Annotated in this window: 62 protein-coding genes and 1 tRNA gene (1 of these 63 running past the window's edge); 56 read left to right on the forward strand and 7 right to left on the reverse strand. The window is 69.8% G+C overall.

What is annotated here, in order from left to right:
- The 38 genes from fusA to ACE3UN_RS06200 form a co-directional block, all read left to right on the forward strand.
- Window positions 1-2,032, forward strand: the 3' portion of a protein-coding gene (fusA, locus tag ACE3UN_RS06015; RefSeq protein ID WP_374674013.1) for an elongation factor G. It extends 71 nt beyond the left edge of the window; 2,032 of the gene's 2,103 nt are visible here — the last part of the coding sequence; the start codon falls outside the window, past its left edge; it ends in the stop codon at window positions 2,030-2,032.
- A 115-nt stretch (window positions 2,033-2,147) separates the two neighbouring features.
- Window positions 2,148-3,338, forward strand: a complete 1,191-nt coding sequence (gene tuf, locus ACE3UN_RS06020; RefSeq protein ID WP_374674002.1) for an elongation factor Tu — start codon at window positions 2,148-2,150, stop codon at window positions 3,336-3,338.
- A 13-nt stretch (window positions 3,339-3,351) separates the two neighbouring features.
- On the forward strand, window positions 3,352-3,663 hold the full coding sequence (gene rpsJ / locus ACE3UN_RS06025) for a 30S ribosomal protein S10 (protein WP_019561663.1): 312 nt from the start codon (window positions 3,352-3,354) through the stop codon (window positions 3,661-3,663).
- A gap of 168 nt (window positions 3,664-3,831) precedes the next feature.
- Window positions 3,832-4,503 carry a 50S ribosomal protein L3 gene (gene rplC / locus ACE3UN_RS06030; protein ID WP_374674014.1) on the forward strand — a complete coding sequence of 224 codons (672 nt, stop codon included), beginning with the start codon at window positions 3,832-3,834 and terminating at the stop codon, window positions 4,501-4,503.
- Window positions 4,503-5,123: a 50S ribosomal protein L4 gene (gene rplD, locus ACE3UN_RS06035; protein ID WP_374674015.1), complete on the forward strand. Its 621-nt coding sequence runs from the start codon at window positions 4,503-4,505 to the stop codon at window positions 5,121-5,123. The genes rplC and rplD overlap by 1 nt, the downstream gene beginning before the upstream one ends.
- Window positions 5,120-5,449, forward strand: a complete 330-nt coding sequence (gene rplW, locus ACE3UN_RS06040; protein ID WP_374674016.1) for a 50S ribosomal protein L23 — start codon at window positions 5,120-5,122, stop codon at window positions 5,447-5,449. The genes rplD and rplW overlap by 4 nt, the downstream gene beginning before the upstream one ends.
- Before the next feature lie 3 nt (window positions 5,450-5,452).
- Complete coding sequence (gene rplB / locus ACE3UN_RS06045) at window positions 5,453-6,277, forward strand: 50S ribosomal protein L2 (protein ID WP_374674017.1); 825 nt, start codon at window positions 5,453-5,455, stop codon at window positions 6,275-6,277.
- 11 nt (window positions 6,278-6,288) lie between these two features.
- Window positions 6,289-6,564, forward strand: coding sequence for a 30S ribosomal protein S19 (gene rpsS / locus ACE3UN_RS06050; RefSeq protein WP_341426758.1), 276 nt, complete (start codon window positions 6,289-6,291; stop codon window positions 6,562-6,564).
- A 12-nt stretch (window positions 6,565-6,576) separates the two neighbouring features.
- Window positions 6,577-6,906 carry a 50S ribosomal protein L22 gene (rplV, locus tag ACE3UN_RS06055; RefSeq protein ID WP_374674018.1) on the forward strand — a complete coding sequence of 110 codons (330 nt, stop codon included), beginning with the start codon at window positions 6,577-6,579 and terminating at the stop codon, window positions 6,904-6,906.
- A gap of 7 nt (window positions 6,907-6,913) precedes the next feature.
- On the forward strand, window positions 6,914-7,768 hold the full coding sequence (rpsC, locus tag ACE3UN_RS06060; protein ID WP_374674019.1) for a 30S ribosomal protein S3: 855 nt from the start codon (window positions 6,914-6,916) through the stop codon (window positions 7,766-7,768).
- A 2-nt stretch (window positions 7,769-7,770) separates the two neighbouring features.
- Window positions 7,771-8,187, forward strand: a complete 417-nt coding sequence (gene rplP, locus ACE3UN_RS06065) for a 50S ribosomal protein L16 (protein WP_374674020.1) — start codon at window positions 7,771-7,773, stop codon at window positions 8,185-8,187.
- Window positions 8,188-8,213: 26 nt separating this feature from the next.
- Window positions 8,214-8,414, forward strand: a complete 201-nt coding sequence (rpmC, locus tag ACE3UN_RS06070) for a 50S ribosomal protein L29 (protein WP_374674021.1) — start codon at window positions 8,214-8,216, stop codon at window positions 8,412-8,414.
- Window positions 8,411-8,686, forward strand: coding sequence for a 30S ribosomal protein S17 (gene rpsQ, locus ACE3UN_RS06075; RefSeq protein WP_374674022.1), 276 nt, complete (start codon window positions 8,411-8,413; stop codon window positions 8,684-8,686). The genes rpmC and rpsQ overlap by 4 nt, the downstream gene beginning before the upstream one ends.
- Window positions 8,687-8,785: 99 nt before the next feature.
- Window positions 8,786-9,304 carry a peroxiredoxin gene (locus ACE3UN_RS06080; RefSeq protein WP_374674023.1) on the forward strand — a complete coding sequence of 173 codons (519 nt, stop codon included), beginning with the start codon at window positions 8,786-8,788 and terminating at the stop codon, window positions 9,302-9,304.
- Window positions 9,305-9,493: 189 nt separating this feature from the next.
- Window positions 9,494-9,862, forward strand: a complete 369-nt coding sequence (gene rplN, locus ACE3UN_RS06085; protein WP_374674024.1) for a 50S ribosomal protein L14 — start codon at window positions 9,494-9,496, stop codon at window positions 9,860-9,862.
- 28 nt (window positions 9,863-9,890) lie between these two features.
- A complete protein-coding gene (gene rplX / locus ACE3UN_RS06090) occupies window positions 9,891-10,208 on the forward strand; it encodes a 50S ribosomal protein L24 (protein WP_374674025.1) in 318 nt (105 codons plus the stop codon).
- Window positions 10,209-10,249: 41 nt separating this feature from the next.
- On the forward strand, window positions 10,250-10,789 hold the full coding sequence (gene rplE, locus ACE3UN_RS06095) for a 50S ribosomal protein L5 (protein WP_374674147.1): 540 nt from the start codon (window positions 10,250-10,252) through the stop codon (window positions 10,787-10,789).
- 8 nt (window positions 10,790-10,797) lie between these two features.
- Window positions 10,798-11,103 (forward strand): 30S ribosomal protein S14, encoded by a 306-nt coding sequence (gene rpsN, locus ACE3UN_RS06100; protein ID WP_374674026.1) that lies wholly within the window; start codon window positions 10,798-10,800, stop codon window positions 11,101-11,103.
- A gap of 24 nt (window positions 11,104-11,127) precedes the next feature.
- The gene (rpsH, locus tag ACE3UN_RS06105) at window positions 11,128-11,523 is read left to right on the forward strand and encodes a 30S ribosomal protein S8 (RefSeq protein ID WP_374674027.1); all 396 of its coding nucleotides are present in this window, start codon (window positions 11,128-11,130) and stop codon (window positions 11,521-11,523) included.
- 26 nt (window positions 11,524-11,549) lie between these two features.
- Complete coding sequence (rplF, locus tag ACE3UN_RS06110; RefSeq protein WP_374674028.1) at window positions 11,550-12,083, forward strand: 50S ribosomal protein L6; 534 nt, start codon at window positions 11,550-11,552, stop codon at window positions 12,081-12,083.
- Between the two features lie 11 nt (window positions 12,084-12,094).
- Window positions 12,095-12,454 carry a 50S ribosomal protein L18 gene (gene rplR, locus ACE3UN_RS06115; protein WP_374674029.1) on the forward strand — a complete coding sequence of 120 codons (360 nt, stop codon included), beginning with the start codon at window positions 12,095-12,097 and terminating at the stop codon, window positions 12,452-12,454.
- 25 nt (window positions 12,455-12,479) lie between these two features.
- Entirely contained in the window at window positions 12,480-12,998 is a 519-nt protein-coding gene (gene rpsE / locus ACE3UN_RS06120) for a 30S ribosomal protein S5 (protein WP_374674030.1), read from the forward strand.
- A gap of 22 nt (window positions 12,999-13,020) precedes the next feature.
- Complete coding sequence (gene rpmD / locus ACE3UN_RS06125) at window positions 13,021-13,206, forward strand: 50S ribosomal protein L30 (RefSeq protein WP_324157748.1); 186 nt, start codon at window positions 13,021-13,023, stop codon at window positions 13,204-13,206.
- Window positions 13,207-13,232: 26 nt separating this feature from the next.
- The gene (rplO, locus tag ACE3UN_RS06130) at window positions 13,233-13,664 is read left to right on the forward strand and encodes a 50S ribosomal protein L15 (RefSeq protein WP_374674031.1); all 432 of its coding nucleotides are present in this window, start codon (window positions 13,233-13,235) and stop codon (window positions 13,662-13,664) included.
- 32 nt (window positions 13,665-13,696) lie between these two features.
- Complete coding sequence (gene secY / locus ACE3UN_RS06135; RefSeq protein ID WP_374674032.1) at window positions 13,697-15,007, forward strand: preprotein translocase subunit SecY; 1,311 nt, start codon at window positions 13,697-13,699, stop codon at window positions 15,005-15,007.
- A 34-nt stretch (window positions 15,008-15,041) separates the two neighbouring features.
- Entirely contained in the window at window positions 15,042-15,260 is a 219-nt protein-coding gene (gene infA, locus ACE3UN_RS06140) for a translation initiation factor IF-1 (RefSeq protein WP_089416251.1), read from the forward strand.
- A 49-nt stretch (window positions 15,261-15,309) separates the two neighbouring features.
- Window positions 15,310-15,423, forward strand: a complete 114-nt coding sequence (gene rpmJ, locus ACE3UN_RS06145) for a 50S ribosomal protein L36 (RefSeq protein WP_182665043.1) — start codon at window positions 15,310-15,312, stop codon at window positions 15,421-15,423.
- Window positions 15,424-15,461: 38 nt separating this feature from the next.
- On the forward strand, window positions 15,462-15,827 hold the full coding sequence (gene rpsM, locus ACE3UN_RS06150; protein ID WP_374674033.1) for a 30S ribosomal protein S13: 366 nt from the start codon (window positions 15,462-15,464) through the stop codon (window positions 15,825-15,827).
- Between the two features lie 34 nt (window positions 15,828-15,861).
- Window positions 15,862-16,266: a 30S ribosomal protein S11 gene (rpsK, locus tag ACE3UN_RS06155; protein WP_374674034.1), complete on the forward strand. Its 405-nt coding sequence runs from the start codon at window positions 15,862-15,864 to the stop codon at window positions 16,264-16,266.
- Between the two features lie 237 nt (window positions 16,267-16,503).
- Window positions 16,504-17,127 (forward strand): 30S ribosomal protein S4, encoded by a 624-nt coding sequence (gene rpsD, locus ACE3UN_RS06160; protein ID WP_374674035.1) that lies wholly within the window; start codon window positions 16,504-16,506, stop codon window positions 17,125-17,127.
- 152 nt (window positions 17,128-17,279) lie between these two features.
- Entirely contained in the window at window positions 17,280-18,269 is a 990-nt protein-coding gene (locus ACE3UN_RS06165) for a DNA-directed RNA polymerase subunit alpha (RefSeq protein WP_374674036.1), read from the forward strand.
- Window positions 18,270-18,445: 176 nt separating this feature from the next.
- Window positions 18,446-18,844 carry a 50S ribosomal protein L17 gene (gene rplQ / locus ACE3UN_RS06170; protein ID WP_374674037.1) on the forward strand — a complete coding sequence of 133 codons (399 nt, stop codon included), beginning with the start codon at window positions 18,446-18,448 and terminating at the stop codon, window positions 18,842-18,844.
- A 127-nt stretch (window positions 18,845-18,971) separates the two neighbouring features.
- Window positions 18,972-20,825, forward strand: a complete 1,854-nt coding sequence (dsbD, locus tag ACE3UN_RS06175) for a protein-disulfide reductase DsbD (protein ID WP_374674038.1) — start codon at window positions 18,972-18,974, stop codon at window positions 20,823-20,825.
- Window positions 20,826-21,167: 342 nt separating this feature from the next.
- A tRNA-Met gene (locus ACE3UN_RS06180) sits at window positions 21,168-21,244 on the forward strand.
- A 193-nt stretch (window positions 21,245-21,437) separates the two neighbouring features.
- Window positions 21,438-21,761: a preprotein translocase subunit YajC gene (yajC, locus tag ACE3UN_RS06185; protein ID WP_374674039.1), complete on the forward strand. Its 324-nt coding sequence runs from the start codon at window positions 21,438-21,440 to the stop codon at window positions 21,759-21,761.
- Window positions 21,762-21,880: 119 nt separating this feature from the next.
- Window positions 21,881-23,788, forward strand: coding sequence for a protein translocase subunit SecD (gene secD / locus ACE3UN_RS06190; protein WP_374674040.1), 1,908 nt, complete (start codon window positions 21,881-21,883; stop codon window positions 23,786-23,788).
- A gap of 21 nt (window positions 23,789-23,809) precedes the next feature.
- The gene (gene secF / locus ACE3UN_RS06195) at window positions 23,810-24,862 is read left to right on the forward strand and encodes a protein translocase subunit SecF (protein ID WP_374674041.1); all 1,053 of its coding nucleotides are present in this window, start codon (window positions 23,810-23,812) and stop codon (window positions 24,860-24,862) included.
- Window positions 24,863-24,902: 40 nt separating this feature from the next.
- Window positions 24,903-27,575, forward strand: a complete 2,673-nt coding sequence (locus tag ACE3UN_RS06200; RefSeq protein ID WP_374674042.1) for a DUF1631 family protein — start codon at window positions 24,903-24,905, stop codon at window positions 27,573-27,575.
- A gap of 42 nt (window positions 27,576-27,617) precedes the next feature.
- Here the strand turns inward: ACE3UN_RS06200 and ACE3UN_RS06205 are convergent, their stop codons facing one another.
- From ACE3UN_RS06205 to ACE3UN_RS06215, 3 genes are all read right to left on the reverse strand, one after another.
- Window positions 27,618-28,085, reverse strand: coding sequence for a DUF494 family protein (locus ACE3UN_RS06205; protein WP_374674043.1), 468 nt, complete (start codon window positions 28,083-28,085; stop codon window positions 27,618-27,620).
- Between the two features lie 89 nt (window positions 28,086-28,174).
- Entirely contained in the window at window positions 28,175-29,344 is a 1,170-nt protein-coding gene (gene dprA, locus ACE3UN_RS06210) for a DNA-processing protein DprA (protein ID WP_374674044.1), read from the reverse strand.
- Window positions 29,345-29,357: 13 nt separating this feature from the next.
- A complete protein-coding gene (locus tag ACE3UN_RS06215; protein WP_374674045.1) occupies window positions 29,358-30,521 on the reverse strand; it encodes a LysM peptidoglycan-binding domain-containing protein in 1,164 nt (387 codons plus the stop codon).
- Window positions 30,522-30,779: 258 nt separating this feature from the next.
- On the opposite strand from ACE3UN_RS06215, the gene def reads away from it, so the two are divergent.
- The 9 genes from def to pyk all read left to right on the forward strand — a co-directional run bounded on the left by def (window position 30,780) and on the right by pyk (window position 40,068).
- Window positions 30,780-31,295, forward strand: a complete 516-nt coding sequence (def, locus tag ACE3UN_RS06220) for a peptide deformylase (RefSeq protein ID WP_374674046.1) — start codon at window positions 30,780-30,782, stop codon at window positions 31,293-31,295.
- Between the two features lie 20 nt (window positions 31,296-31,315).
- Entirely contained in the window at window positions 31,316-32,287 is a 972-nt protein-coding gene (gene fmt / locus ACE3UN_RS06225; protein ID WP_374674148.1) for a methionyl-tRNA formyltransferase, read from the forward strand.
- A 78-nt stretch (window positions 32,288-32,365) separates the two neighbouring features.
- Window positions 32,366-33,217: a zinc metalloprotease HtpX gene (htpX, locus tag ACE3UN_RS06230; RefSeq protein ID WP_374674047.1), complete on the forward strand. Its 852-nt coding sequence runs from the start codon at window positions 32,366-32,368 to the stop codon at window positions 33,215-33,217.
- A gap of 92 nt (window positions 33,218-33,309) precedes the next feature.
- The gene (locus ACE3UN_RS06235) at window positions 33,310-33,705 is read left to right on the forward strand and encodes a hypothetical protein (protein ID WP_374674048.1); all 396 of its coding nucleotides are present in this window, start codon (window positions 33,310-33,312) and stop codon (window positions 33,703-33,705) included.
- Window positions 33,706-33,753: 48 nt separating this feature from the next.
- Window positions 33,754-34,491 carry an AzlC family ABC transporter permease gene (locus ACE3UN_RS06240; RefSeq protein WP_374674049.1) on the forward strand — a complete coding sequence of 246 codons (738 nt, stop codon included), beginning with the start codon at window positions 33,754-33,756 and terminating at the stop codon, window positions 34,489-34,491.
- A complete protein-coding gene (locus tag ACE3UN_RS06245; RefSeq protein ID WP_374674050.1) occupies window positions 34,488-34,817 on the forward strand; it encodes an AzlD domain-containing protein in 330 nt (109 codons plus the stop codon). The genes ACE3UN_RS06240 and ACE3UN_RS06245 overlap by 4 nt, the downstream gene beginning before the upstream one ends.
- A 56-nt stretch (window positions 34,818-34,873) precedes the next feature.
- On the forward strand, window positions 34,874-36,064 hold the full coding sequence (locus tag ACE3UN_RS06250) for a phosphoglycerate kinase (protein WP_374674051.1): 1,191 nt from the start codon (window positions 34,874-34,876) through the stop codon (window positions 36,062-36,064).
- A 188-nt stretch (window positions 36,065-36,252) separates the two neighbouring features.
- The gene (locus ACE3UN_RS06255) at window positions 36,253-38,562 is read left to right on the forward strand and encodes an NADP-dependent malic enzyme (protein ID WP_374674052.1); all 2,310 of its coding nucleotides are present in this window, start codon (window positions 36,253-36,255) and stop codon (window positions 38,560-38,562) included.
- 75 nt (window positions 38,563-38,637) lie between these two features.
- A complete protein-coding gene (gene pyk / locus ACE3UN_RS06260) occupies window positions 38,638-40,068 on the forward strand; it encodes a pyruvate kinase (RefSeq protein ID WP_374674053.1) in 1,431 nt (476 codons plus the stop codon).
- 13 nt (window positions 40,069-40,081) lie between these two features.
- Here pyk and ACE3UN_RS06265 read toward each other — a convergent pair whose 3' ends face one another.
- Window positions 40,082-41,110 (reverse strand): STAS-like domain-containing protein, encoded by a 1,029-nt coding sequence (locus ACE3UN_RS06265; RefSeq protein ID WP_374674054.1) that lies wholly within the window; start codon window positions 41,108-41,110, stop codon window positions 40,082-40,084.
- Between the two features lie 301 nt (window positions 41,111-41,411).
- Between ACE3UN_RS06265 and fba the strand changes: the two genes are divergently transcribed.
- From fba to ACE3UN_RS06285, 4 genes are all read left to right on the forward strand, one after another.
- Window positions 41,412-42,476, forward strand: coding sequence for a class II fructose-bisphosphate aldolase (fba, locus tag ACE3UN_RS06270; RefSeq protein WP_374674055.1), 1,065 nt, complete (start codon window positions 41,412-41,414; stop codon window positions 42,474-42,476).
- Window positions 42,477-42,578: 102 nt separating this feature from the next.
- A complete protein-coding gene (locus ACE3UN_RS06275) occupies window positions 42,579-43,436 on the forward strand; it encodes a DUF3667 domain-containing protein (protein ID WP_374674056.1) in 858 nt (285 codons plus the stop codon).
- Window positions 43,437-43,500: 64 nt separating this feature from the next.
- Window positions 43,501-44,409, forward strand: coding sequence for a phosphoribosylaminoimidazolesuccinocarboxamide synthase (locus ACE3UN_RS06280; RefSeq protein WP_374674057.1), 909 nt, complete (start codon window positions 43,501-43,503; stop codon window positions 44,407-44,409).
- Window positions 44,410-44,430: 21 nt separating this feature from the next.
- Window positions 44,431-45,552: a hypothetical protein gene (locus ACE3UN_RS06285; protein ID WP_374674058.1), complete on the forward strand. Its 1,122-nt coding sequence runs from the start codon at window positions 44,431-44,433 to the stop codon at window positions 45,550-45,552.
- Between the two features lie 36 nt (window positions 45,553-45,588).
- Here the strand turns inward: ACE3UN_RS06285 and ACE3UN_RS06290 are convergent, their stop codons facing one another.
- Window positions 45,589-46,548 carry a tetratricopeptide repeat protein gene (locus ACE3UN_RS06290; RefSeq protein WP_374674059.1) on the reverse strand — a complete coding sequence of 320 codons (960 nt, stop codon included), beginning with the start codon at window positions 46,546-46,548 and terminating at the stop codon, window positions 45,589-45,591.
- 164 nt (window positions 46,549-46,712) lie between these two features.
- Here ACE3UN_RS06290 and purE point away from each other — a divergent pair, with 164 nt between their 5' ends.
- From purE to ACE3UN_RS06310, 4 genes are read left to right on the forward strand one after another with little or no spacing between them, the layout of a single operon-like run.
- On the forward strand, window positions 46,713-47,177 hold the full coding sequence (gene purE, locus ACE3UN_RS06295; RefSeq protein ID WP_374674149.1) for a 5-(carboxyamino)imidazole ribonucleotide mutase: 465 nt from the start codon (window positions 46,713-46,715) through the stop codon (window positions 47,175-47,177).
- The gene (locus ACE3UN_RS06300; protein WP_374674060.1) at window positions 47,174-48,364 is read left to right on the forward strand and encodes a 5-(carboxyamino)imidazole ribonucleotide synthase; all 1,191 of its coding nucleotides are present in this window, start codon (window positions 47,174-47,176) and stop codon (window positions 48,362-48,364) included. The genes purE and ACE3UN_RS06300 overlap by 4 nt, the downstream gene beginning before the upstream one ends.
- Window positions 48,365-48,368: 4 nt before the next feature.
- A complete protein-coding gene (locus ACE3UN_RS06305; protein ID WP_374674061.1) occupies window positions 48,369-49,367 on the forward strand; it encodes an L-threonylcarbamoyladenylate synthase in 999 nt (332 codons plus the stop codon).
- A gap of 40 nt (window positions 49,368-49,407) precedes the next feature.
- Window positions 49,408-50,382 (forward strand): SGNH/GDSL hydrolase family protein, encoded by a 975-nt coding sequence (locus ACE3UN_RS06310; RefSeq protein WP_374674062.1) that lies wholly within the window; start codon window positions 49,408-49,410, stop codon window positions 50,380-50,382.
- 10 nt (window positions 50,383-50,392) lie between these two features.
- On the opposite strand, the gene ACE3UN_RS06315 is transcribed toward ACE3UN_RS06310, so the two are convergent.
- Complete coding sequence (locus tag ACE3UN_RS06315; RefSeq protein WP_374674063.1) at window positions 50,393-50,671, reverse strand: SemiSWEET transporter; 279 nt, start codon at window positions 50,669-50,671, stop codon at window positions 50,393-50,395.
- Window positions 50,668-52,317: a D-alanyl-D-alanine carboxypeptidase/D-alanyl-D-alanine-endopeptidase gene (locus ACE3UN_RS06320; protein WP_374674064.1), complete on the reverse strand. Its 1,650-nt coding sequence runs from the start codon at window positions 52,315-52,317 to the stop codon at window positions 50,668-50,670. Before ACE3UN_RS06320 ends, ACE3UN_RS06315 begins: the two co-directional genes overlap by 4 nt.
- A gap of 32 nt (window positions 52,318-52,349) precedes the next feature.
- On the opposite strand from ACE3UN_RS06320, the gene tsaB reads away from it, so the two are divergent.
- Window positions 52,350-53,114: a tRNA (adenosine(37)-N6)-threonylcarbamoyltransferase complex dimerization subunit type 1 TsaB gene (gene tsaB, locus ACE3UN_RS06325; protein ID WP_374674065.1), complete on the forward strand. Its 765-nt coding sequence runs from the start codon at window positions 52,350-52,352 to the stop codon at window positions 53,112-53,114.
- Window positions 53,115-53,120: the final 6 nt, after the last annotated feature.

Consider the following 53,120-nt stretch of genomic DNA (forward strand, 5'->3'; position numbering starts at 1 on the left):
CACGACGACCGAGCGCATCCTGTACTACACCGGTGTGAACCACAAGATCGGTGAGGTGCACGACGGCGCCGCCACGATGGACTGGATGGAGCAGGAGCAGGAGCGCGGCATCACCATCACGTCGGCCGCGACCACCTGCTTCTGGAAGGGCATGGACATGTCCTTCCCCGAGCACCGCTTCAACATCATCGACACCCCGGGCCACGTGGACTTCACCATCGAGGTGGAGCGTTCCATGCGCGTGCTCGACGGTGCGTGCATGGTGTACTGCGCGGTGGGTGGTGTGCAGCCGCAGTCCGAGACCGTCTGGCGCCAGGCCAACAAGTACAAGGTGCCCCGCCTGGCCTTCGTGAACAAGATGGACCGCACGGGCGCGAACTTCTTCAAGGTCTACGACCAGATGAAGACGCGCCTGAAGGCCAACCCTGTGCCCATCGTCGTGCCCATCGGCGCCGAGGACAACTTCAAGGGTGTGGTCGATCTGTTCAAGATGAAGGCCATCATCTGGGACGAGGCGTCCCAGGGCATGAAGTTCAGCTACGAGGACATCCCGGCCGACCTGGCCGAGACGTGCCAGAAGTGGCGCGAGAACATGATCGAGGCCGCTGCCGAGGCGTCCGAGGAGCTGATGAACAAGTACCTCGAGACGGGCGAGCTGACCGAGGAGGAGATCAAGCACGGCCTGCGCCTGCGCACGATCTCCACCGAGATCCAGCCCATGCTGTGCGGCACCGCCTTCAAGAACAAGGGCGTGCAGCGCATGCTCGACGCCGTCATCGAGTTCCTGCCGTCGCCGGTGGACATCCCTGACGTCACCGGCACGGACGAGGACGAAAAGGAAGTCAGCCGCAAGGCCGACGACAGCGAGAAGTTCTCCGCGCTGGCTTTCAAGCTGATGACCGACCCGTATGTCGGCCAGCTGACGTTCGTGCGCGTCTACTCGGGCGTGCTGAAGTCGGGCGACTCCGTCTACAACCCGATCCGCGGCAAGAAGGAGCGCATCGGCCGGATCCTGCAGATGCACGCCAACCAGCGTGAGGAAATCAAGGAGATCCTGGCCGGCGACATCGCGGCGTGCGTGGGCCTGAAGGACGTGACGACCGGCGAGACGCTGTGCGATCCGGAATCGGTGATCACGCTCGAGAAGATGGTCTTCCCCGAGCCCGTCATCTCGCAGGCCGTCGAGCCGAAGACCAAGGCCGACCAGGAGAAGATGGGCATCGCGCTGGGCCGTCTGGCTGCCGAAGATCCCTCGTTCCGTCTGCGCACCGACGAAGAGTCGGGCCAGACCATCATCTCCGGCATGGGCGAGCTGCACCTGGAGATCATCGTCGACCGCATGAAGCGCGAGTTTGGCGTGGAAGCCAACGTGGGCAAGCCTCAGGTGGCCTACCGCGAGACGATCCGCAAGACCGCGACCGACGTCGAAGGCAAGTTCGTCCGCCAGTCGGGCGGCAAGGGCCAGTACGGCCATGTCGTCTTTACGGTCGAGCCGCAGGAGCCGGGCAAGGGCTTCGAGTTCGTCGACGCCATCAAGGGCGGCGTCGTGCCGCGTGAGTTCATCCCCGCGGTCGAGAAGGGCGTGATCGACACGCTGCCGAACGGCGTGCTGGCGGGCTACCCGGTGGTGGACGTCAAGGTCACGCTGACCTTCGGCTCCTACCACGAGGTGGATTCGAACGAAAACGCGTTCAAGATGGCCGCGTCGATGGGCTTCAAGGAAGCCTGCCGCAAGGCCAGCCCGGTGATCCTGGAGCCGATGATGGCCGTGGAAGTCGAGACGCCGGAAGACTACGCCGGCTCGGTGATGGGCGACCTGTCGTCCCGCCGCGGCATGGTGCAGGGCATGGACGACATGCCTGGCGGCGGCAAGATCATCAAGGCTGAGGTGCCCCTGTCCGAGATGTTCGGCTACTCGACCACCCTGCGTTCGATGTCGCAGGGCCGCGCGACGTACACCATGGAGTTCAAGCACTACAGCGAAGCTCCGAAGAACGTCGCCGACGCGATCATCACTGCGCGCTCCAAGTAACACCGGAGCTGTCTTCGGCACCCCGCATCACGGGGTGGGCCTGCTGCCCGTGGCAGGCCCGGGCCGGAGACGTTAAACCGACACGGGCGATTGTTCTTTCCCTGGAGATTCGGAAATGGCAAAAGGCAAGTTTGAGCGGACCAAGCCGCACGTCAACGTGGGCACGATCGGTCACGTGGACCATGGCAAGACGACGCTGACGGCGGCGATCACGACGATTCTGGCCAAGAAGTTCGGTGGCGAGGCCAAGGCCTACGACCAGATCGACGCGGCGCCGGAAGAGAAGGCGCGCGGCATCACGATCAACACCGCGCACGTCGAGTACGAGACGGCCAACCGCCACTACGCGCACGTGGACTGCCCGGGCCACGCCGATTACGTGAAGAACATGATCACGGGTGCGGCGCAGATGGACGGCGCGATCCTGGTGTGCTCGGCCGCTGACGGCCCGATGCCCCAGACGCGCGAGCACATCCTGCTGGCCCGCCAGGTGGGCGTGCCCTACATCATCGTGTTCCTGAACAAGTGCGACATGGTGGACGACGCCGAGCTGCTGGAGCTCGTCGAGATGGAAGTGCGCGAGCTGCTGAGCAAGTACGACTTCCCCGGCGACGACACCCCGATCGTCAAGGGCTCGGCCAAGCTGGCCATGGAAGGCGACACGGGCGAGCTGGGCGAGCAGGCCATCATGAAGCTGGCTGACGCGCTGGACAGCTACATCCCCACGCCCGAGCGCGCGGTGGACGGCACGTTCCTGATGCCCGTGGAAGACGTGTTCTCGATCTCGGGCCGCGGCACCGTGGTGACCGGCCGCGTCGAGCGCGGCGTGATCAAGGTCGGCGAGGAAATCGAGATCGTGGGCATCAAGGCCACGCAGAAGACCACCTGCACGGGCGTGGAGATGTTCCGCAAGCTGCTGGACCAGGGCCAGGCGGGCGACAACGTCGGCATCCTGCTGCGCGGCACCAAGCGCGAGGAAGTCGAGCGCGGCCAGGTGCTGTGCAAGCCGGGCTCCATCAAGCCGCACACGCACTTCACCGCCGAGGTGTACGTGCTGAGCAAGGAAGAGGGCGGCCGCCACACGCCGTTCTTCAACAACTACCGTCCGCAGTTCTACTTCCGCACCACCGACGTCACCGGCGCTGTCGAGCTGCCGCAGGACAAGGAAATGGTGATGCCGGGCGACAACGTGTCGATCACCGTCAAGCTGATCGCCCCGATCGCCATGGAAGAAGGCCTGCGCTTCGCCATCCGTGAAGGCGGCCGCACCGTCGGCGCCGGCGTCGTGGCCAAGATCATCGCCTGAGGCGGAGCACCCCATGCAGAAGCAGAAGATCCGCATCCGCCTGAAGGCGTTCGATTACAAGCTGATCGACCAGTCCGCCCTCGAGATCGTCGACACCGCCAAGCGCACCGGCGCGATCGTCAAGGGCCCCGTGCCCCTGCCGACCCGCATGCAGCGTTTCGACATCCTGCGCTCGCCGCACGTCAACAAGACGAGCCGTGACCAGTTCGAGATCCGCACGCACCAGCGCCTGATGGACATCGTCGACCCGACCGACAAGACGGTCGACGCCCTGATGAAGCTGGACCTGCCTGCGGGCGTGGACGTCGAGATCAAGCTCCAGTGATCGGTTCAGGTGCGGGTTCGCCCGCATCTGTTATACTCGCGAGCTTTTCCGGTCAGCCGCCTCCTGTGCCCATGTGGCACGAGGGGCGGCTGACCGTATTCAGTCAGCCTGGCCAATCGATGTCAGGTCGTGCAACCCAGCCTCGCTCCCGCGGGGCGGAGAAAAACCATGAGTCTTAGCAATCGCCTCGGATTGCTGGGCCGCAAGGTGGGCATGATGCGTGTGTTCACGGACGATGGCGACGCCATCCCCGTGACCGTGCTGGACGTGTCCAACAACCGTGTGACCCAGGTCAAGACCGTTGAGACCGACGGCTACAGCGCCGTTCAAGTGACGTTCGGTGCCCGCAAGGCCTCCCGCGTCACCAAGCCGGAAGCCGGCCACCTCGCCAAGGCGGGTGTGGAAGCCGGCACGGTCCTCAAGGAGTTCCGTGTCGACGCCAACGTGGCAGCCGAGTACAAGGCCGGCGCCACGCTGCCCGTGACCCTGTTCGCCGCGGGCGAGAAGGTGGACGTGCAGGGCACCTCCATCGGCAAGGGCTTCACCGGCACCATCAAGCGCCACAACTTCGGCTCGCAGCGCGCCTCGCACGGCAACAGCCGTTCGCACAACGTGCCGGGCTCGATCTCGATGGCGCAGGATCCGGGCCGTGTGTTCCCGGGCAAGAAGATGTCCGGCCACCTGGGCGACGTCACCGTCACCACCCAGAACCTCGACGTGATCCGCATCGACGAAGCCCGCCAGCTGCTGCTGGTGCGCGGCGCGGTGCCGGGCGCCAAGAACGGCCATGTGGTCGTGCGCCCCGCCGTCAAGGCCAAGGCCAAGAAGGGAGCCAACTGATGCAACTCGAGCTCCTGAACGAACAAGGTCAGGCCACCGCGAAGGTGGAAGCGCCCGACACCGTGTTCGCGCGTGACTACAACGAAGCGCTGGTCCACCAGATCGTCGTGGCCTACCAGGCCAACGCGCGCCAGGGCACCCGCAAGCAGCTGACCCGTGCGGAAGTCCACCACTCGACCAAGAAGCCGTTCCGCCAGAAGGGCACCGGCCGCGCTCGCGCCGGCATGACGTCCTCGCCCCTGTGGCGCGGGGGTGGCCGCATCTTCCCGAACACGCCGGACGAGAACTTCTCGCACAAGGTCAACAAGAAGATGTACCGCGCCGGCATGGCCGCGATCCTGTCGCAGCTGGTCCGTGACGGCCGCCTGGCGGTGGTCGAGTCGCTGTCCATCGACGCGCCCAAGACCAAGCTGCTGGCCCAGAAGTTCAAGGCCATGGGTCTGAACTCCGTCATGGTGATCGCCGACCAGATCGACGACAACCTGATCCTCGCCTCGCGCAACCTGGCCAACGTGCTGGTCGTCGAGCCGCGCTACGCCGATCCGCTGTCGCTGGTCTTCTACAAGAAGGTGCTGGTGACCAAGGCCGCGATCGAGCAGCTCAAGGAGATGTACGCATGAGCCGCATCAATCCCGTGCCGCAGAAGATGAACGAAGGCCGCCTGGCACAGGTGCTGGTCGCCCCGATCGTCTCCGAGAAGGCCACGCAGGTCGCCGAGAAGCACAACCAGGTGCTGTTCAAGGTGCTGCGCGATGCCACCAAGCCCGAGATCAAGGCCGCCGTCGAGCTGCTGTTCAAGGTCGAGGTGGAGGCTGTGTCCGTGGTGAACGTCAAGGGCAAGGTCAAGCGCTTCGGCCGCTCGATCGGCCGCCGCGACCACGTCAAGAAGGCTTATGTCTCGCTGAAGGCGGGCCAGGAGCTGAACTTCTCCGGGGAGGCTGCGTAAGCCATGCCAGTCGTCAAAGTCAAACCCACTTCCGCCGGCCGCCGCGCCGTCGTGAAGGTGGTGCACCCGCACCTGCACAAGGGTGCTCCGGAAGCCTCGCTGCTGGAGCCGCAGAAGCAGAACGCCGGTCGCAACAACAACGGCCACATCACCACCCGGCACAAGGGCGGTGGTCACAAGCACCACTACCGCGTGGTCGACTTCAAGCGCAACAAGGACGGCATCCCGGCCAAGGTCGAGCGCATCGAGTACGACCCGAACCGTACGGCGCACATCGCGCTGGTGTGCTACGCCGATGGCGAGCGCCGCTACATCATCGCCCCGCGCGGTCTGGAAGTCGGTGCCACCATCCTGAGCGGCTCCGAGGCGCCGATCAAGGCGGGCAACACCCTGCCGATCCGCAACATCCCCGTGGGTTCGACCATCCACTGCATCGAGATGCTGCCGGGCAAGGGCGCCCAGATCGCCCGCTCGGCCGGCACGTCGGTGACGCTGATGGCCCGCGAAGGCACCTACGCGCAGGTTCGCCTGCGCTCGGGTGAAGTGCGCAAGATCCACATCGACTGCCGCGCCACCATCGGCGAGGTGTCGAACGAGGAGCACAACCTGCGCCAGTACGGCAAGGCCGGTGCGATCCGCTGGAAGGGCATCCGCCCGACCGTGCGTGGCGTCGCCATGAACCCGGTGGACCACCCGCACGGTGGCGGCGAAGGCCGCACCGGCGAGGGCCAGGCCCCGGTGTCGCCGTGGAACACGCTCACCAAGGGCTACCGCACGCGCAACAACAAGCGCACGCAGACGTTCATCGTCTCGCGTCGCAAGAAGTGAGGCCGTAAAACATGGCACGTTCACTCAAGAAGGGTCCCTTCGTGGACCACCACCTCCTGGCCAAGGCCGAAAAGGCCGTGACCACGAAGGACAAGAAGCCCATCAAGACCTGGTCGCGTCGCTCGACCATCCTGCCGGACTTCATCGGCCTGACCATTGCCGTGCACAACGGCAAGCAGCATGTGCCGGTGTATGTGACCGACCAGATGGTCGGCCACAAGCTCGGCGAGTTCGCCCTGACCCGCACCTTCAAGGGTCACCCGGCGGACAAGAAGGCCAAGAAGTAAAGGAACACGACGATGGAAACCAAAGCAGTCGTTCGTGGTGTCCGCCTGTCCGTCGACAAGGGCCGCCTGGTGGCGGACCTGGTGCGCGGCAAGAAGGTGGACCAGGCCCTGAACATCCTGACCTTCACGCAGAAGAAGGCTGCCGGCGTCGTCAAGAAGGCGCTGGAGTCCGCGATCGCGAACGCCGAGCACAACGACGGCGCCGACATCGACGAGCTGAAGATCACCTCGATCTACGTCGAGCAAGGCACCACGCTGAAGCGTTTCGCCGCCCGCGCCAAGGGCCGTGGCAACCGTATCAGCAAGGGTACCTGCCACATCTACGTGACCGTCGGGAACTGAGGAAGACATGGGACAGAAAATCCATCCGACCGGCTTCCGCCTGCCCGTCACGCGCGCCTGGGCGTCGCGCTGGTACGCGAACAGCCGCAACTTCGCCGGCATGCTGGCCGAAGACCTGCAGGTGCGTGACTACCTGAAGACGCGTCTGAAGAATGCCGCCGTCTCGCGCATCCTGATCGAGCGCCCCGCCAAGAACGCCCGCATCACCATCTTCTCGGCCCGTCCGGGCGTGGTGATCGGCAAGAAGGGCGAGGACATCGAGAACCTGAAGGCCGAACTGACCCGCCGCCTGGGCGTGCCGGTGGCAGTGAACATCGAAGAGATCCGCAAGCCGGAAATCGATGCCCAGCTGATCGCCGACTCCATCACCCAGCAGCTGGAAAAGCGCATCATGTTCCGCCGCGCCATGAAGCGCGCGATGCAGAACGCGATGCGCCTGGGCGCCCAGGGCATCAAGATCATGTCCGCCGGCCGCCTGAACGGCATCGAGATCGCACGCACCGAGTGGTACCGCGAGGGCCGCGTGCCCCTGCACACCCTGAAGGCGGACATCGACTACGGCTTCTCGGAAGCCAAGACCACCTACGGCGTCATCGGCGTCAAGGTCTGGGTCTACCGTGGTGACCGTCTGGGTGCAGGCGAGGCCCCCGTGGCCAAGCCCGAGGGCCAGGAAGAAGAGCGTCGTCCCCGTCGTCCGGCCCGTCCGGGCGCCCCCACCGGCCGCGGCCGGCCGGGCGGTGACCGTGGTGCGCCGCGTCTGGGTGCCGACAAGCCCGCCGAGGGCGGTGCGCCCGGCGCCCCCGGCGTCAAGCGCGTGCGCAAGGTCGCCGCGCCTGCCGGCGGCGAAGGCAAAGGAGAATAAGCATGCTGCAACCCGCACGTCGCAAGTTCCGCAAGGAACAGAAGGGCCGCAACACCGGCGTCGCCACCCGCGGTGCCAACGTGTCGTTCGGCGATTTCGGTCTGAAGGCCACCGAGCGCGGTCGCCTGACGGCCCGCCAGATCGAGGCTGCCCGCCGTGCCATCTCGCGCCACATCAAGCGCGGTGGCCGCATCTTCATCCGCATCTTCCCTGACAAGCCGATCTCCCAGAAGCCGGCCGAAGTGCGTATGGGTAACGGCAAGGGCAATCCCGAGTACTACGTGGCCGAGATCCAGCCCGGCAAGGTGCTGTACGAGATCAACGGCGTCCCCGAGGCGCTCGCCCGCGAGGCGTTCACCCTGGCTGCCGCCAAGCTGCCGCTGCGCTGCACCTTCGTGGCGCGCCAGATCGGCGCCTGATCCCGGCGCACGAGAAGGAAAGCAACATGAAAGCATCTGAACTGCGAGCCAAGGACGTGGCCGCGCTCGAGAAGGAGGTCACCGACCTCCTCAAGGCGCACTTCGGCCTGCGCATGCAAAAGGGCACCCAGCAGCTGGGCAACACCGCCCAGCTGGGCATGACCCGCCGCGACATCGCCCGCGCCAAGACCATCCTGGCCGAGAAGAAGAAGGGAGCCGCCAAGTGAGCGAAGCCCAGCAAGCGACGAAGAACACCCGCACCCTCATCGGCAAGATCGTCAGCGACAAGCGCGCCAAGACGGTCACCGTCCTGGTCGAGCGCCGCGCGGCGCACGAGCTGTACGGCAAGATCGTGGCGCGTTCGCGCAAGTACCACGCCCACGACGAGAAGGGCGAGTACCACATGGGCGACATGGTCGAGATCGCCGAGACGCGGCCTCTGTCCAAGACCAAGGCCTGGGTCGTGACCCGCCTGGTCGAGAAGGCCCGCCTGGTCTGACGCGACCCCTGGTGTGCACGCTCGCCGTGCGCGCCACCCGACGGCCGGACGCCTGCTGCAGGTGCCCGGCCGTTTCCCATTCTTGAACAGGAGACACCCATGATCCAGGTGGGCGACAAGCTGCCGGCTGGCAGCCTGAAGGAATTCATCGAGGTCGAGGGCGACGGCTGCTCGCTGGGCCCGAACACCTTCGACATCGGCCAGGCCACCCAGGGCAAGACCATCGCGCTGTTCGCGCTGCCTGGCGCCTTCACGCCGACCTGCTCGGCCAAGCATGTGCCCGGCTATGTCGAGCAGGCTCCCGCCTTGCGCGAGGCGGGCGTGGACGAGATCTGGTGCGTGTCGGTGAACGATGCCTTCGTGATGGGCGCGTGGGCGCGCGACCAGCGGACCGCCGGCGCTGTGCGCATGATGGCCGATGGCAGCGCCGACTTCACCCGCGCGGTGGGCCTGACACTCGACCTGGCGGCCCATGGCATGGGCCTGCGCTCACAGCGCTACTCCATGCTCGTCGTCGACGGTGTCGTGCGCACGCTCAACGTCGAGGCGCCGGGCAAGTTCGAGGTGAGCGACGCGGCCACGCTGCTCGCCCAGGCGAGGCAGCAGCGCAGCGCTTGACAGCGCATCGGGACATCCCCCATAATCCACCGCTTCGCCGGCTTTCGCCTCGCGCACTCGTTGCGGGGTGGCTGCCGGATCCGCCCAAACCTGTTGCCGAACGCCTGCCGTTCGGCAACTGACGGGCCCAAGACTGACCGACTCGCCGGCATCTCACGCCTGGCGTGACGGGCCAAGTTGGGGACACAAATGATCCAAATGCAATCGCGACTCGACGTCGCTGACAACACGGGCGCGAAGTCCGTCATGTGCATCAAGGTGCTGGGTGGTTCCAAGCGCCGGTATGCAGGCATTGGCGACATCATCAAGGTGTCGATCAAGGAAGCCGCGCCGCGTGGCCGCGTCAAGAAGGGCGAGGTCTACAACGCCGTGGTCGTGCGCACCGCCAAGGGCGTGCGCCGCCAGGATGGCTCGCTGCTGAAGTTCGACGGCAATGCCGCCGTCCTGCTGAACGCCAAGCTGGAGCCGATCGGCACCCGCATCTTCGGCCCGGTGACGCGCGAACTGCGTTCCGAGCGCTTCATGAAGATCGTCTCGCTGGCGCCGGAAGTGCTCTGACACGAGCGCCACGAGTAAAGGAAACGCGATGAACAAGATCCGCAAGGGTGACCAGGTCGTGGTGCTGACCGGCCGCGACAAGGGCAAGCGCGGCACCGTGGCCGAGCGCGTCGACGCCGATCACGTGATCGTCGAAGGCGTCAATGTCGCCAAGAAGCACGTCAAGCCGAACCCCATGAAGGGCACGACCGGCGGCGTGGTCGACAAGACGATGCCGATCCACCAGTCGAATGTCGCCATCTGGAACGCGGCCGCCGGCAAGGCCGACCGCGTCGGCATCAAGATCGGTGCCGATGGCAAGAAGGTCCGCGTCTTCAAGTCGAGCGGCGAAGAGATCAAGGCCTGAAGGAGCGCTTGAGCATGAGTCAACAGCAACAAGCCGCCGTCGTGGCGCGCCTGCAGGCCTACTACCAGGAAAAGGTGGTACCCGACCTGATGGCCAAGTTCGGCTACAAGTCGGTGATGGAAGTGCCTCGCCTGACGAAGATCACGCTGAACATGGGCGTGAGCGAGGCTGTGGCCGACAAGAAGGTCATGGACAACGCCGTCGGCGACCTGACCAAGATCGCCGGCCAAAAGCCCGTGGTCACCAAGTCGAAGAAGGCCATCGCCGGTTTCAAGATCCGTGACGGTGTGCCCATCGGCTGCATGGTCACCCTGCGCGGCGCGCGCATGTTCGAGTTCCTGGACCGCTTCGTCACCATCGCGCTGCCGCGCGTGCGCGACTTCCGTGGCATCTCGGGTCGCTCGTTCGATGGCCGCGGCAACTACAACATCGGCGTCAAGGAACAGATCATCTTCCCGGAAATCGAGTACGACAAGATCGACGCGATCCGTGGCATGAACATCTCCTTCACGACCACGGCGAAGACCGACGACGAGTGCAAGGCGCTGCTCGCGGCGTTCCGCTTCCCGTTCAAGAACTGAGGCGACCCATGGCAAAAATGTCCCTGAAGCAGCGCGAAGACAAGCGCGAGAAGCTGGTCGCCAAGTACGCGAAGAAGTACGCCGAACTGAAGGCCATCATCGACGACGCGAAGAAGTCGGAAGACGAGCGCTACGCCGCCCGTCTCGAGCTGCAGAAGCTGCCGCGCAACGCGAACCCCACCCGCCTGCGCAACCGCTGCGAGCTGACCGGCCGTCCCCGCGGCACGTTCCGCAAGTTCGGCCTGGCCCGCAACAAGATCCGCGAGCTCGCCTTCAAGGGCGACATCCCTGGCGTGATCAAGGCCAGCTGGTAATCGAGGCGACAAGGAGAACACACCATGAGCATGAGTGATCCCATCGCCGACATGCTGACCCGCATCCGCAACGCGCAGGCCGTCGAGAAGACCTCGGTGACCATGCCGTCGTCGAAGCTGAAGGTCGCCATCGCGCAGGTCCTGAAGGACGAGGGCTACATCGACGGTTTCGCCATCAAGGGCGAGGCCGGCAAAAACGAGCTGGAGATCGGCCTGAAGTACTACGCCGGCCGTCCCGTGATCGAGCGCATCGAGCGCGTGAGCCGCCCCGGCCTGCGCATCTACCGTGGCCGCGACGCCATCCCCCAGGTCATGAACGGTTTGGGCGTGGCGATCGTCACGACCCCCAAGGGTGTGATGACCGACCGCAAGGCGCGCGCTGCCGGTGTCGGCGGCGAAGTGCTGTGCTACGTGGCTTGACGCCAGCCTAAGGAAGGAATCGAGCAATGTCCCGCGTTGGAAAAATGCCGATCGCCGTCCCGCAGGGCGTGGACGTGAAGATCGCCGACGACCAGATCACGGTGAAGGGTGCCAACGGCACCCTCGTGCGCCCGGTGCACGCACTGGTGACGGTCAAGAATGAAACTGGCACGCTGTCGTTCGCTCCGGCGAACGACTCCGCCGAGGCCAACGCCATGAGCGGCACGATGCGTGCGCTGGTGGCGAACATGGTCAGCGGCGTCAGCAAGGGCTTCGAGAAGAAGCTGAACCTGGTCGGCGTGGGCTTCCGTGCCCAGGCCCAGGGCCAGAAGCTGAATCTGCAGATCGGGTTCTCGCACCCGGTCGTCAAGGAGATGCCCGCCGGCATCACCGTGACGACGGCGACCCCGACCGAGATCGTCATCAAGGGCGCTGACCGCCAGGTGGTGGGCCAGCTGGCTGCCGAAGTGCGTGCCTTCCGGCCGCCCGAGCCCTACAAGGGCAAGGGCATCCGGTACGCCGACGAGCGCGTGGTCCTCAAAGAGACCAAGAAGAAGTAAGGAGCGACACCATGCTGAACAAGAAGGAACAGCGCCTGCGTCGCTCGCGCCAGACTCGCGAGCGCATTGCCAAGCAGGGCGTCGCGCGCCTGACGGTCTTCCGTTCGAACCTGCACATCTACGCGTCGGTCATCTCCGAGGACGGCGCCCGCGTCGTGGCCTCGGCCTCGACCGCCGAGAAGGACCTGCGCGAGCAGCTGTCGGGCAACGGTGGCAATGCCGCCGCCGCGGCCCTGGTGGGCAAGCGCATCGCCGAGAAGGCGAAGGCCGCTGGCGTCGACAAGGTTGCGTTCGACCGCGCGGGTTTCGCGTACCACGGCCGCGTGAAGGCGCTGGCCGAGGCGGCCCGCGAAGCCGGCCTCCAGTTCTGACCCCGAGCGGCGAAGGAATATCCACATGGCAAAGTTTCAACCCCGCGTTCAGACCGAAGGCAACGACGACGGCCTGAAGGAAAAGATGATCGCGGTCAACCGCGTCACCAAGGTGGTCAAGGGTGGCCGCACGCTGAGCTTCGCCGCGCTGACCGTGGTCGGCGATGGCGATGGCCGCATCGGCATGGGCAAGGGCAAGGCCAAGGAAGTGCCGGTCTCCGTCCAGAAGGCCATGGAAGCGGCCCGCCGCAACATGGTCAAGGTGAGCCTGAAGAACGGCACGATCCACCATGTGGTGGAAGGCGAGCACGGCGCCGCGAAGGTGCTGATGGCGCCCGCGCCGGCCGGTACCGGCATCATCGCCGGCGGCCCGATGCGCGCTGTCTTCGAGGTGATGGGTGTGACCGACATCGTGGCCAAGAGCCACGGCTCGACCAACCCGTACAACATGGTCCGCGCCACGCTGGACGCGCTCAAGCGCTCCACGACGCCGGCCGAGGTGGCCGCCAAGCGCGGCAAGTCGGTTGAAGAGATCTTCAACTGATCGAAGGCCGAGGAGAACCCCGATGACGGACGCCAAGAAGACCCTGAAGGTCAAGCTGGTCCGCAGCCCGATCGGCTGCAAGGCCTCCCACCGTGACACGGTGCGTGGTCTGGGCCTGCGCAAGCTCAACAGCGAGCGCGTGCTGGAAGACACCCCGGCGGTGCGCGGCATGATCAACAAGATCGCCTACCTGGTGCAGGTGCTGTAAGGCGCCATCACCGCAGAGGAAGAGCAATGCAACTCAATTCCATCAAGCCGGCCGCCGGCGCCAAGCGCGCGCGCCGTCGTGTCGGTCGTGGCATCGGCTCCGGCCTGGGCAAGACGGCCGGTCGCGGCCACAAGGGCCAGAAGTCCCGCGCCGGTGGCTTCCACAAGGTCGGCTTCGAAGGCGGCCAGATGCCCCTGCATCGCCGTCTGCCCAAGCGCGGCTTCAAGTCGGCGCAGGCCAAGTACAACGCCGAGGTTACCCTGCACGAGCTGCAGGCCCTGGGCGCCGACGAAGTCGATCTCCTGACGCTGAAGCAGGCTGGCCTGGTGGGCGAGCTCGTCAAGCATGTCAAGGTGATCAAGTCGGGCGAGCTGAGCAAGAAGGTCACGCTCAAGGGCATCGGCGCCACCGCCGGCGCCAAGGCGGCGATCGAGGCGGCTGGCGGCTCGCTGGCCTGATCGGCGCGACCACTCGAAGGACACCCACCCTCGTGGCAACCTCCCCGAATCAGCTGGCCAAGTCGGGCAAGTTCGGCGACCTGCGTCGCCGGCTGATCTTCCTGCTGCTGGCGCTCGTGGTCTACCGCATCGGTGCGCACATTCCCGTGCCGGGCATCAACCCGCAGCAGCTGCAGGCCCTGTTCCAGGGCCAGCAGGGCGGCATCCTGAGCTTGTTCAACATGTTCTCGGGTGGCGCGCTGTCGCGGTTCACGGTCTTCGCGCTGGGGATCATGCCGTACATCTCGGCGTCGATCATCATGCAGCTGATGACCTACGTGGTGCCTACGCTGGAGGCGCTGAAGAAGGAGGGCGAGGCCGGCCGCCGCAAGATCACTCAGTACACGCGCTACGGCACGCTGGTGCTCGCGGTGTTCCAGTCGCTCGGCATCGCCCTGGCCCTGGAAGGCTCGGCGGGGCTGGTGATCGAGCCGGGCTTCGGCTTCCGCGTGACCGCGGTGGTCAGCCTGGTGGCCGGCACGATGTTCCTGATGTGGCTGGGTGAGCAGATCACCGAGCGCGGTCTGGGCAACGGCATCTCGATCCTGATCTTCGGCGGCATCGCGGCGGGGCTGCCGGGCGCCATCGGTGGCCTGTTTGAGCTGGTGCGCACGGGTGCCATGAGCATCTTCGCGTGCCTGGTGATCATCGTCCTGGTGGGTGCCGTCACCTATGCGGTGGTGTTCGTCGAGCGGGGGCAGCGCAAGATCCTGGTGAACTACGCCAAGCGTCAGGTCGGCAACAAGGTCTATGGTGGCCAGTCGTCGCACCTGCCGCTGAAGCTCAACATGTCGGGCGTGATCCCGCCGATCTTCGCGTCGTCGATCATCCTGCTGCCGGCCACCATCGTGGGCTGGTTCGCCACGGGTGACGGCCTGCGCTGGCTGAAGGACATCTCGTCGGCGTTGTCGCCGGGGCAGCCGATCTACGTGATGCTCTATGCCGCGATGATCGTCTTCTTCTGCTTCTTCTACACGGCGCTGGTGTTCAACAGCCGTGAGACGGCCGACAACCTGAAGAAGAGCGGTGCGTTCATCCCGGGCATCCGTCCGGGTGAGCAGACGGCCCGCCACATCGACAAGATCCTGTCCCGGTTGACGCTGGCGGGTGCGATCTACATCACGCTGGTGTGTCTGCTGCCCGAGTTCCTGGTGCTGAAGTACAGCGTGCCTTTCTACTTCGGTGGCACCAGCCTGTTGATCATCGTCGTCGTGACGATGGACTTCTGGGCCCAGGTGCAGTCTTACGTGATGAGTCAGCAGTACGAGTCTCTGCTGAAGAAGGCGAACTTCAAGGCAAGCTGACGCGCCGGCGGGCGTTGCCGCCGCACCACTGAAAATGGCGAAAGACGACGTCATCCAGATGCAGGGCGAGATCCTCGAGAACCTGCCCAACGCGACGTTCCGGGTGAAACTGGAAAACGGGCATGTGGTTCTCGGGCACATCTCCGGCAAGATGCGCATGCACTACATCCGCATCCTGCCCGGCGACCGGGTGACAGTTGAATTGACACCGTACGATTTGAGCCGCGCCAGGATTGTGTTCCGCGCGAAATAAATTCTTTGCCCTCGCGGGATCTCTCGCAGGGCGCCTCCAGGAGAAGACCATGAAAGTCTCGGCCTCGGTCAAGAAGATGTGCCGCAATTGCAAGATCATCCGTCGCCACGGCGTGGTGCGCGTGATCTGCACCGACCCCCGCCACAAGCAGCGTCAGGGTTGAGCCGGTCGGCCGGCTGACAGCGAATCGAAGGAAGCACAATGGCACGTATTGCTGGTATCAACATTCCGCCGCACAAGCACGCGGAAATTGGCCTGACGCACATCTACGGCATCGGCCGCACGACCGCGCAGAAGATCTGCGACGCGGTGGGCATCGCCTACTCGAAGAAGGTCAAGGACCTGACCGACGCCGACCTGGAGAAGATCCGGGAAGAAGTGGGCAAGATCACGATCGAGGGCGACCTGCGCCGCGAGATCTCCATGAACATCAAGCGACTGATGGACCTGGGCTGCTACCGCGGCTTCCGCCATCGTCGTGGCCTGCCGATGCGCGGTCAGCGCACCCGCACCAATGCCCGCACCCGCAAGGGCCCGCGCAAGGGCGCTGCCGCGCTGAAGAAGTAAGCGTCGCCCAGGACCCTAGGAAAGAGAACACCACATGGCCAAGTCCCCTGCCAACACCGCCGCGCGGCGTGTGAGCAAGAAGGTCCGCAAGAACATCGCGGACGGCATCGCCCACGTCCACGCCTCGTTCAACAACACGATCATCACGATCACCGACCGCCAGGGCGGCGCGCTGTCGTGGGCGTCGTCCGGCGGCCAGGGCTTCAAGGGCTCGCGCAAGTCGACGCCGTTCGCTGCGCAGGTGGCCGCCGAGATGGCCGGTCGTGCCGCGCAGGAACAGGGCATCAAGAACCTCGACGTGCGGATCAAGGGCCCCGGCCCCGGCCGCGAGTCGTCGGTGCGTGCGCTGGCTTCGCTGGGCATCCGGATCAACTCGATCTCGGACATCACCCCGATCCCGCACAACGGCTGCCGCCCGCAAAAGCGCCGCCGCATCTGAGCGCTGGCGGAGCCTGAGGGCTCTGCTACAATCGAGAGTTTCCCGAGTGCCGGCCGCGGAGTGCCTACCCGCGGCCGGTTTCGTCGTCACTCGGGGCGCGGTTCAAGGGGCCGCGAGGCACCTCCCTGCCAAGCCCACCGTCTGAGCGAATTCCACAACACCCGCCAGACTCGCGCGCCGACCGGCCCCGTGCCGGGTTTCTGGGCGCGTCAGCAACCACACTGAAAAGGACCCAACGTGGCACGTTACCTCGGCCCCAAGGCCAAGCTGTCCCGCCGTGAAGGCACCGACCTGTTCCTGAAGAGCGCCCGCCGCGCCATCAGCGACAAGGCCAAGTTCGACACCAAGCCCGGCCAGCACGGTCGCACCTCCGGCTCCCGCACGAGCGACTTCGGTCTGCAGCTGCGCGAGAAGCAGAAGGTCAAGCGCATGTACGGCGTCCTCGAGCGCCAGTTCCGCCGCTACTTCGCCGAAGCCGAGCGCCGCAAGGGCAACACCGGCGCGAACCTGCTGTTCCTGCTGGAAACCCGCCTGGACAACGTCGTGTATCGCATGGGCTTCGGCTCGACCCGCGCGGAAGCCCGCCAGCTGGTGTCGCACAAGGCCCTGACGGTCAACGGCCAGGTCGTGAACATCCCGTCGTACCAGGTCAAGCCGGGCGACGTGATCGCCATCCGCGACAAGGCCAAGAAGCAGCTGCGCGTCACCGAGTCGCTCAAGCTGGCCGAGTCCATCGGCATGCCGGCCTGGGTGGCGGTGGACGCCAGCAAGCTGGAAGGCACCTTCAAGAAGGTCCCTGACCGCGACGAGTTCGGCGCCGAGATCAACGAGTCGCTGATCGTCGAGTTGTACTCGCGCTGATGACGTCTGCCGGCGCGTGCGCCGCCCTCGTGGCGCACGTGGCCGAATCTGCCGCGGCATGCCGGATCCGCGGTGGTTCCTTCGCGCACCGGTGTGGTCCGTCAGCCTTATCGGTGTAACGAGCCGAGGGTATTGAGAGGAACAGGACTTACATGCAAACCAATCTGCTGAAACCCAAAGCCATCGTTGCGGAGCCGCTGGGCGGCCACCGCGCCAAGGTCACGCTGGAGCCGTTCGAGCGTGGTTACGGCCACACGCTGGGCAACGCGCTGCGCCGCGTGCTGCTGTCGTCGATGGTGGGTTACGCGCCGACGGAGGTCACCATCGCCGGCGTGCTGCATGAGTACTCGACGGTCGACGGCGTGGCCGAAGACGTCGTGCACATCATGCTGAACCTCAAGGGCGTGGTCTTCCGTCTGCACAACCGCGACGAGGTCACCCTGGTGCTGCGCAAGGAGGGCGAAGGCCCCGTCACGGCCGCCGACATCCAGACGCCGCACGACGTGGAGATCGTGAACCCTGAGCACGTCATCGCCAACCTGGCGCAAGGCGGCAAGCTCGACATGCAGATCAAGGTGGAGAAGGGCCGCGGCTACGTGCCGGGCAATCTGCGCCGCTACGGCGACGAGCCCACCAAGTCCATCGGCCGCATCGTGCTGGACGCGTCGTTCTCGCCGGTCAAGCGCGTCAGCTACGCGGTGGAGAACGCCCGCGTCGAGCAGCGCACGGACCTGGACAAGCTGGTCATGGAGATCGAGACCAACGGTGCGATCTCCCCCGAGGAAGCCATCCGCGCGTCGGCCAAGATCCTGGTGGAACAGCTGGCCGTGTTCGCACAGCTGGACGTGGGCGACATCGCCTCGTTCGGCGAGCCGGCCGCCAAGAGCTCCGCGGTGTTCGACCCGATCCTGCTGCGTCCGGTGGACGAGCTCGAGCTCACCGTGCGCTCGGCGAACTGCCTGAAGGCCGAGAACATCTACTACATCGGCGACCTGATCCAGCGCACGGAGACCGAGCTGCTCAAGACGCCGAACCTCGGCCGCAAGTCGCTCAACGAGATCAAGGAAGTGCTCGCCTCGCGTGGCCTCACGCTGGGCGCCCGCCTGGAGAACTGGCCGCCGCAAGGCCTGGACAAGCGCTGATTTTCAGCACCCGGCTGGCGAGTACGCCAGCCACCCTCCGAGAGGGCAGCCACCGGGCTTGGGGCGGCCCGGCGCCCAGTGGCTTCTCGGCAACGACGGTCGAACCCCGTTCGGCCGAACAGTGCAACCCTCAGTACCTGATTACGGCTGAGGTTCAATAAAGAAAGGAAAGCACCATGCGCCATCGCAACGGACTCCGCAAACTCAACCGCACCAGCGAACACCGCGCCGCCATGCTGCGCAACATGTGCGTGTCGCTGCTGCAGCACGAGGCCATCAAGACCACGGTCCCCAAGGCCAAGGAACTGCGCCGCGTCGTCGAGCCCCTCATCACGCTGGCCAAGGAGCCCACGGTGGCGAATCGCCGCCTGGCCTTCTCCCGCCTGCGCGACCGTGACATCGTCACCAAGCTGTTCAACGAGCTGGGCCCCCGGTACCAGACCCGTCCGGGCGGCTACACGCGCATCCTGAAGATGGGCTTCCGGGTGGGCGACAATGCCCCCATGGCCTATGTCGAGCTGGTCGACCGCCCTGACGTGGCGGCCGAGCAGCCCGCCGAAGCCGCGGCGGAGTGACCGCGGGAGGCCTGCAGACGCCAGGCCCCTTGCCACCCAGCCACGAAGGGCCAGCACTGCTGGCCCTTTTTTCTTGGGCGGCCCCGGCAGGGAACCCTGTCGCCAACGGACCTGTCTCACGAGCTCCATGACGCGCAACGCACTGTCCCGCCCCTTCGCCCTGCTGCTGGCGCTGCTGGCCCTGGTCTGTCTGCTGCTGGCGCCAGGCGCCGCGCGTGCGGACGAGTTCCTCGAGCCGGAGGTGGCCTTCCCGCTGCAGGCCCAGCCCGGCGGCCCCAAGGAAGTGCTGCTGCGCTTCAACACCGTTCCCGATTACTACCTCTATCGCGACAAGCTGCAGTTCACGAGCAGCGAGGCGCGGCTCGGCGAGCCGGTCGTTCCCCCCGGCAAGGTGAAGTACGACGAGAACTTCCAGAAGGACGTGGAGACCTTCCATGGTCCTGTGGAGGTGCGCGTGCCCGTGCTGGAGGCCCCCGCCGGTGGCTTCGTCATGCAGGTGGGCTCGCAAGGCTGCGCCGACGCGGGCCTGTGCTACCCGCCCATGACGCGCGACGTGCGCGTGTCGCTGGCCGGGTTTGGCGGGACCGGCACGGCCGAGGTGCTGGGCGCCGGCGGCGCCACGCCGGCCGCTACCCCGGCGCCGGCCACCGCCGATGGGGCCTCGCCGGCCGGCGCCCCGGTGGACGAGCAGGACCGCGTGCAGCAGGTGCTGCGCAGCGGCTCGTGGTGGGCCACCATCGGCGCCTTCTGGGTGATGGGCCTGCTGCTCGCCTTCACGCCCTGCGTGCTGCCCATGCTGCCCATCCTCTCGTCCATCCTCACCGGTGGCGCGGAGGTGTCGCGCCAGCGGGGCCTGCTGCTCGCGGGGTCGTACTCCCTGGGCATGGCGCTGGTGTACACCGCGCTCGGCGTGGCCGCGGGCCTGGCCGGCGAGGGCCTGGCCGCGGCCCTGCAGAAGCCGGCCGTACTGGCCGGTTTCGCGGCCTTGCTGGTGCTGTTCTCGCTGTCCATGTTCGACGTGTACGAGCTGCGTCTGCCCAGCGCCCTGGCCACCCGGCTCGACGGTGCTTCGCGCCGGCTGCCGGGCGGCCACCTGGCCGGTGTGTTCGTCATGGGTGGGGTGTCCGCCCTCATCGTCAGCCCGTGTGTCACCGCTCCCCTGGCGGGCGCGCTGCTCTTTCTGAGCCAGACGCGTGACGTGGCCCTGTCCGCGACGGCCTTGTTCGCCCTGGCGGCTGGCATGAGCGTGCCGCTGCTGCTGCTGGGTGCGTCCGCCGGGGCCTGGCTGCCCCGTTCGGGCAGCTGGATGCACGCCATCAAGCGCTTCTTCGGCCTGGTGCTGCTGGGCGTGGCCCTGTGGGTGGTGCAGCCCGTGCTGCCGCCCGCCATCGCGCTGGCGCTGTGGGGCGGCCTGCTGCTCATGGGGGGCTTCATGCTGCGGCCCTTCGACCCGCATCCCCACGCCGGCGCGCCGCGCGTGTGGCTGCAGCGCGCGGGCGGCGTGGCCGCGCTCGCCTGGGGGGTCATGATGATGGGCGGTGCCGCCTCCGGCGGGCGAGACCCGCTGCAACCGCTGGCCCACCTGGTGGGCAGTGCCCAGGCCGGCCCCGCGGCGGCCGCGTCCGGCGTGGTCTTCCGGCCCGTGCGCAGCGTGGCCGAGCTGGACGCGCTGGTGCGCGAGGCCGGCCGCCCGGTGATGCTGGACTTCTATGCCGACTGGTGCGTGAGCTGCAAGGAGATGGAGCGCTTCACCTTCAGCGACCCGGCCATCCAGGCCCGCCTCTCCCGCGCGCTGCTGCTCAAGGCCGACGTCACCGCCAACAACGACGACGACCGCGCCCTGCTCAAGCGCTTCCAGCTCTTCGGCCCGCCCGGCACCATCTTCTTCGACGCGCAGGGCCGCGAGATGGCCGACCCGCGGGTGATCGGCTTCCAGAACGCCGAGCGTTTCGGGCGCAGCCTGGACGCGGCAGGACTGTGAGACGGTCCGCGAGGATGGCGGAATCTCCCCTGCGCCCGGCCCACGGCCCGCAGGTGCGCATGGCGACCGCCTAACGGGTTATCAGCACGCCCTCTGCGGGCTCCACTCGGACGCCTAGCCGCCTCGTCAGGCAGCTTCCATCCCGTCACGCCATGCCGCGTCGGCACGGTCGCTTGCCCTGTTGCGTTCGGTGCATTGAGGGGTGGGAAACGTGCTTCTTCAGGGACCACGACGGCCCGCACCGCCCGGCCCATGACCGCGCGACACAGGCCGTGTCACGCGCGGTGTGGGCAGAGAGCTTGACGGGCAGAGAGACTGCGTGCTACAGTCTCATTCTTCAGTCGCGGGGTGGAGCAGTCTGGTAGCTCGTTGGGCTCATAACCCAAAGGTCGCAGGTTCAAATCCTGCCCCCGCAACCAAATTCCCGAGGCCCTCTCTGCCGTGTGCAGCGAGGGCCTTGTCGCTTTGGGGCGCCAGCCCGGCGGGCGGGCTTGCATCGCGGCCGTTCGCCCCCATGTGGCGCCGGGCGTGCGGGCATGCCTGCCCCACTACAATGCCGCGCCGCTTCGCCCCACCGCTGGCGAAGGCGTTTCACCCCCAAAGGAATTCGACGTGTTCATCTCCAATGCCTACGCCCAGAGCGCCGCGCCCGCCGCGGGCGGTGCCGCCAGCCTGATGCAGTTCCTGCCGCTGGTGCTGATGTTCGTGGTGCTGTACTTCATCATGATCCGGCCCCAGATGAAGCGGCAGAAGGAGCACCGCGCCATGATCGAGGCGCTGGCCAAGGGCGATGAGGTGGTCATCGGCGGCGGCATCATCGGCCGCGTCTCCAAGATCAGCGACAGCATGCTGCACGTGGAGGTCGCCAAGGACGTGGAGATCCAGGTGCAGCGCGCCTCGGTGGTGCAGGTGCTGCCCAAGGGCACCTACAAGTAAGCTGCCCCCGGGCCCGGGCCGACGCTGACGCCCGCGTGGTGCGCGGCGGCGAGCCCCCGGCCCCTTCCCGTCGCGCCGCGGCCCCTGCGGCGCCCGTCGACCGGCATGAAGGCCACGACATGAACCGATACCCCCTGTGGAAGTACCTGCTGCTGGCGTTCGCGCTGGTGGTGGGCCTCATCTATACGCTGCCCAATTTCTTCGGCGAGGCACCTGCGGTGCAGGTGTCCAGTGGCAAGGCCACGCTGAAGGTGGATGCGGCCCTGGTGCCGCGCGTGGAACAGGCCCTGCGCGAGGCGGGGGTGACGGCCGATTTCGTGCAGCTGGAAGGCACCTCGGTGAAGGCGCGCCTGCCGGACACCGACACGCAGATCAAGGCCAAGACGGCGCTGGACCGCGCGCTTAACACCGACCCGGCCGACCCCGCCTACATCGTGGCGCTGAACCTGGTGTCGCGCTCGCCGCAGTGGCTCACTTCGCTGCACGCACTGCCCATGTACCTGGGCCTGGACCTGCGCGGCGGTGTGCACTTCCTGATGCAGGTCGACATGAAGGCCGCGCTCACGAAGAAGGCCGAGTCGATGGCCAGCGATGCGCGCACCACGCTGCGTGACAAGAACATCCGACACGCGGGCATCACGCGCGAAGGCAACACGGTGGAGGTGCGCTTCCGCGACGCCGCCACGCGGGCGGCGGCCTTGCCGGTGCTGCTGGACACGCAGCCCGACGCCACCTGGGTGGAAGGGGCCGCCACGGGCGGCGAGCTGATGATCACCGGCACGCTCAAGCCCGAGTCCGTGCGCAAGGTGCAGGAGGCGGCGCTCAAGCAGAACATCACCACGCTGCACAACCGCGTGAACGAGCTGGGCACGGCCGAGCCGGTGATCCAGCAGCAGGGCCTGGACCGCGTGGTGGTGCAGCTGCCCGGCGTGCAGGACACCGCCCGCGCCAAGGACATCATCGGCCGCACCGCCACGCTGGAAGTGCGCATGGTGGACGATTCTCCCGAGGCCGCCGCGGCAGCGGCCGGCGGCGCGCCGGTGCCGTTCGGCACCGAGCGCTACGTGGAGCGTGGGGGCGGCCCCGTCATCGTGAAGCGCCAAGTGGTGCTCACGGGCGAGAACCTCACCGACGCACAAGCCGGCTTCGATGACCAGCAACAGCCGGCCGTCCACCTGACGCTCGACGCGAAGGGCGCGCGCATCTTCCGCGACGTGACGCGCGAGAGTATCGGCAAGCGCATGGCCATCCTGCTGTTCGAGAAGGGCAAGGGAGAGGTGGTCACCGCGCCCGTGATCCGCAGCGAGATCGGTGGCGGCCGCGTGCAGATCTCCGGCAGCATGACCACGCAGGAAGCCAACGACGTGGCGCTGCTGCTGCGCGCCGGCTCGCTGGCCGCACCGATGGAGATCATCGAGGAGCGCACCATCGGCCCCAGCCTGGGCGCCGACAACATCGCCAAGGGTTTCGCCAGCGTCACCTACGGCTTCGCGGCGATCGCCGTGTTCATGTGCGTGTACTACCTGCTGTTCGGCGTGTTCTCCACGCTGGCACTGGCCTTCAACCTGCTGATGCTCGTGGCCGTGCTGTCGATGATGCAGGCCACGCTCACGCTGCCCGGCATCGCGGCCATCGCGCTCACGCTGGGCATGGCGATCGACGCCAACGTGCTGATCAACGAGCGGGTGCGTGAGGAACTGCGTGCCGGCGCCTCGCCGCAGGCCGCCATCCACACCGGCTACGAACGCGCCTGGGCCACCATCCTCGACTCGAACATCACCACCCTGATCGCTGGCCTGGCGCTGCTGGCCTTCGGCTCGGGCCCGATCCGCGGCTTCGCGGTGGTGCACTGCCTGGGCATCCTCACCTCCATGTTCTCGGCCGTGGTGTTCTCGCGCGGGCTGGTGAACCTGTGGTACGGCCGCAAGAAGAAGCTGAAGTCGGTATCGATCGGCCAGGTGTGGCGCCCGGATGGCGCCACGCCCGCCACCACGCCCGCCACCACCGACGTGGCCGACAAGGCCTGACCCCGCGCTCAAGGACTCGTCATGGAATTCTTCCGGATCCGCCGCGACATCCCGTTCATGCGGCATGCGCTGGTGTTCAACATCATCTCCGCGGTCACGTTCCTGGCCGCGGTGTTCTTCCTCGTCACGCGCGGCCTGCACTTCTCGATCGAGTTCACGGGCGGCACCGTGCTCGAGGTGGAGTACGCGCAGACGGCCGACCTGGGCAAGGTGCGTCGCGTCGTCGAGGGCATGGACTTCGGCGAGGTGCAGGTGCAGAACTTCGGCACCTCGCACGACGTCATGATCCGCCTGCCGGTGCGCCGTGGCGACGCGCAGGGCGCGCAGTCCAAGGTGTCGGAGCAGGTGTTCACCGCGCTGTGCCAGGCCGAGCAGGGCACGCTGGCCCAGCGCCAGTACACCACCCCGCAGGGCGAGCAGATCAGCCGCACAGCCTGCGAGGCGGGGGGCGCCGAGCCCGTGAAGCTCTCGCGCACCGAGTTTGTCGGGCCCTCCGTGGGCGCCGAACTCGCCGAGGACGGGCTGAAGGCGCTGGCCTTCGTCGTCGTCGGCATCATGATCTACCTGGCGCTGCGCTTCGAGTGGAAGTTCTCGGTGGCCGCGATCATCGCCAACCTGCACGACGTGATCATCATCCTGGGCTTCTTCGCCTACTTCCAGTGGGAGTTCTCGCTCTCGGTGCTGGCGGCGGTGCTGGCGGTGCTGGGCTACTCGGTGAACGAGTCGGTGGTGATCTTCGACCGGATCCGCGAGGCGTTCCGCAAGTACCGCAAGATGAGCACCACGGAAGTGATCGACCATGCGATCACGTCCACGATGAGCCGCACGATCATCACGCACGGGTCCACGCAGATGATGGTGCTGGCCATGCTGCTGTTCGGCGGGCCCACGCTGCACTACTTTGCGGTGGCGCTCACCATCGGCATCCTGTTCGGCATCTACTCGTCGGTGTTCGTGGCCGCGGCCATCGCCATGTGGCTGGGCGTCAAGCGCGAGGACCTGGTGAAGGCGCCGCCGAAGGATGGCGCGAATCCGGGCGATCCGTCCGACCCCAACGCCGGGGCCGTGGTGTAGAGTCGTCGGCAGCACCGCAGCGACGCATACCCTGCCCCCCATGTCCGCCCCCTCGGCTTCGAACAGCCTGCTTCGGCAGGCCCGTACGTTCTATGCCGAGCGCCTGCTGAGGGAGTTCCCCGCCTGGCAGACGGCGGCGCTCGCGGGGGCGCAGGCGCTCAACGAGAAGCCGGCCGAGCGGCAGGTGGCGCAGCAGCGCCGCGACATGCTGCAGGAGCTCATGCAGCACGGCAACCGCTGGCCCGGCCGGCTGACCGAGCGCGTGCGCCGCCAAGCCATGGCGGATGCCACCCCGGCCCCCGAGCCGCCCGCCAGCGAATCCAGCGCCTTTGCGCTGACGCGCGCGGCCAGCCTCGACCTGGCCCTGGTGGACGACGACACCATCCAGCGCAAGATCGTTGTCTCGCGCCTCGCCCAGGGCCTGCTCGACAAGGGCGTGTGGGAGTTCAACGACCTGCGCGCCCGGCTGCTCAGCCTCACGGGGCAGCCGGAGCTGGCCGACGACGACCTCTTCCGCCCCCCCGTGCTGGCCGACCAGGTGGTGCAGGCCTGGACGGACGCCGGGCTGTCCCTCACGGCGTGGCGAGGCTTGGAAGAACTGCTGGTGAAGGCCTGCGCCGCACCCATCGAGGGCGTCTGGCGCGACATGAACAAGTGGCTGGTGGACCACGGCGTCATGCCCGAGGTCGACCTGCGCGGCGCGATCCGCCGCACCGAGGCGCGGTCCACCTCGCCGGGGCGGCTGGACGGCCCGGAGACGCCGGCCACGCGCGGCGGGAGCAGTTCCCGCTACGGCGAGGCGGGGCTGGAGAGCGGCCGGCCGGGCGGCAGTGGGGCGGACGCGGCCGGTGGCCACAGCACGGGGTTCGGTGCCGGCGGCGCCATGGCGGCGGGCGGCGGCAGCGGCTGGTCGCGCAGCGGCTACGCCGGTGGCGGCTACGCGGGCGGCTCGCCTGGCGCGGGGTCGGGCGACGCGGCCGAGCGCCGCCCGGCAGGCCACGGCGTCGCGGCGGCCAATGGCGCGGGCGGGGGGGCGTCGGGCTCTGCCTCGTCGGCCGGCCCATCCGGTGCCTACGCCGACGCCCAGGCGAATGGCACGGGGCACCCGCCGATTCCCGGGGCGCCGGGCCTGCGCCCGCCGCAAAGCATCCTGCACGGCAGCGCGATCGACGAGGAAACGCGCATGCTCACGCGGCCGGCGGCCGGCAGCGCGGCGCGCGCGGACATCGTGCTTGAGCATTTCTCGGAGGTCATGGAGCGCCACCTGCCGGGCTTCCGCGACACGTCGAACGCGCGGCCGCCGTCGGCCCGGCTGTCGGACGCCATGGCCAAGGCGCAGCAGCGCCTGGTGGAGCAGGCCGGCGGGCCGGCGGGCGATGGTGCCCTGGCCGGTGGCGCCGAGGGCGCCGTGCCCACGCCCTCGCGTCTGCTGCACGAGCTGCGCGAGCGCCAGGTGGCGCTCAAGCAAGCGGCCAGCACCCCGGCCGAACGCGCCACGGTGGAACTGGTGGCGCTGCTGTTCCAGGCCATCCTCACCGAGGAGCGCATTCCCGCCCAGCTGCGCGTGTGGTTCGCGCGGCTGCAGATGCCGGTGCTGCGCGTGGCCATTGCCGAGCCCGATTTCTTCTCCGCCGCCGACCACCCCGCGCGCCGCCTGATCGACCGCATGGGCGCCTGCGTGATGGGCTTCGAGGGCGGCTCGGAGGTGGTGGGCACGCCGCTGGAGGCCGAGATCAAGCGCGTGGTGCAGGTGGTCGAGGCCTTTCCCGACACCGGCCGCCGGGTCTTCCAGACGGTGCTCAACGAGTTCGAGCGCTTCCTCGAGGGCTACTTCCGCGACCAGAACGAGAAGAGCCGCACCGGCGTCTCGCTGGCGCAGCAGGTGGAGCAGCGCGAGACGCTGGCCATCCAGTACACCATCGAGCTGCGCAAGCTGCTGGGCAACGTGCCGGTGCACGAGGCGGTGCGCGATTTCATGTTCCGCGTCTGGGCTGACGTGCTGGCCACCGCGGCCGTGCGCCACGGTCCGCAGAGCCCCGAGGTGAAGGCCGTGCGCACGGCGGCCACGGAGCTGCTGTGGGCGGCCAGCGCCAAGACCTCCCGCGAGGAGCGCACGGACGCCCTGCGCCGCGTGCCGCCGCTGCTCACCGGCCTGCGCCAGGGCATGGCGTCGGTGGGGCTCGCGGCGGCGCGCCAGGATGAGTCCATCCAGGCCATCGGCCAGGCCGTCACCGCGGCCTTCAGTGCCCGGGCCACGGCCATCGCGCCCGACGCCCTGGAGCAGCTCAAGCAGCGCCTGGAGATGATCGAGGAGCTGCTGCCCGACGACGACGAGGACGTCGAGATCGACGAGAGCTGGGTGCTCGACAGCAGCCAGCACCAGCACGAGGGGCTGGAGATCGTGGCCGACGGCGGCTCCATGCCGGGGCCGGCCATGTTGCAATGGGCGGCCGAGCTGCAGCTCGGCGCCGCCTTCATGCTGGACCTGCGCGGCCGTCAGCAGGCCGTGCGCCTGGTCTGGCAGGGCATGAACCGGCAGCTGTCGCTGTTCAGCGCCACCGATGGCCGCTGCGTGCTGTTCCAGAAGTCGCGGCTGGCGGCGTTCCTGCAGGCGGGTCTGCTCGTGCCGCTGCAGGACGAATCACTCACCATCGCCGCCACGCGCAGCGCGATCGAGAAGATCAAGGCCGACCCCGAGCGGCTGATGGCCTGAGGGGCTCGGCGCAGGCGGGCGCCTCGCGCCGGGGCGCCAGGCTCAGTGGATGAGTCGGTCCTCGGGGGCGACGAACAGCTCGTCGAGAATGAGCGCGTCGGGCTCCTCGCCCAGGCTCCAGAAGACCATCAGCACGATGACCTTGAGGTCCTCCACCGGCAGGGGGCCGCTGCCCACCGCCGTGGCGCGGTCGACCACCATCTCGCGCAGCGGTGCGGTGAGCACGCCGGCGGATTCGAGAAAGCTGATGAACCCGATGGACGCTTCGCCGAGCAGCTCCTGCTCTTCGGCCGTGTAGACGCGCACGGCGCCGGCCGAGGGGGCCGCGGCAGTGCCGTCGGGGCGCAGTTCGTCCGTGCGCAGTGCCAGGCCGTCGAGCCAGTGCAGCGCTTCTTCGATTTCGTCCGATTCGAAGCCGACGGCGGACAACTTCCGGCTCAGCTGTGCATGGTCCGGGCAGGCGTCGGGGCGCCAGTAGTTCTCGTACAGGTAGACCAGGACATCGAACATGGAACCCACTATAACCGAGCCCCTCCGAGCGGGTCTGCGGCATTTGGCGGGCTTCTGCGGAGGTCTTTCGGCGCTTCTTTCGGCGCTGGTCAGGCGGCGCCGGTGCGCTGGAAGAGCCCCCCTGGCAGGCGGCCTACACGGCCCTGCAACTCCAGCTCGAGCAGGCGCGCCTGCAGCTCGCCGGCCGGCCATCCCGTGCGTGCTGCCAGCGCGTCCAGCGTGGCCGGATCGTGGCCCAGCGCGGCCAGCAGGGCGTCGCCGGGAGCGGGTGGGGCAGGCGGCGGTGGGGCCGCGGGTGTCGCCGCGCGCGCCGCACCGGCGGTGGGTGCCCGCACCGCGGCGGGGAGCTCCTGCAGGATGTCGTCGGCCGTCTCCACCAGCTTGGCCCCTTGCTTGATGAGCAGGTGGCAGCCGCGCGCCTGCGGGCTGTGGATGGAGCCGGGGATGGCGAACACCTCCCGCCCGCACTCGGCCGCCAGGCGGGCCGTGATCAATGACCCGGACTGCACGGCCGCTTCCACCACCAGGGTGCCAAGCGAGATGCCCGCAATGAGGCGGTTGCGCCGGGGGAAGTTCTCGCGCAGCGGCGGTGTGCCAAGTGGGTACTCGCTGACGAGAACCCCGTGCCCTGCTGCCATTCGGTGTGCCAGCGCATGGTGGCGGGAGGGGTAGACGCGGTCCAGGCCGGTGCCGACCACGGCCACCGTGCCGCCGCCAGACGCAGCGCCCATGGCGGCGCCCGCCAACGCGCCGTCGTGGGCGGCGCCGTCGATGCCCAACGCCAGCCCGGACACGATCACCAGACCCGCGCTGCTGAGGTGCTGGGCGAAGGCGCGGGCGTTCTCCAGGCCGGCGGGCGTGGCGTGGCGGCTGCCTACGATGGCGACGGACGGCCGCGCCAGGCGCGAAACATCGCCGTGGGCGTACAGCAGCAGGGGCGGGTCTGCTGTCTGCAGCAGGCCGGCCGGGTAGGCGTCGTCACCGAGGGTAATGACGTGGCGGCGTCCCGTCTCGGCGGCCAGCCAGCCCTGCAAGGCGGCCCCCAGGGCGTCGTGGTCGAGTGCCGGGGTGGCGAGCGCCTGGGCGGCTTCGGTGCCGCCCACTTCGCGCCAGCCGCCGGCACCGGCATCCAGCACGGCCGTGGCCGAGCCGTAGGCGGCGAGCAGCCGGCGCGCGGCCGCGCGCGTGAGGCCGGGAGAATGCGCCAGCCGCAACCAGGCGAGCAGCTCGCCGTCGGCCGGCGTCCCGGGTGGATCCACGCGCCGGGCGCGTTCAGGGCTGGGTGAAGCGGTCTCCGGCGGTCACCGGGTCCCGCACCTGGAGGATGAGGGCGTAGGACACCCGCTCGAACACGCGGAACACGAACAGCAGCCCATGGCGCTCGTCCGGCAGGCGGATCATGGCGCGATCCGGGTCGGTGGTGTCCACGCGCTGGGTGCCGGCGCGCCACAGCGCCAGCACGTGGCCGCGTTCCATGCCGTCGCGGGCGCCGCGGTTGAGCGAGACGATCTGGTTCTGGCCTGCGTTCAGGCCGTCGCCGTACACCGAGATGATGCGGCCGGCGATCGGGGCGCCAGGCGCATGGGGCGCGAAGGGCTCCACGTCGCGGCTGGGTGTGGGGGCCAGGCGGTCACCGACGTTGACTTCCTCGCGCAGGTGCGTCACGAGGATGGTGGAGGGCACCAGCTCGGACTTGCCGTCCGGCAGGGGGCGGACCTCGCCGTCGCGCACCTTCTCCGCCGAGCCCACGAAGCGGGCCTCGAAGCCAAGCACTTCCTTGGTGTCGGGGTCGGCCAGCGGGCGCGCCTCGCGGAACAGCTGCCAGTGGCGAGCGGCCGACAGGTCGCCGCGCACATAGGCGTTCTCCCCCTTGGACACCAGCACGCGGCCCTCTTGCGTGGCCACCACGCGCGGTGCCGCGGCCAGGCTGTCGCTGTCCAGCACGATGGCTTCGTTCAGGAAGGGGCCGATCAGGTGCATGGGCACCGACGCGATCGCGTCGCTGGGCAGCGGCTCGGCGCGCACGCGCGGCGAGAGCTTGCCGTCGCCGCTGGTCTCGACCGGCCGTCCGGTGCGCAGGCGGGCACGGCCGCCGGTCTTGTCCAGGTAGAGCACCTGGCCGGGATAGATGAGGTGCGGGTTGCGGATGTCGTCGAGGTTCATGCCCCACAGCTCAGGCCAGCGCCACGGGCTGCGCAGGAAGATCTTGGAGATATCCCAGAGCGTGTCGCCGCGCTTGACTGTGTAGCTGTCGGGCGCGTTGGGGGACAGCTCCGACAGCGGCACGCCGGTCTCGGCCACCTGTTGCGCGGTGGAGCGCTGCTGCGGCGTCACGGGCCATTGGGTGGCGCCGGCCGAGGCGGCTGCCAGCCCGAGCGTGGCGGCCGCCAGCCAGGTGGACAGAGGCGGGAAGGGCGGGCGCACAGATCGGCTCATGAATGGTCACTCCCGGGCAGCGAGCCGGAAATCTTTGGCGATGCAACAATCCCGGGTGGGCGCTCGGCGCCAAGCCAGGCGCGGCCGCCTGCGTGCTCAAGCCGGTCTCCCACCCGAACGAAAAGCTTAAGAAGCTCGGCAAATTCTGCCCCTAAAGCCTTGATACCGCCAACAAATCGGTTCGCAGGCTGCAACCCTTTGTCACGACCTGCCGCGTTACGCGTTGCGTGACGAGCACAATTTCTCACCCTGCTGTCCATGGCCCAGCTCCCCATCCTGCGCTACCCCGATCCCCGACTGCACACCGTTGCCGCACCGGTCGCGGTGGTGGACGACACCGTGCGCCGCCTGGTCGACGACATGCTGGAGACGATGTACGCCGCCGAAGGCGTGGGCCTGGCCGCCACCCAGGTGGACGTGCACCAGCGCGTCATCGTGATGGACACCTCGGACGACCGTGACCAGCCGCGCGTGCTGATCAACCCCGAGCTGGTGCGCACCAGCGAGGACATGGTGGTGGGCGAGGAGGGCTGCCTGTCCGTGCCCACGGTCTACGACGCTGTCCCGCGCCATGCCCGGGTGACCGTGCGCGCGCTCGGCCGCGACGGCCAGCCTTACGAGTTCGACGCCGAGGGGCTCACGTCGGTGTGCGTGCAGCACGAGATGGACCACCTGCTGGGCAAGGTGTTCGTGGAGTACCTCAGCCCGCTCAAGCGCGAGCGCATCAAGACCAAGATGCTGAAGAAGGCGCGCGACGAGCAGAAGCGCCGATGAGTGGGTCCGTCCGCTCGGCGCTGCGCGTCGCTTTCGCCGGCACGCCCGAGTTCGCCGCCGTGGCGCTGGCCGCCATCCACCAGGCGGGTTTCACGGTGCCGCTGGTGCTCACCCAGCCCGACCGGCCGGCCGGCCGCGGCATGAAGCTCACGCCGTCGGCCGTGAAGCAGTTCGCGCTGGCGCAGGGCCTGCCCGTGGCTCAGCCCCAGGGCCTGCGCCTGGACGGGCGCTTCGCCGATGACGCCTGCGCGGCGCAGGCCGCACTGCAGCAGGCCGCCCCCGACGTGATGGTGGTCGCCGCCTATGGCCTGATCCTGCCGCGCTGGGTGCTCGACCTGCCCCGCCTGGGCTGCCTGAACATCCACGGCTCGCTGCTGCCGCGCTGGCGCGGCGCCGCGCCCATCCACCGCGCCATCGAGGCGGGGGACGCCGAGACCGGCATCACCATCATGCAGATGGACGAGGGGCTGGACACGGGCGACATGCTGCTCGTGGCGCCTGAGCCGATCCGCCCCGACGACACGACCGGCCGGCTGCACGACCGGCTCGCCGCGCTAGGGGGCCGCCTCATCGTGCCGGCGCTGGACGACGCGGCGGCCGGTCGACTGCGTCCCGTCCAGCAACCCGAGGTCGGCGTGACCTACGCCCACAAGATCGGCAAGGCCGAAGGCGCCATCGACTGGCGGCTGCCCGCAGCGCGGATCGAATGCCGGGTGCGCGCGTTCGACCCCTTCCCCGGCGCCAGCTTCGCCTGTGGCGGCGAAACGGTGAAGCTCTGGCAGGCGGCGCTGCGCCCCGGCGTGCACGGCGAGCCCGGTGCGGTGCTGCATGCCCGCGACGGCCGCCTCACGGTCGCCTGTGGAGATGGCGCGCTCGACCTGTTGCAGCTGCAACGCCCCGGCGGCCGGCGGCAGGACGTGGCCGCCTTCCTGCAGGCGCATCCGGCGCTCGCGGGCACGCGGCTGCCCGGTCCCGGCGCGGACCGCGGTTGAACTTCCCGGCCCCCGCCCGCATCTGAGCCGGTATCCCCATTGACGCGCGCCCGCCGCGGCGCGAAGGCCCAGGACACCATGTTCAACCTGCTGAAGACCGCCGTGCTGATGGCGGCCATCACCGCCCTGTTCATGGCCATCGGCCGCCTGCTGGGAGGCCAGCAGGGCATGGTGCTCGCGCTGGTCATCGCGCTGGGCATGAACTTCTTCAGCTACTGGTTCTCGGACAAGCTCGTCCTGCGCATGTACAACGCGCAGGAAGTGGACGCTCGCTCCGCGCCGCAGTTCTACGCCATGGTGCAGGAGCTCGCCGAGCGCGCGCAGATCCCGATGCCACGCGTGTACCTGATCCAGGAAGACGCGCCCAACGCCTTCGCCACCGGCCGCAACCCCAGCCATGCCGCGGTGGCGGCCACCACCGGCATCCTGCGCACGCTCACCGAGCGTGAGCTGCGCGGCGTGATGGCCCATGAGCTGGCGCATGTGAAGCACCGCGACATCCTGATCTCCACCATCAGCGCCACCATGGCCGGTGCGATCTCGATGCTGGCCAACTTCGCGATGTTCTTCGGCGGCCGCGATTCGGAAGGCCGCCCGGCCAACCCCATCGTGTCCCTGCTGGTGATGCTGCTGGCGCCCCTGGCAGCCAGCCTGATCCAGATGGCCATCAGTCGCGCGCGCGAGTTCGAGGCCGACCGCGGCGGCGCCGAGATCTCGGGCGACCCGCAGGCGCTGGCCTCGGCGCTGCAGAAGATCCACCGCATGGCGCAGGGCATTCCGCTGGAGGCCGCCGAGCGCCACCCCGAGACGGCGCAGATGATGATCATGAACCCGCTGTCCGGCGGCGGCCTGCGCGGGCTGTTCTCCACCCACCCCAGCACCGAAGAGCGGGTGGAGCGCCTGATGGCGATGGCGCGCACCGCGCGCTGAGACGGCGGGTGCGGGCGGCGAATGCGGCCCTCAAGCTGGCGGCGCGGTGGTCGATAAAGCCGACAGTGCCTCGTCCATCCGCCGCCCCTGCCATGCCCCGCCTGCCTGTCATCGCCGTCCTCGCCAGCCTGCTGGTGCTGTCCGGCTGCGACCTGCTGGGCATCGAGGGCGCCACCGCCATCGCCGCCCGCAAGGAGGCCGAGGGCAAGGCCATCGGCGCAGCCTGCCGCAATGCCGCCCGCGCCATCGAAGATTGCTACACGCTGAACAGGAAGGCCGACAAGGCCGCCGTCTACGCCGGTTGGCGCGAGATGGACGACTACATGCGTGAGAACAAGCTCGAGCCGGTGCCGCCGCAGCTGACGCCCGACGTGGCCAAGCCCAAGGCCAGCGACGAAGACGAGGAATCGGCCGTGGCCGAGGACGAATCGACCAAGGACGGCACGAAGCAGGCCAAGGCCTCCCCGCGCAAGGCGGCGGGCCACTGACCGTCCCTGCGCGCCGCTCCGGGGAAACCCCTGGGCGACAATCGGCGGATGCCCGATGCCGCCGTCCCCGCCCGCCCGATGTGGCGCCACCCCGAGTTCCGCCGCGGCGCGCAAGAGATGACCGGCATCGCGCTGGGCCTGGGCGCCTGGGGCCTGGTCACCGGCGTGGCCATGGTCAAGAGCGGCCTGGGCATTCCGCTGGCGCTGCTGATGTCCTTCGTGGTGTTCGCCGGCAGCGCGCAGCTGGCCTCGCTGCCGCTCATCGCCAGCGGCGCCCCGCTGTGGGTGGTGTGGGCCACGGCCACCTGCGTGAACCTGCGCTTCGTGATCTTCAGCGCGGGGTGGCGCCCCTACTTCGCGAACCTGCCGCTGCGCCAGCGGCTGCAGTACGGCTACTTCACCGCCGACCTGAACTACGTGATGTTCATGCGGCGCTTTCCTGAGCCAAAGCCAGCCCCTGAACAGGCGCCCTACTTCTGGGGCGGCGTGGCGGTGAACTGGGTGACCTGGCAGCTCATGGCCGTGACGGGCATCGTGCTGGCCGAGCGCATCCCCACCGAATGGGGCCTGGGCTTCGCCGGCACGCTGGCGCTGCTCGGGCTGACCGGCTCGCTGCTGTCCGACCGGGCCACCTGGATCGCCGCGGCCGTGGCCGCCTGCGCCTCGGTGGCCGCCTTCGCGCTGCCCTTCAAGCTCAACATCGTGGTCGCCATCGCGGCCGCGGTGGCCGTGGGCATCCTGCTCGACCACTTCAAGCCGTCGCTGCCGGACGGGGGGCGCGCATGAGCACCTGGGAAGCCATCGTCGCCATCCTCGGGCTGGGCGTGATCACCGTGGTCACGCGCTCGTTCTTCCTGCTGCCCGAGCGGGAGCTGCCCATTCCCACCTGGCTGCGCGAGGCGCTGCGCTACGCGCCGCTGGCCGCGCTGGTGGCGGTGATCGTGCCCGAGGTGGTCATGACCAACGGCCAGCTCATCCACACGTGGCAGGATGCGCGGCTGTACGCCGCCGCCGCGGGCGCCCTGTGGTACTGGCAGCGCCGCGGCATCCTCGGCACCATCCTGTGCGGCACGGCGGTGCTGCTGGCCCTGCGCTTCGGCCTGGGCTGGTGAGCAGGCCGCGCGCCGACGCCCATCCGATTTCTCTACAACGTCTAGTCACCACCATGATGAAAGTGCTCCGTTTCGCCGACCTCGTGGCCCAGGGCCAGGTGCAGGGCAAGCGCGTGTTCATTCGCGCGGACCTCAACGTGCCGCAGGACGATACCGGCCGCATCACCGAGGACACCCGCATCCGCGCGTCCGTGCCGTGCGTGAAGATGGCGCTGGACGCCGGCGCCGCCGTGATGGTGACCAGCCACCTCGGCCGCCCCACCGAGGGCGAATTCAAGCCTGAGGATTCGCTGGCCCCGGTGGCCGAGCGCCTGGGCGAACTGCTCGGCCGGCCGGTGAAGCTGGTGTCCGGCTGGGTCGAGGGCGTGCAGGTGGCACCGGGTGAGGTGGTGCTGCTCGAGAACTGCCGCCTGAACAAGGGCGAGAAGAAGAACAACGAGGAGCTGGCCCGCAAGATGGCCGCGCTGTGCGACATCTTCGTGCACGACGCCTTCGGCACCGCCCACCGCGCCGAGGCCTCCACCTACGGCATCGCCCAGTTCGCCCCCGTGGCCTGCGCCGGCCCGCTGCTGGCGGCGGAGATCGACGCCATTTCCAAGGCACTGGCCAACCCGAAGCGGCCGCTGGTGGCCATCGTGGCGGGCTCCAAGGTGTCGACCAAGCTGACCATCCTGCAGTCGCTGGCGAAGAACGTGGACGGCCTCATCGTGGGCGGTGGCATCGCCAACACCTTCATGCTCGCCGCCGGCCTGAAGATCGGCAAGAGCCTGGCCGAGCCCGACCTGGTGGGCGAGGCCAAGGCCGTGATCGCGGCCATGCAGGCGCGCGGCGCCGCGGTGCCGATTCCCGAGGACGTGGTGTGCGCCAAGACCTTCGCCGCCGACGCGCCGGCCACGGTGAAGGCCGCCACCGAGGTGGCCGACGACGACCTGATCCTCGACATCGGGCCGAAGACGGCAGCCCGGCTGGCCGAGCAGCTCAAGGCCGCCGGCACCATCGTCTGGAACGGCCCGGTGGGCGTGTTCGAGTTCGACGCCTTCGCGCAGGGCACCGAGACCATCGCGCGCGCCATCGCGGCCAGCGACGCCTTCAGCATCGCCGGCGGCGGCGACACCCTGGCGGCCATCGCCAAGTACGGCATCGAGCAGGACGTGGGCTACATCTCCACCGGCGGCGGCGCCTTCCTCGAGGTGCTGGAGGGCAAGACCCTGCCGGCCTTCGAGATCCTGGCCAGGCGCGCGGCCTGAGCGACTGAGCGCCCCGCCCCCCGCCGCCGCCCCGCCGGCGCGCCGGGGGGGCGGCGCCCCGGCATGCCGGCATCGGGGCATGCCGATCTTGCATGCTGCGGTCACCACGCACCCCGGTGCGGCGCCTGAGCCGTTACCCTGCGCGTCCCGCCGGGCCCGCCGGCCGAGGGACCGCCCGAGGAGACCGCATGCACCCCGACCTGACCCCCGCCGAGCAGGCGCTGCGCGACGCCGCGCTGGACTACCACCGCACGCCCACGCGGGGCAAGATCGCGGTCACCCCCACCAAGCCGCTGTCCAACCAGCGCGACCTGTCGCTGGCCTACTCCCCGGGCGTGGCCTATGCCTGCCTGGCCATCGAGGACGACCCGTCCAAGGCCGCCGATTTCACCTCGCGTGCCAACCTGGTGGGCGTGGTGACCAACGGCACGGCCGTGCTGGGCCTGGGCAACATCGGCCCGCTCGCCGGCAAGCCGGTGATGGAAGGCAAGGGCTGCCTGTTCAAGAAGTTCGCCGGCATCGACGTGTTCGACATCGAGCTGGCCGAGAACGACCCCGACAAGCTGGTCGAGATCATCGCCGCGCTCGAGCCCACGCTGGGCGGCATCAACCTGGAAGACATCAAGGCGCCCGAGTGCTTCTACGTGGAGCGCCAGCTGCGCGAGCGGCTGAACATCCCCGTCTTCCATGACGACCAGCACGGCACGGCCATCATCTCCAGCGCCGCGCTGCTGAACGGCCTGGAGCTGGTGGGCAAGGCCATCGGCGAGGTCAAGCTCGCCGTGTCGGGCGCCGGTGCGGCGGCCATCGCCTGCCTCGACCTCATGGTGAGCCTGGGTGTGCAGCCGCAGAACATCTTCGTCTGCGACTCCAAGGGCGTGATCCGCGAGGGCCGCGGCGACACGCTGGACGCCTCCAAGCTGCGCTACCGCCAGGCCACGGACGCGCGCACGCTGGCCGACGTGGTGGCGGGTGCCGACGTGTTCCTGGGCTGCTCGGCCGCCGGCGTGCTGACGGCCGAGATGGTGAAGACCATGGCCGATCGCCCCATCATCCTGGCGCTGGCCAACCCCGAGCCGGAGATCCGCCCCGAGGTGGCCAAGGCCGCGCGGCCGGACTGCATCATCGCCACCGGGCGCTCGGACTACCCGAACCAGGTCAACAACGTCCTGTGCTTCCCGTACATCTTCCGCGGCGCGCTGGACTGCGGGGCCACCCGCATCACCGAGGCGATGAAGCGGGCCTGCGTGCACGAGATCGCGGCGCTGGCCAAGGCCGAGACGAGCGACGAGGTGGCCGCCGCCTACGCCGGGCAGGAGCTGCGCTTCGGGCCCGACTACCTCATCCCGACCCCCTTCGATGCGCGCCTGATCCTGCGCATCGCCCCGGCCGTGGCGCGGGCGGCCGCCGAGTCCGGCGTGGCCACCCGCCCCATCGCCGACCTGGCGGCCTACCGCGACTCGCTGGCGCAGTACGTGTACCAGACGGGCATGTTCATGCGCCCGGTGTTCGAGGCGGCCAAGGCCCGCCCGGCGCGCGTGGTGTACGCCGAGGGCGAGGACGAGCGCGTGCTGCGGGCGGTGCAGGTGGTGAAGGACGAGGGCCTGGCCCAGCCCATCCTGGTGGGCCGGCCGGCGGTGGTGCAGATGCGCATCGAGCGCGCCGGGCTGCGCCTGAAGCCGGGCGTGGACTTCGAGCTGGTGGACCCCGAGGACGACCCGCGCTACCGCGCCTGCTGGGAGGACTACCACCGCCTGATGGGGCGCGATGGCGTCTCGCCCGAGGCGGCCAAGGCGGCGCTGCGCCGCTCGAACACGCTCATCTCGGCCATGCTGCTGCGCCGCGGTGACGCCGACGCCATGCTCTGCGGCCTGGTGGGCCGCTTCGACGCGCACTTCGAGCATGTGAAGACGGTGATCGGCGCGGGCCGCCCCACCGGCACGCTGGCCACCATGAACGCCATCATGCTGGAGCAGCACACGCTGTTCATCGCCGACACCTTCGTCAACGAGGAGCCCAGTGCCGAGCAGCTGGCCGAGATCGCGCTGATGGCCGCCGAGGAGGTGCAGCGCTTCGGCCTGCCGGCCAAGGTGGCGTTCCTGTCGCACTCCATGTACGGCTCGTCCACCCGGCCGTCCGCGCGCCGCATGCGCGCGGCCCGGGACCTGTTCGTGCAGCGCGCGCCGCACATCGAGTGCGACGGCGAGATGCACGGCGACGCGGCCCTGTCCGAGGCCATCCGCCGCGCGGCCCTGCCCGAGACGAGCCTGAGCGGCGCCGCCAACTTGCTGGTGCTGCCCAACATCGACGCGGCCAACATCCTGTTCAACGTGCTCAAGGTGACCGGAGGCCGCAACGTGACGGTGGGGCCCATCCTGCTGGGCGCGGCAGCGCCGGCGCACATCCTGACGCCCTCGGCCACCATGCGCCGCGTGGTCAACATGACGGCCCTGGCCGTCACCGATGTGGCGGCGCAGCGCGCCGGCCGCGGGCTGTAATGGCGGTGTAACCCCGGCGGCTGGCGGCTGTCCATAATCGGGTTCACCCCAGCACAGACGAAAGCCGCCCCCGCCATGACCCGCGCCACCAAGATCGTCGCCACCCTCGGTCCCGCCTCCAGCGACGCCGCCATCCTGGAGCGGCTGATCCAGGCGGGGGTGGACGTGGTGCGGCTGAACTTCAGCCATGGCACCGCGCAGGACCACATCGACCGTGCCCGCCTGGTGCGCGAGTGCGCCGCCCGGGTGGGCAAGCCGGTGGCCCTGATGGCCGACCTGCAGGGCCCGAAGATCCGCGTGGGCAAGTTCGCCGCCGGCAAGGTGATGCTGGTCAACGGCAGCCCCTTCGTGCTGGACGCCGCCCGCGCCGAGCCGGGCGACGAGGAAGGCGTGGGCCTGGACTACAAGGAGCTGCCGCGCGACGTGAAGCCGGGCGACACGCTGCTGCTCAACGACGGCCTGATCGTGCTCACCGTGGACCGCGTGGCCGGCGAGCGCGTGCACACGCTGGTCAAGGTGGGCGGCGAGCTCTCCAACAACAAGGGCATCAACAAGCAGGGCGGCGGGCTGACCGCCCCGGCGCTCACCGCCAAGGACATGGAGGACATCAAGACCGCGATGAGCTTCCAGTGCGACTACCTGGCGGTGAGCTTCCCCAAGAACGCCACCGACATGGAGATGGCCCGCCAGCTGGCCAACGTGGCCGGCGAGCCCTGGCGCCACAAGCCGGCGATGATCGCCAAGATCGAGCGCAGCGAGGCCATTCCGCACCTGGAGGCCATCCTCAAGGCCAGCGACGGCATCATGGTGGCGCGCGGCGACCTGGCGGTGGAGGTGGGCAACGCGGCCGTGCCCGCGCTGCAGAAGCGCATGATCCGCATGGCCCGGGAGCTCGACAAGCTCACCATCACCGCCACGCAGATGATGGAGTCCATGATCCTCGCGCCGGTGCCTACCCGCGCCGAGGTGAGCGACGTGGCCAACGCGGTGCTCGACGGCACCGATGCGGTGATGCTCAGCGCCGAGACGGCGGCCGGCAAGTTCCCCGTGGAGACGGTGGAGCACATGGCGCTCATCGCGCTGGAGGCCGAGCGGGCCGAGGACGTGCAGCTGGACGCGGACTTCACCAACAAGCGCTTCGGCCGCATCGACCAGTCCATCGCCATGGGTGCGCTGTTCACCGCCCACCACCTGGGCTGCAAGGCGATCCTGGCGCTCACCGAATCGGGCTCCACCGCGCTGTGGATGAGCCGGCACAACATCCACGTGCCGATCTACGGGCTGACCAGCCAGGAGCGCTCGCAGTCGCGCATGGCGCTGTACCGCAACGTGCGGCCCATCCTCATGCCCAACTACAGCGACCGCGACCAGGCCCTGGCCGCGGCCGAGCGCTTGTTGATCGAGCACGGCGTGCTCAAGCCGGGCGACACCTACGCGATCACCTGCGGCGAGCCCATGGGCTACCCCGGCGGCACCAACATGCTCAAGGTATGTCGGGTGGGTTGACCGTTCTCGCCGCCTAGGCGGCGCGGGCCAGGTCGATCATGGCGCGCACCTGGGGCGAGGCGTTGTGCACCTCCAGCGCCAGGCCGGGCGCCTGGCGGCCGAAGACGCGGAACAGCTCGTCGGCGAAGCCCTGGCCGATGCGGTCGATGCCGGCGAAATCCAGCTCGGCACGGCGAAACTCGGTGAGGCGCGCGGCCACGCGGCGCGCCTGGGCCCGCGACTCCAGCCCCGCGTCGTCGCGCTGGATGAGCCTGAGCGGCAGGCGCGTGCGGTCGATGCCGTAGCCCGTGCTGTCCAGGCTCGCCGAGCGCATCACCTGGTCCAGCGTGCGTTCCGTGTCCAGCGCGATGGCCAGGTAGATGGCACTGCCCTGCGGCCGCACGGCGCGGCCCGCCTTCCAGCTCATGGGGTCCCACTCGCGGTGCTGGAACGCCACGGCGTTGGCATGCAGGTCGAACACGTCGGCCAGGCGCGAGGTGAAGTAGAGGCCCCGGCCGGTATGGCGCGCGGGGTCGCTGGTGAGCCGGCCCTTGGCGAGCTCCAGCATGGCCATGGCGGGGTCATCGATGCCGAAGGCCTCGCGCACCTTGTCGAACAGGCCGCGGCCGTCGTCGCACACCAGCAGCTGCAGGTGCGCGGGCGTCTGGCGCATGGACACGGTGACGCTGTGGCCGCCGCTGTGGTCGATGGCGTTGTTCAGCAGCTCGGTGAAGGCATGTTGCGCCATCTCGCGCACATGGCGCGGCAGGGCGAACCAGGGAGCGAAATCGCGTGACCAGGGCAGGTCTTCGTCCAGGCCGGCGAGCGGGTAGCGCATCACCACCTGGCGCAGGCGGCCCGGCGCATGGCGCAGGCGTCGGCCGCAGGGCGTGGCGTCCAGCCAGCCCAGCGCCACGAGCTGCCTGAGCAGGGCGCGCGCGCGGGCCGGCGAACAGCCCAGCCGCTCGGTGACGGCCGCCGCCAAGTCGTCCGGCCGCTCGGTCGCGGTGCGGGTGATCCAGGTGCAGACCTGCGGCAGGTCGATGCGGGCAAGACGGGGCATGGGGGGCGTTCCAGCCAGACAGTGGCTCAAGCTGCAGTGTTGGGCCGGTGCGCGGGCCGGCTTGGCGCAATAAGCGGGGCGAAGCCGGCCCATTTCGTGCGGATGTCCGCCATGCCGCCCGCGCCCCGCCGTGCCGGCACGCCCCCTGCTTGTCGGAGCGTGTCGCCGGGGGGCGCCGGTAGAATCGGTGCCCAGTTACGGCGCGATTACATCGGCCGGCCGGCGGGTCCACCCCGATCCCGGCCCGGGCCCGCCCCAGCGCCGGGGCCGCTTCACCATCAACCGATCGAGGACCGTCGACATGCCTCTCGTTTCCATGCGCCAGCTGCTGGACCACGCCGCCGACAACGGCTACGGGATCCCGGCCTTCAACGTCAACAACCTGGAGCAGGTGCAGGCCGTGATGAGCGCGGCGCACGAGGTCGGCGCGCCGGTCATCCTGCAGGCCAGCGCGGGCGCCCGCAAGTACGCCGGCGAGGCGTTCATCAAGCACCTCATCCAGGCGGCCGTCGAGGCCTACCCGCACATCCCGCTGGTGATGCACCAGGACCACGGCCAGAGCCCGGCGGTGTGCCAGGGCGCCATGGACCTGGGCTTCGGCTCGGTGATGATGGACGGCTCGCTGGAGGCCGACGGCAAGACCATCGCCAGCTTCGACTACAACGTGCGTGTCACCCGCGAGGTGGTGGACATGGCCCACAAGCTGGGCGTCACCGTCGAGGGTGAACTCGGCTGCCTGGGCTCGCTGGAGACCATGAAGGGCGACAAGGAAGACGGCCATGGCACCGACGCCACCATGACGCACGACCAGCTGCTGACCGACCCGGAGCAGGCGGCCGATTTCGTCAAGCAGACGCAGCTCGATGCGCTGGCCATCGCCATCGGCACCAGCCACGGCGCCTACAAGTTCAGCCGCAAGCCCACCGGCGACATCCTGGCCATCAGCCGCGTGAAGGAGATCCACAAGCGGATCCCCAACACCCACCTGGTGATGCACGGCTCGTCGTCGGTGCCGCAGGACCTGCTGGCCATCATCAACCAGTACGGCGGCAAGATGAAGGAGACCTACGGCGTGCCCGTCGAGGAGATCCAGGAAGCCATCAAGCACGGCGTGCGCAAGATCAACATCGACACCGACATCCGTCTGGCAATGACCGGCGCGGTGCGCAAGTTCATGGCCGAGAACCCCGACAAGTTCGACATGCGCGAGTGGATGAAACCTGCCCGCGAGGCCGCGCTGAAGATCTGCAAGCAGCGCTACCTGGAGTTCGGCTGCGAAGGCCAGGCCGGCAAGATCCAGGCCGTGCCGCTGTCCGAGATGGCCCAGCGCTACGCCTCCGGCGCGCTGGCCCAGGTGGTGCAGTAAGCTCCACGCCGCCTGCAGGGGCGGCTGCGCTGCCTCGCGAGTCAGGCCCGCGACCCGTCCAGGGCGCGGGCCTCGTCGTTTTCAGGAAGCCCGCCGCCTCGCATGTCGCACGCCGCGCACCCGACCCGCACCGACACCGCCTGCCGCAACTGCGGCACGCCCGCGCCCCTGGCCTATTGCCCCGCCTGCGGGCAGGACACCGCCCCCCATCCGCCCACGCTGTGGGAGTTCCTGCACGAGTTCGTGGGCCACTACGTCGCGTTCGAGGGCAAGCTGTGGCGCACGCTGCGCCTGCTGGTGGGACGTCCCGGCGCGCTGACCGCCGAGTACCTGGCCGGCCGCAAGGCGCGCCACGTGCTGCCGCTGCGCGTGTACCTGAGTGCCAGCTTCCTGTTCTTCATCGCACTGAAACTGGGTGGCGCCGCGCTGCAGGCGGGCGCGCCGGTGGTGCTGGGCAGCGGGCCGGTGCAGGGGGCCATGAGTGCCGCGCAACGCCAGGAACTGCTGGCCGAGATGGGCTGCCCGGCCACGGGTTGCCCCGGCTTCCGCGGCGTCGTGGTGTCGGTGGTCGAGGCCTCGTCGTCCGAGGTGCGGCGGCGGGAGGTGGGCGCGCGCATGCTGGCTGCCGCGCCCTACCTGGTGTTCGCGCTGGTGCCGGTCTATGCCGCGTGGCTCAAGCTGGTGTACCGCCGCCGCCGCATGCGCTACGGGGAGCACCTCGTGTTTGCCTTCCACCTGCACGCCTTCGCCTTCCTCGCGCTGCTGGTGGGGCTGGGGCCGGGGCCGGCTGCCTGGGTGCCGCTGATCGGCATCCCGCTGCATGGCGTGCTCGCGCTGCGCCGGGTGTACGGGGGCGCTTGGTGGGCCACCGTGGCGCGTGCGGTCCTGCTGTCGCTGCTCCACGGGCTGGTGCTGGGGGCCGGGGCCGCAGGCCTGGCGCTGCAGGCCTTGCACGGCTGACGCGCCGGCTGCCCGCATGGGGCCCCACGTACACTACAGGGCCCTTGTTTCCCCTGGTGACGGCATGAGCTCGCCCCTGCTGACGTCCTCCCTGCACTCGCTGCCCCTGCTGGCCCGTGGCAAGGTGCGCGACAACTACGCCGTCGGCGACGACCGCATCCTGATGATCGCCAGCGACCGGCTGTCCGCGTTCGACGTGGTCATGGGCGAACCCATCCCCGGCAAGGGCGAACTGCTCACCCGGATGGCGCTGTTCTGGTTCCAGCGCCTGAAGCACGTGGTGCCCAACCACCTCACCGGCGATGCGCCGGAGTCCGTGGTGGCGCCGGACGAGGTCGCCCAGGTGCGCGGCCGCTCGATGCTGGTCAAGCGCCTGAAGCCCCTGCCCGTGGAAGCGGTGGTGCGCGGCTACCTGGCCGGCTCGGGCTGGGCCGAGTACCGGCAGTCGCAGTCGGTGTGCGGCGTGGCCCTCCCCCCGGGGCTGACCAACGCAGCGAAGCTGCCCGAACCCATCTTCACGCCGGCCACCAAGGCCGAGATGGGCGAGCACGACGAGAACATTCCCTTCGAGCGCATGGCGCAGATGATCGGCCAGCCGCTGGCCGAGCAGGTGCGCCGCGTGGCCATCCGCCTGTACGAGGAGGCGGCGGCCTTCGCGCTGACCAAGGGCATCATCATCGCCGACACGAAGTTCGAGTTCGGCCTGGACACCGACGGCACGCTGGTGCTGATGGACGAGGTGCTCACGCCCGATTCCTCCCGCTACTGGCCCGTGGACGGCTGGACCGAGGCGGTGAAGACGGGCGCCAACCCACCCAGCTACGACAAGCAGTTCGTGCGCGACTGGCTAGAGCAGGCCCGGGTGGACGGGCGCCCGTGGAACAAGCAGGCGCCGGCGCCGGCGCTGCCGCCCGAGGTGGTGCAGCGCACGGCCGAGAAGTACCAGGAAGCCTTCCAGCGCCTGGCGGGCTGAGGACTCGCGGAGCCCGACGCCATGGTTGCCTCCCGCCTGATCGAACGCCTGGACCGCGGGCTGGTCGACGCAACGGACCCGCTGCGCCGCGAGTACCTCAAGGCCGAGCGCGCGGGCGCCCTGGCGCGGCTCGGTCTGCTGTCCGATGCCCGCTTCGCGCTGCAGGGCCTGCGCACGCAGAACCAACGCCACCGCGACGGCCTGCTGGCCGCCTGGATCCATCTGGTGGATGGGCAGATCGACCACTTCGACACCATCGCCCGCGGCGCGGCGGACAAGTTCGGCCGAGCGCTCGCCGAAGCCGAGGCGGCCGGCGACGAGCCGATGCAGGCCCTGGCCTCGGCGTGGCTGGCCATTTGCGCGTTCAACGCATCGGACCTGCCGGCCCTCACCCGCCATGTCGGACGCGCGCTGCGACTGGCGGACGCGGACCACCATGCCGCGCGGGCCCGCGTGGGACTGGTGCTGGCCGACGCCTACCGCTTCGCCGGCGACGACGCCGCCTCGCAGACCTGGTACCTGCGTGCCCGCACGCATGCCAGCGCGGACGGCGACAGCTCCATGATCAGCGTGCTGCTGTACAACCTGGCCACCCACCGGGCGGGCCACGTGGCCCTGGCCGATGCCTTCGGCCGCGCCGACGCGGAGCAGGCGCGCAAGGCCCTGCTGGAGGTGGAGTCCACCGCCAACTACGACTGGGGCACGGGGGTCGCCTCGCTGTCGGCCATGGTGCCGGTGAACCGGGCGCAGCTGCTGGTGGCGCTGGCGCGCTACGAGGAAGCCGCGCGGCTGTTCGACGACCACCTGGAGCGCGCCGCGGCCGAGGGCATGTCGCACCGCGCGGCGCGCCTGCTCGCCGACCGCGCCTGGTGCCATGTGAAGACGGGCCGCGTCGCCCAGGCCCTCGCGGATGCACGGGCCGCGGAGGCCTCGGCCGCCGACCAGCAGGACCCGGACGACCGGGCGGCCGCCTTCGCCCGGCTGGCCGCCATCCATCGCCATGGTGGCCGGGATGCCGCCGCCGCGCAGCTGCAGGCCCTGGCCGACGCGGCACTGGACCAGCACCACGCCGAGCAGGCCCGTCTGCGGACGGCGCTGGACGAGGCCCTCACGGCGCTGGACGAGCCGGCCGGCGTGGCCTGATGCGCCCGCCGCCACGCGGGCGGCAGGCGCGCCAGCTCAGAACAGGGCCATGCTGAGCTTGCGCCGGTACTGGTCGAGCACCGGGTCGCTGGGCGCTGCGGCGGCCTTGCCGGTGATCTCCAGCGTGCCCTTGGCGGCGGCGGCCTCCGGCTTGGCCGGCGCCTTGGTCATGAGCTCGAGGATGGCCACGTAGGTCTTGCGCGCCAGCTCGTCGCTCCACGCCTTGTCGCGCATCAGGATCTCGAGCAGCTCGTCCATGGCGGCGGTGAACTCGCCGCGCGCGAACAGCTGCTGCGCCTTGGCAAAGCGGGCGTCGAAATCGCGCCGGTTGGCGGCGATGGCGGCGTCCAGCTTCGCCACCGGCCGGGCGGCCGGCAGGGCCTCGCAGGCCTTCAGCCAGTGCTCCACGGCGGCCAGCCGGCTGTCCTGCAGCACCTTGCCCGCCACCGGTTCGAAGGCGGCACGCGCCTGGGCCGTGCGCGCCGGGTCGGTGGCGGCGCCGGACAGCAGCAGCTTCAGGTAATCGATCCGCGCGTTGTCGTTCGCCGGGTCGATGGCGACGGCCTCCTGCAGCTTGGCCAGCGCCGCGTCCGGGCTGCCGCCGTCGGCCAGCAGGGCCTCGGCCTCGGCCACCTCGGCGTCGGCCTCCAGCGCGTCCTCGCTGGGCACGTGCTTGTCGAGGAAGGCGCGCACCTGGCTTTCCGGCAGGGCGCCCACGAAGCCGTCCACCGGCTGGCCCTGGCTGAACATCACGCAGAAGGGGATGGAGCGCACGCCGAAGGCCTGGCTGAGCTGGCCGGCGATCTCGGGCTGCTCGTCGCTGTTGAGCTTGGCCAGCACGAAGCGGCCGCCGTAGTCGGCCTCGAGCTTTTCCAGCACCGGCCCCAGCGACTTGCACGGCCCGCACCACGGCGCCCAGATGTCGAGCAGCACGGGCACCTGCATGGAGGCGGCGATGAGCTCGGTCTCGAAGTTCTGAAGGGTGATGTCGATCATGTGTGAACGTGAAGAGGGGACGAACCGTGCAGAAACAAGGGGCAGCCTAAAATCGTCGTTTTGCCGCGATGGAAACCGCCATGCCCGCCGGGGACACCCCACCGTCCGACTCGACCGAACTCCCCTTGCCCACGGGGCGCGACGCGCCGGTCGTCGGCATCGTCATGGGATCGTCCAGCGACTGGGAGACCCTGCGCGGTGCAGCCCAGATTCTCGCCGAGTTCGGTGTCGCCCATGAGGCACGGGTGGTGTCTGCCCACCGCATGCCCGACGACATGTTCGCCTACGCGGAAGCGGCCGAAGGCCGGGGCCTGCAGGCCATCATCGCCGGGGCCGGCGGTGCCGCTCACCTGCCCGGCATGCTGGCCGCGAAGACCGTGGTGCCCGTGCTCGGTGTGCCCGTGGCCAGCCGCCACCTGAACGGCGTCGACTCGCTGCACTCCATCGTGCAGATGCCAAAGGGCATTCCCGTGGCGACCTTCGCCATCGGCGCGGCGGGTGCGGCCAACGCGGCGCTGTTCGCGGTGGCCATGCTGGCCCACCACGACCCGCTGCTGCGCGAGCGGCTGCACGCCTTCCGCGCCCGCCAGACCGAGGCGGCGCGCGCCATGAGCGCGGAGCTCACGTGAGCGGCCGCCCGACGCCCGCCCCGCTGCTGCCCGGCGCCACCCTCGGCGTGATGGGCGGTGGCCAGCTGGGCCGCATGTTCGTGCACGCGGCCCAGGCCATGGGCTACGCCACCGCGGTGCTCGACCCCGACCCGGCCAGCCCGGCGGGCCTGGTGTCGCACCACCATGTGAACGCGGCCTACACCGACACGGCGGCCCTGGCCGAACTGGCCCGGGTGGCGGATGCCGTGACCACCGAGTTCGAGAACGTGCCGGCCCCTGCGCTGCGCGAGCTGGCCGGCCAGCGCCCGGTCGCGCCCGACGCCGACGCCGTGGCGATCTGCCAGGACCGGGCGCTGGAGAAGGCCCACTTCGCCCGCGCCGGCGTGCCGTGTGCGCCCTACGCCGTCGTCGACAGCGCCGAGGCCCTGGCCGCGGTGGAGCCGGCCCTGCTGCCGGGCATCCTGAAGACGGCGACGCTGGGCTACGACGGCAAGGGCCAGGTCCGCGTGGCCGACCGTACCGGGCTGGAGGCGGCCTGGCAGCGCCTGGGCCGCGCCCGTTGCGTGCTGGAGCAGCTGCTGCCGCTGCAGCTGGAGCTGTCGGTCATCGTGGCGCGCGGGGCGGACGGGCAGGCCGTCACGTTCCCCGTGCAGCAGAACCTGCACGTCGACGGCATCCTCGCGGTCACCCAGGTGCCCGCGCCCGATGTGCCGGCCGCGCTGGCCGAGCAGGCGCGCGAGTGCGCGCGTGCCATCGCCGGCTCCATGGGCTACGTGGGCGTGCTGTGCGTGGAGTTCTTCGTCGTGCGCGGCCCGGACGGCACGCCCCGGCTGGTGGCCAACGAGATGGCGCCGCGCCCGCACAACTCGGGCCACTACACCATCGATGCCTGCGACCTGTCGCAGTTCGACCTGCAGGTGCGCTGCATGGCCGGCCTGCCGCTGGTGGAGCCGCGCCTGCATTCCGCGGCGGTGATGCTCAACCTGCTGGGTGACCTGTGGTTCGAGCCTGGCCACATGCAGCCCCGCACGCCTGCCTGGGTCGAGGTGCTCGCGCTGCCCGGCGCCCACCTGCACCTGTACGGCAAGACCGAGGCGCGACGCGGCCGCAAGATGGGCCACCTCACCTTCACCGGCGCCACGCCGCAGGACGCCCTGGCCGTGGCCCGTCAGGCGGCTGCCTGCCTGGGCCTGCCCAGCTTCTGACGCGATGCCGCTGCTCGACGGCCATGACGACGCCGCGCGGCAGCGGGCGGCCGCCCACCTGGCGGCCGGCGAGCTGGTGGCCTTTCCCACCGAGACCGTCTACGGCCTGGGCGCCCGGGCGGACGACGACGCCGCGGTGGCGAAGATCTTTGCCGCCAAGGGCCGGCCGGCCGACCACCCGCTCATCGTGCACGTGCCCGACGTGGCTGCCGCGCGGCAGTTCGCCGCCCGCTGGCCCGAGCGCGCCCAGCGCCTGGCCGAGGCCTTCTGGCCCGGGCCGCTGACGGTCATCGTGCCCCGTGCGCCGGGCCGGGCCGATGCCGCCGCCGGCGGCCAGGACTCCATCGGCCTGCGCTGCCCGGCGCACCCCGTGGCGCATGCACTGCTGCAGCAGGCCGCTGCGCTGGGGGTGCCGGGGGTGGCCGGCCCGAGCGCCAACCGCTTCGGCCGCGTCAGCCCGACGACGGCGGCGCATGTGCAGGGCGAGTTCCCGCCCGAGCTTTGGGTGTTGGATGGGGGCGCCTGCCCGGTGGGCATCGAGTCGGCCATCGTCGACTGCACGCGCGACCGGGCCGTGCTGCTGCGTCCCGGCACCCTCACGCGCGAGCGCATCGAGGCCGCGCTGGGCGGTGAGCCGCTGGCCGCGCGCGACCGCGATGCGCCGCGGGCGGCTGGCACGCTCGAGGCCCACTACGCGCCGCGCGCCAAGGTGCGGCTGATGGATGCGGGGGCCCTGCGGGCGGCCTTGTCCGTGCTCGGCCCGGTGGCCACAGGGGGCACTGCACCGGTGGCGGTATATTCCCGCACACTGGGTGCGCTGCCTGCGGGCATTCCTGCCCGCCAGATGCCGCCCGATGCCGAGTCCGCGGCGCGCGCCCTGTTCGGCACGCTGCGGGAGCTCGACGCCTGCGGCACGCCGCTGATCTGGATCGAAACCCCTCCCCCCGACACCGCCTGGGATGGCGTGCGGGACCGCCTTCAACGCGCCGCGGCTGCCGCCTGATGTCCCACCCGGGCGCGCCCTTCGCCACCGTTCCCCCACCATGAGCCTTCTTCGCCTCGCCTTCCCCCTGTTCTTCCGGCCGGCCCGTCTGGCGGTGGCCGCTGCCATGGGCCTGGGCCTGCTCGCCGGCTGCGGCGGAGGCAGCAGCCAGGTGGATGAATTCGTCCCCGAGCGTTTGCTGGTCTTCGGCGATGAGCTGAGCGTGATCACCCCGGATGGCCGCAAGTACACGACCAATACGGTGGACGACAACGGCATCTACAAGTGCGACAACAGTCCGATCTGGGTGCAGAACTTGGCGGGACACTACGACTTCGTCTTCGCGGAGTGCAATCCCGATGCGATCGGAAATCCGCAGGCCAAGATGTTGGCCCGCGTTGGCGCCAACTCCGATGGTCTGGCGGACCAGGTGCGTGCGTTCTCAACGGGCGACAGCATCCGACCGAATGACCTGGCGACCGTCCTGGTCGGTATGAACGACGTCCTGGAGGCCTACGACGCCTTTCCCACGGAAAGCGAAGAGGTGCTCGTCGGTCGCATCAAGGCCGCCGGCGTGCGCGTCGCACATCAGGTCAATGAGCTGGCCGCGGCCGGCGCACGCGTGCTGGTGAGTACGGTGCCCGACATGGGCCTCACGCCCTTTGCAAGGAGCGAAGACATCGAGTTCGGGAATGCACGCTCACGCCTGTTGACGAGGCTCAGCAGCGAGTTCAACACGGCCATGCGCCTGGAGCTGGTCAACGATGGCAGCAAGTTGGGCCTGCTGATGCTCGACGATCTGATGCGCGCCATGCACCGCGTACCGGGCGTGTACAGCTTGGTGGATGTCGACAACGCGGTGTGCCTCGAGTCGGCGCCCCTGCCCGACTGCAGCAACGCGACGCTCGTCGAGCGGAGCGGCACGGCGGCGACTGGATCGAACTACTTGTGGGCCGATGCCTACCGGCCGGCCCTTTCCATGCACAGCCAGCTCGGATCCCAGGCCATCCGCCGCGCCACCAGCAACCCGTTCTGACGCGGGCTGGTCAGCCCGCCGATCGGCCCCTGGCCCGCAGCTTCACCGCCAGGATGCTGGCGGCCAGCGGCAGGGTGACGGAGTTGGCCGCGATCATGGCCCAGTCGCCGAGGTACAGGCCGTAGCCGAGCCAGCAGGCCACGCCCGCGGTGAACAGGCTGTAGGTGAGGGCGGAGATGCCGCGCACGTCGCGCGTGCGCAGCGTGAGCCAGGCCTGGGGCACGAAGGCCACGGTGGTCAGCGTGGCCGCGGCATAGCCCAGCAGCGGCAGCAAGGTGTCGGACGTCATGGTGCAGCGGGTCGAGGCAGGCGGCGTGCGCAGCACGCCGTGATGGCGGGCGTGGGCGCGCCGGCGCTGCCGGCCCAGCGCACCACCGCATCCAGCGCCGGTCGGGCCGTGCCGGCCTGGGGGTGGTTGATCAGGGCCACCACGATGTAGCGGCGGCCGTCGTCGGCCAGCACGTAGCCGGCCACGCCCGCCACATCGCGCAGTGACCCGGTCTTGAGATGCGCGCGGCCAGGCGCGGCCGCGAAACGGCGCAGTGTGCCGTCGGTGCCGCTCACGGGCAGCGAGGCCAGCATTTCGGGCATCACCCCACTGGCCCACGCATGCTGCAGCAGGCGCGCCAGCGCCGCGGCGCTCACCCGCGCGTCGCGGGACAGGCCCGACCCGTTGTCGGGCACCACCTGGGCCGCCATGTCGTCGCCCAGACGCTCGGTGAGCCAGCTGAGGAGGGCGCCGCGCGCGGCGGCCTGCGTCACGGGCGGCGGGCGCACATACACCGGCGGCGCGGCCGGGCCAGGCCCCGAAGCAGCACCGGACGACATGCCCGGCGCTCCCGGGGCGGCCCCGGGCACCGCCGACGCGGCCGCCTCGGGCGCGGCCAGGCTCAGGAAGAGCTGCTCGGCCATCACGTTGTTGCTGAACTTGTTGATGTCACGCACCACCTCGGCGAGCGGCGGCGACGGCCATTCGAAGAGCAGGCGGGCACCGGGCGGCACGCTGCCGTCACGCACCGCGCCGCCGACGCGGCCGCCCAGGTCGCGCCACAGCCGGGCCACCAGCCGCGCGCCATAACCCGCCGCGTCCGGCACGGCGATGCGCCAGGTGCGCGGGCCGCAGGCGGCCGGCAGGCGGCCGGCGAAGCGCAGCGCGCCGGGCGGTTCGGCGGCCGGCTGCAGGGCGCCCCGCCAGTCGCCGCAGTCGCCCAGTGCCAGCGGCACCGTGTCCTCGTCGGGCATGCCGGCCAGGGCGGGGTCGGCCACCACGCGGGCGTGCAACGAGGCGGGCTCGGGCAGGAACCGGTACTCCACCACTTTCTGGTTGATGAGCAGGGCGTCCGGCTGCACGTTCTGCGGGCGCAGCGGCTCGTTGTCGAACTCGCCCGGGTGGCGGCCGGGCACGGCGAAGAAACCGTGGTCCAGCACGAGGTCGCCGCGGATCTCGCGCACACCCTCCTGTTGTAGCCGGCGCAGCAGCAGCCACACGCGTTCCAGCACCAGCTTCGGGTCGCCCCGGCCTTCGATGTGGACCGAGCCGTCGAGCACCCCGTCCTTCAGCGGCCCGGTGGCCCACACCGGCGTGGACCAGGACCACGCCGGCCCCAGCCGGTCCAGCGCCGCGTACGTGGTCAGCAGCTTGAACAGCGACGCCGGGTTCATGGGCTGGGCCGGTTGCCAGCCCAGGCGTTCGCCTCCGCCCGCCTCCTGCACCACGACGGCGAGCGCACTGGCGGGCACTTTGGCCGCCTGCAGCGCGCCCAGCACCTCCGCCGGCAGGACGGCAGCGCCGGCCTCGCGCGCGGGGGCCTCAGGGGGCGCGGCATGGGCCGGCGCCACGCCGAGCACCGCGGCCAGACCCAGCGCCACCGCGAGCGCCCGGCGGTAGGCAGGCCGGTGCGCACGGGGCGGCGTGGACGAGCGGGTGCAGGGCATGGCGGCATGTTCGCACGGCTACACTTCCTGCAATGAAGCTGCTCGCCCTGGACACCGCCACCGAAGCGATGGCGGTCGGCCTGGCCGACGGCGACGCCCGCCGCGCGGTCAATGCCGACGGCGGGCCGCTGACCTCCGAGCGGCTCGTGCCGGTGGCGCTGGAGCTGCTGGCCGAGCGCGGCCTCGCGCCGGCCGACCTGGACGCCGTCGCCTTCGGCCAGGGGCCGGGCGCCTTCACCGGCCTGCGCACGGCGGTGGCCGTGGCGCAGGGGCTGGCGTTTGGCATCGGCTGCCCCGTGGTGCCCGTGGACAGCCTGCTCATCGTGGCCGAGGACGCGCGCGCCCAGGCGCTGGGCGCCGAGGCGTCCGACGCGCTGGCGCCGCCGGTGTTCGACACCTGGGTGGCGATGGACGCGCGCATGGACGAGGCCTACGTGGCGCACTACCGGCACGACGGCCGGGCCTGGGCGGTGCTGCGTCCGCCGGCCCTGGTGGACCTGCCCACCCTGGCCGCCTGGTGGCAGCTGGCCCCGCCCGCGCAGGTGGCCGGCAGCGGTGTGGAGGCCTTCGCGGACCGCCTGCCCTTCGGCGCGGCCCGCCGCTGGCCGCGCGCGGCCGACCGCGCGGGGGCGCTGCTGCGCCTGGCGCTGGCCGCCGCCTCGGCCGGCCGCCGCTGTGCCGCGCGCGACGCGCGGCGGGTGTCCGGGCGCGACTGGGTGGCGCTGCCCCGGGCCGCGCGGGCGGCCGCGCGCGCGGCCGCCGCGGCGCCGGCGCCGGCGCCGGGGAGCGGGCGGTGAGCCGCC

The organism is Ideonella sp. (assembly GCF_041918995.1).
GTDB lineage: Bacteria > Pseudomonadota > Gammaproteobacteria > Burkholderiales > Burkholderiaceae_C > Ideonella.

Excerpts from the sequence above, each read along its gene's own strand:
- tuf (WP_374674002.1), top strand. The coding sequence starts at position 2,148 with ATGGCAAAAGGCAAGTTTGAGCGGACCAAGCCGCACGTCAACGTGGGC.
- rpsJ (WP_019561663.1), top strand. The coding sequence starts at position 3,352 with ATGCAGAAGCAGAAGATCCGCATCCGCCTGAAGGCGTTCGATTACAAG.
- rplC (WP_374674014.1), top strand. The coding sequence starts at position 3,832 with ATGAGTCTTAGCAATCGCCTCGGATTGCTGGGCCGCAAGGTGGGCATG.
- rplD (WP_374674015.1), top strand. The coding sequence starts at position 4,503 with ATGCAACTCGAGCTCCTGAACGAACAAGGTCAGGCCACCGCGAAGGTG.
- rplW (WP_374674016.1), top strand. The coding sequence starts at position 5,120 with ATGAGCCGCATCAATCCCGTGCCGCAGAAGATGAACGAAGGCCGCCTG.
- rplB (WP_374674017.1), top strand. The coding sequence starts at position 5,453 with ATGCCAGTCGTCAAAGTCAAACCCACTTCCGCCGGCCGCCGCGCCGTC.
- rpsS (WP_341426758.1), top strand. The coding sequence starts at position 6,289 with ATGGCACGTTCACTCAAGAAGGGTCCCTTCGTGGACCACCACCTCCTG.
- rplV (WP_374674018.1), top strand. The coding sequence starts at position 6,577 with ATGGAAACCAAAGCAGTCGTTCGTGGTGTCCGCCTGTCCGTCGACAAG.
- rpsC (WP_374674019.1), top strand. The coding sequence starts at position 6,914 with ATGGGACAGAAAATCCATCCGACCGGCTTCCGCCTGCCCGTCACGCGC.
- rplP (WP_374674020.1), top strand. The coding sequence starts at position 7,771 with ATGCTGCAACCCGCACGTCGCAAGTTCCGCAAGGAACAGAAGGGCCGC.
- rpmC (WP_374674021.1), top strand. The coding sequence starts at position 8,214 with ATGAAAGCATCTGAACTGCGAGCCAAGGACGTGGCCGCGCTCGAGAAG.
- ACE3UN_RS06080 (WP_374674023.1), top strand. The coding sequence starts at position 8,786 with ATGATCCAGGTGGGCGACAAGCTGCCGGCTGGCAGCCTGAAGGAATTC.
- rplN (WP_374674024.1), top strand. The coding sequence starts at position 9,494 with ATGATCCAAATGCAATCGCGACTCGACGTCGCTGACAACACGGGCGCG.
- rplX (WP_374674025.1), top strand. The coding sequence starts at position 9,891 with ATGAACAAGATCCGCAAGGGTGACCAGGTCGTGGTGCTGACCGGCCGC.
- rpsN (WP_374674026.1), top strand. The coding sequence starts at position 10,798 with ATGGCAAAAATGTCCCTGAAGCAGCGCGAAGACAAGCGCGAGAAGCTG.
- rpsH (WP_374674027.1), top strand. The coding sequence starts at position 11,128 with ATGAGCATGAGTGATCCCATCGCCGACATGCTGACCCGCATCCGCAAC.
- rplF (WP_374674028.1), top strand. The coding sequence starts at position 11,550 with ATGTCCCGCGTTGGAAAAATGCCGATCGCCGTCCCGCAGGGCGTGGAC.
- rplR (WP_374674029.1), top strand. The coding sequence starts at position 12,095 with ATGCTGAACAAGAAGGAACAGCGCCTGCGTCGCTCGCGCCAGACTCGC.
- rpsE (WP_374674030.1), top strand. The coding sequence starts at position 12,480 with ATGGCAAAGTTTCAACCCCGCGTTCAGACCGAAGGCAACGACGACGGC.
- rpmD (WP_324157748.1), top strand. The coding sequence starts at position 13,021 with ATGACGGACGCCAAGAAGACCCTGAAGGTCAAGCTGGTCCGCAGCCCG.
- rplO (WP_374674031.1), top strand. The coding sequence starts at position 13,233 with ATGCAACTCAATTCCATCAAGCCGGCCGCCGGCGCCAAGCGCGCGCGC.
- infA (WP_089416251.1), top strand. The coding sequence starts at position 15,042 with ATGGCGAAAGACGACGTCATCCAGATGCAGGGCGAGATCCTCGAGAAC.
- rpmJ (WP_182665043.1), top strand. The coding sequence starts at position 15,310 with ATGAAAGTCTCGGCCTCGGTCAAGAAGATGTGCCGCAATTGCAAGATC.
- rpsM (WP_374674033.1), top strand. The coding sequence starts at position 15,462 with ATGGCACGTATTGCTGGTATCAACATTCCGCCGCACAAGCACGCGGAA.
- rpsK (WP_374674034.1), top strand. The coding sequence starts at position 15,862 with ATGGCCAAGTCCCCTGCCAACACCGCCGCGCGGCGTGTGAGCAAGAAG.
- ACE3UN_RS06165 (WP_374674036.1), top strand. The coding sequence starts at position 17,280 with ATGCAAACCAATCTGCTGAAACCCAAAGCCATCGTTGCGGAGCCGCTG.
- rplQ (WP_374674037.1), top strand. The coding sequence starts at position 18,446 with ATGCGCCATCGCAACGGACTCCGCAAACTCAACCGCACCAGCGAACAC.
- dsbD (WP_374674038.1), top strand. The coding sequence starts at position 18,972 with ATGACGCGCAACGCACTGTCCCGCCCCTTCGCCCTGCTGCTGGCGCTG.
- secD (WP_374674040.1), top strand. The coding sequence starts at position 21,881 with ATGAACCGATACCCCCTGTGGAAGTACCTGCTGCTGGCGTTCGCGCTG.
- secF (WP_374674041.1), top strand. The coding sequence starts at position 23,810 with ATGGAATTCTTCCGGATCCGCCGCGACATCCCGTTCATGCGGCATGCG.
- ACE3UN_RS06200 (WP_374674042.1), top strand. The coding sequence starts at position 24,903 with ATGTCCGCCCCCTCGGCTTCGAACAGCCTGCTTCGGCAGGCCCGTACG.
- ACE3UN_RS06205 (WP_374674043.1), bottom strand. The coding sequence starts at position 28,085 with ATGTTCGATGTCCTGGTCTACCTGTACGAGAACTACTGGCGCCCCGAC.
- ACE3UN_RS06215 (WP_374674045.1), bottom strand. The coding sequence starts at position 30,521 with ATGAGCCGATCTGTGCGCCCGCCCTTCCCGCCTCTGTCCACCTGGCTG.
- def (WP_374674046.1), top strand. The coding sequence starts at position 30,780 with ATGGCCCAGCTCCCCATCCTGCGCTACCCCGATCCCCGACTGCACACC.
- htpX (WP_374674047.1), top strand. The coding sequence starts at position 32,366 with ATGTTCAACCTGCTGAAGACCGCCGTGCTGATGGCGGCCATCACCGCC.
- ACE3UN_RS06235 (WP_374674048.1), top strand. The coding sequence starts at position 33,310 with ATGCCCCGCCTGCCTGTCATCGCCGTCCTCGCCAGCCTGCTGGTGCTG.
- ACE3UN_RS06240 (WP_374674049.1), top strand. The coding sequence starts at position 33,754 with ATGCCCGATGCCGCCGTCCCCGCCCGCCCGATGTGGCGCCACCCCGAG.
- ACE3UN_RS06245 (WP_374674050.1), top strand. The coding sequence starts at position 34,488 with ATGAGCACCTGGGAAGCCATCGTCGCCATCCTCGGGCTGGGCGTGATC.
- ACE3UN_RS06250 (WP_374674051.1), top strand. The coding sequence starts at position 34,874 with ATGAAAGTGCTCCGTTTCGCCGACCTCGTGGCCCAGGGCCAGGTGCAG.
- ACE3UN_RS06255 (WP_374674052.1), top strand. The coding sequence starts at position 36,253 with ATGCACCCCGACCTGACCCCCGCCGAGCAGGCGCTGCGCGACGCCGCG.
- pyk (WP_374674053.1), top strand. The coding sequence starts at position 38,638 with ATGACCCGCGCCACCAAGATCGTCGCCACCCTCGGTCCCGCCTCCAGC.
- ACE3UN_RS06265 (WP_374674054.1), bottom strand. The coding sequence starts at position 41,110 with ATGCCCCGTCTTGCCCGCATCGACCTGCCGCAGGTCTGCACCTGGATC.
- fba (WP_374674055.1), top strand. The coding sequence starts at position 41,412 with ATGCCTCTCGTTTCCATGCGCCAGCTGCTGGACCACGCCGCCGACAAC.
- ACE3UN_RS06275 (WP_374674056.1), top strand. The coding sequence starts at position 42,579 with ATGTCGCACGCCGCGCACCCGACCCGCACCGACACCGCCTGCCGCAAC.
- ACE3UN_RS06280 (WP_374674057.1), top strand. The coding sequence starts at position 43,501 with ATGAGCTCGCCCCTGCTGACGTCCTCCCTGCACTCGCTGCCCCTGCTG.
- ACE3UN_RS06285 (WP_374674058.1), top strand. The coding sequence starts at position 44,431 with ATGGTTGCCTCCCGCCTGATCGAACGCCTGGACCGCGGGCTGGTCGAC.
- ACE3UN_RS06290 (WP_374674059.1), bottom strand. The coding sequence starts at position 46,548 with ATGATCGACATCACCCTTCAGAACTTCGAGACCGAGCTCATCGCCGCC.
- purE (WP_374674149.1), top strand. The coding sequence starts at position 46,713 with ATGGGATCGTCCAGCGACTGGGAGACCCTGCGCGGTGCAGCCCAGATT.
- ACE3UN_RS06305 (WP_374674061.1), top strand. The coding sequence starts at position 48,369 with ATGCCGCTGCTCGACGGCCATGACGACGCCGCGCGGCAGCGGGCGGCC.
- ACE3UN_RS06310 (WP_374674062.1), top strand. The coding sequence starts at position 49,408 with ATGAGCCTTCTTCGCCTCGCCTTCCCCCTGTTCTTCCGGCCGGCCCGT.
- ACE3UN_RS06315 (WP_374674063.1), bottom strand. The coding sequence starts at position 50,671 with ATGACGTCCGACACCTTGCTGCCGCTGCTGGGCTATGCCGCGGCCACG.
- ACE3UN_RS06320 (WP_374674064.1), bottom strand. The coding sequence starts at position 52,317 with ATGCCCTGCACCCGCTCGTCCACGCCGCCCCGTGCGCACCGGCCTGCC.
- tsaB (WP_374674065.1), top strand. The coding sequence starts at position 52,350 with ATGAAGCTGCTCGCCCTGGACACCGCCACCGAAGCGATGGCGGTCGGC.